At 66.0% G+C, this 55,306-nt stretch carries 61 protein-coding genes, 1 tRNA gene and 1 pseudogene (2 of these 63 cut by a window edge); 21 read left to right on the top strand and 42 right to left on the bottom strand.

All coding sequences use genetic code 11. The annotated features are described in order from the left end of the window. The 3 genes in view from THIVI_RS21630 to THIVI_RS21620 are tightly spaced (at most 43 nt apart) and all read right to left on the bottom strand, a layout consistent with a single transcriptional unit that may run on beyond the window. Positions 1-1,089, bottom strand: partial view of a sensor histidine kinase gene (locus THIVI_RS21630; RefSeq protein ID WP_014780646.1) — the 5' portion only. 309 nt of this gene lie to the left of the window's left edge; 1,089 of the gene's 1,398 nt are visible here — the first part of the coding sequence; it begins with the start codon at positions 1,087-1,089; its stop codon lies beyond the left edge, outside the window. Positions 1,090-1,132: 43 nt separating this feature from the next. Continuing rightward, positions 1,133-1,798, bottom strand: a complete 666-nt coding sequence (locus THIVI_RS21625) for a response regulator transcription factor (protein WP_014780645.1) — start codon at positions 1,796-1,798, stop codon at positions 1,133-1,135. Continuing rightward, entirely contained in the window at positions 1,798-2,145 is a 348-nt protein-coding gene (locus THIVI_RS21620) for a PepSY domain-containing protein (RefSeq protein WP_041447848.1), read from the bottom strand. The genes THIVI_RS21625 and THIVI_RS21620 overlap by 1 nt, the downstream gene beginning before the upstream one ends. A 143-nt stretch (positions 2,146-2,288) precedes the next feature. Here THIVI_RS21620 and THIVI_RS21615 point away from each other — a divergent pair, with 143 nt between their 5' ends. From THIVI_RS21615 to THIVI_RS21570, 10 genes are all read left to right on the top strand, one after another. Next, the gene (locus THIVI_RS21615; protein ID WP_014780643.1) at positions 2,289-2,909 is read left to right on the top strand and encodes a cytochrome b/b6 domain-containing protein; all 621 of its coding nucleotides are present in this window, start codon (positions 2,289-2,291) and stop codon (positions 2,907-2,909) included. Between the two features lie 6 nt (positions 2,910-2,915). After that, entirely contained in the window at positions 2,916-3,272 is a 357-nt protein-coding gene (locus tag THIVI_RS21610) for a DUF1924 domain-containing protein (protein WP_014780642.1), read from the top strand. Between the two features lie 17 nt (positions 3,273-3,289). Next, the gene (locus THIVI_RS21605; RefSeq protein WP_014780641.1) at positions 3,290-3,898 is read left to right on the top strand and encodes a diheme cytochrome c; all 609 of its coding nucleotides are present in this window, start codon (positions 3,290-3,292) and stop codon (positions 3,896-3,898) included. 68 nt (positions 3,899-3,966) lie between these two features. Further along, positions 3,967-5,265 carry a 2Fe-2S iron-sulfur cluster-binding protein gene (locus THIVI_RS21600; RefSeq protein WP_014780640.1) on the top strand — a complete coding sequence of 433 codons (1,299 nt, stop codon included), beginning with the start codon at positions 3,967-3,969 and terminating at the stop codon, positions 5,263-5,265. An 8-nt stretch (positions 5,266-5,273) separates the two neighbouring features. Beyond that, positions 5,274-5,852, top strand: coding sequence for a hypothetical protein (locus tag THIVI_RS21595; RefSeq protein WP_014780639.1), 579 nt, complete (start codon positions 5,274-5,276; stop codon positions 5,850-5,852). Beyond that, positions 5,852-6,676 (top strand): class III cytochrome C family protein, encoded by an 825-nt coding sequence (locus tag THIVI_RS21590; protein WP_014780638.1) that lies wholly within the window; start codon positions 5,852-5,854, stop codon positions 6,674-6,676. Before THIVI_RS21595 ends, THIVI_RS21590 begins: the two co-directional genes overlap by 1 nt. Positions 6,677-6,930: 254 nt before the next feature. Further along, entirely contained in the window at positions 6,931-7,593 is a 663-nt protein-coding gene (locus THIVI_RS21585) for an EF-hand domain-containing protein (RefSeq protein ID WP_245537330.1), read from the top strand. A 32-nt stretch (positions 7,594-7,625) separates the two neighbouring features. Next, a complete protein-coding gene (locus THIVI_RS21580) occupies positions 7,626-8,555 on the top strand; it encodes a cation diffusion facilitator family transporter (RefSeq protein WP_014780636.1) in 930 nt (309 codons plus the stop codon). A 25-nt stretch (positions 8,556-8,580) separates the two neighbouring features. After that, complete coding sequence (locus tag THIVI_RS21575) at positions 8,581-9,249, top strand: response regulator (RefSeq protein ID WP_014780635.1); 669 nt, start codon at positions 8,581-8,583, stop codon at positions 9,247-9,249. After that, positions 9,246-10,670: an ATP-binding protein gene (locus THIVI_RS21570; RefSeq protein WP_014780634.1), complete on the top strand. Its 1,425-nt coding sequence runs from the start codon at positions 9,246-9,248 to the stop codon at positions 10,668-10,670. The genes THIVI_RS21575 and THIVI_RS21570 overlap by 4 nt, the downstream gene beginning before the upstream one ends. A 357-nt stretch (positions 10,671-11,027) precedes the next feature. On the opposite strand, the gene THIVI_RS24990 is transcribed toward THIVI_RS21570, so the two are convergent. From THIVI_RS24990 to THIVI_RS25940, 3 genes are read right to left on the bottom strand one after another with little or no spacing between them, the layout of a single operon-like run. Further along, positions 11,028-12,392: a restriction endonuclease subunit S domain-containing protein gene (locus tag THIVI_RS24990; protein WP_014780632.1), complete on the bottom strand. Its 1,365-nt coding sequence runs from the start codon at positions 12,390-12,392 to the stop codon at positions 11,028-11,030. A 56-nt stretch (positions 12,393-12,448) separates the two neighbouring features. After that, entirely contained in the window at positions 12,449-12,874 is a 426-nt protein-coding gene (locus THIVI_RS25945) for an N-6 DNA methylase (protein ID WP_041447144.1), read from the bottom strand. Positions 12,875-12,877: 3 nt separating this feature from the next. Continuing rightward, positions 12,878-14,581 carry a type I restriction-modification system subunit M gene (locus THIVI_RS25940; protein ID WP_245537329.1) on the bottom strand — a complete coding sequence of 568 codons (1,704 nt, stop codon included), beginning with the start codon at positions 14,579-14,581 and terminating at the stop codon, positions 12,878-12,880. Between the two features lie 156 nt (positions 14,582-14,737). Here THIVI_RS25940 and THIVI_RS26385 point away from each other — a divergent pair. Then, positions 14,738-15,029: pseudogene (locus THIVI_RS26385) on the top strand (transposase); the annotation flags it as partial. A 26-nt stretch (positions 15,030-15,055) separates the two neighbouring features. Here THIVI_RS26385 and THIVI_RS21545 read toward each other — a convergent pair. Together THIVI_RS21545 and THIVI_RS21540 are read right to left on the bottom strand one after the other, a co-directional pair. After that, entirely contained in the window at positions 15,056-16,165 is a 1,110-nt protein-coding gene (locus tag THIVI_RS21545) for an IS5 family transposase (RefSeq protein ID WP_041447215.1), read from the bottom strand. 79 nt (positions 16,166-16,244) lie between these two features. Beyond that, complete coding sequence (locus tag THIVI_RS21540; protein ID WP_052315144.1) at positions 16,245-17,081, bottom strand: DUF2202 domain-containing protein; 837 nt, start codon at positions 17,079-17,081, stop codon at positions 16,245-16,247. A 242-nt stretch (positions 17,082-17,323) separates the two neighbouring features. On the opposite strand from THIVI_RS21540, the gene THIVI_RS21535 reads away from it, so the two are divergent. The 10 genes from THIVI_RS21535 to THIVI_RS21490 all read left to right on the top strand — a co-directional run bounded on the left by THIVI_RS21535 (position 17,324) and on the right by THIVI_RS21490 (position 27,750). Continuing rightward, positions 17,324-18,358: a hypothetical protein gene (locus tag THIVI_RS21535; RefSeq protein WP_014780630.1), complete on the top strand. Its 1,035-nt coding sequence runs from the start codon at positions 17,324-17,326 to the stop codon at positions 18,356-18,358. Further along, positions 18,333-18,746 (top strand): hypothetical protein, encoded by a 414-nt coding sequence (locus tag THIVI_RS21530; RefSeq protein ID WP_157174538.1) that lies wholly within the window; start codon positions 18,333-18,335, stop codon positions 18,744-18,746. Before THIVI_RS21535 ends, THIVI_RS21530 begins: the two co-directional genes overlap by 26 nt. Continuing rightward, positions 18,736-20,304 carry a sensor histidine kinase gene (locus THIVI_RS21525; protein WP_041447843.1) on the top strand — a complete coding sequence of 523 codons (1,569 nt, stop codon included), beginning with the start codon at positions 18,736-18,738 and terminating at the stop codon, positions 20,302-20,304. Before THIVI_RS21530 ends, THIVI_RS21525 begins: the two co-directional genes overlap by 11 nt. 95 nt (positions 20,305-20,399) lie before the next feature. Continuing rightward, complete coding sequence (locus THIVI_RS21520) at positions 20,400-21,734, top strand: sigma-54-dependent transcriptional regulator (RefSeq protein ID WP_014780627.1); 1,335 nt, start codon at positions 20,400-20,402, stop codon at positions 21,732-21,734. A 306-nt stretch (positions 21,735-22,040) separates the two neighbouring features. After that, positions 22,041-24,140: a TonB-dependent copper receptor gene (locus tag THIVI_RS21515; RefSeq protein ID WP_245537328.1), complete on the top strand. Its 2,100-nt coding sequence runs from the start codon at positions 22,041-22,043 to the stop codon at positions 24,138-24,140. Positions 24,141-24,209: 69 nt separating this feature from the next. After that, a complete protein-coding gene (locus THIVI_RS24980; RefSeq protein WP_041447143.1) occupies positions 24,210-25,205 on the top strand; it encodes a hypothetical protein in 996 nt (331 codons plus the stop codon). Between the two features lie 177 nt (positions 25,206-25,382). Then, positions 25,383-25,838, top strand: coding sequence for a hypothetical protein (locus THIVI_RS24975; protein WP_041447142.1), 456 nt, complete (start codon positions 25,383-25,385; stop codon positions 25,836-25,838). Between the two features lie 25 nt (positions 25,839-25,863). Continuing rightward, positions 25,864-26,649: a phosphorylase family protein gene (locus THIVI_RS21500; protein ID WP_245537327.1), complete on the top strand. Its 786-nt coding sequence runs from the start codon at positions 25,864-25,866 to the stop codon at positions 26,647-26,649. Positions 26,650-26,668: 19 nt separating this feature from the next. Beyond that, positions 26,669-27,196, top strand: coding sequence for an adenine phosphoribosyltransferase (locus THIVI_RS21495; protein WP_014780624.1), 528 nt, complete (start codon positions 26,669-26,671; stop codon positions 27,194-27,196). A 478-nt stretch (positions 27,197-27,674) separates the two neighbouring features. Further along, a tRNA-Lys gene (locus THIVI_RS21490) sits at positions 27,675-27,750 on the top strand. 24 nt (positions 27,751-27,774) lie between these two features. Here THIVI_RS21490 and THIVI_RS25175 read toward each other — a convergent pair. The 34 genes from THIVI_RS25175 to THIVI_RS21325 form a co-directional block, all read right to left on the bottom strand. Further along, a complete protein-coding gene (locus THIVI_RS25175) occupies positions 27,775-27,927 on the bottom strand; it encodes a hypothetical protein (RefSeq protein ID WP_169315587.1) in 153 nt (50 codons plus the stop codon). Between the two features lie 38 nt (positions 27,928-27,965). After that, positions 27,966-28,187 (bottom strand): hypothetical protein, encoded by a 222-nt coding sequence (locus THIVI_RS21485; protein ID WP_014777839.1) that lies wholly within the window; start codon positions 28,185-28,187, stop codon positions 27,966-27,968. A gap of 21 nt (positions 28,188-28,208) precedes the next feature. After that, entirely contained in the window at positions 28,209-28,526 is a 318-nt protein-coding gene (locus THIVI_RS21480) for a hypothetical protein (RefSeq protein WP_041446860.1), read from the bottom strand. 3 nt (positions 28,527-28,529) lie between these two features. Then, a complete protein-coding gene (locus THIVI_RS21475; RefSeq protein WP_041446859.1) occupies positions 28,530-29,045 on the bottom strand; it encodes a hypothetical protein in 516 nt (171 codons plus the stop codon). A gap of 4 nt (positions 29,046-29,049) precedes the next feature. Continuing rightward, positions 29,050-30,861 carry a hypothetical protein gene (locus tag THIVI_RS21470; RefSeq protein ID WP_014780623.1) on the bottom strand — a complete coding sequence of 604 codons (1,812 nt, stop codon included), beginning with the start codon at positions 30,859-30,861 and terminating at the stop codon, positions 29,050-29,052. Beyond that, positions 30,854-31,237, bottom strand: coding sequence for a hypothetical protein (locus tag THIVI_RS21465; protein ID WP_014780622.1), 384 nt, complete (start codon positions 31,235-31,237; stop codon positions 30,854-30,856). The genes THIVI_RS21470 and THIVI_RS21465 overlap by 8 nt, the downstream gene beginning before the upstream one ends. A gap of 10 nt (positions 31,238-31,247) precedes the next feature. Next, positions 31,248-32,195, bottom strand: coding sequence for a hypothetical protein (locus THIVI_RS21460; protein WP_014780621.1), 948 nt, complete (start codon positions 32,193-32,195; stop codon positions 31,248-31,250). Next, positions 32,195-33,196 (bottom strand): hypothetical protein, encoded by a 1,002-nt coding sequence (locus THIVI_RS21455; RefSeq protein WP_014780620.1) that lies wholly within the window; start codon positions 33,194-33,196, stop codon positions 32,195-32,197. The genes THIVI_RS21460 and THIVI_RS21455 overlap by 1 nt, the downstream gene beginning before the upstream one ends. Before the next feature lie 13 nt (positions 33,197-33,209). After that, positions 33,210-33,587, bottom strand: coding sequence for a hypothetical protein (locus THIVI_RS23130; RefSeq protein ID WP_014780619.1), 378 nt, complete (start codon positions 33,585-33,587; stop codon positions 33,210-33,212). Then, entirely contained in the window at positions 33,584-35,980 is a 2,397-nt protein-coding gene (locus THIVI_RS21445) for a hypothetical protein (protein WP_014780618.1), read from the bottom strand. Before THIVI_RS21445 ends, THIVI_RS23130 begins: the two co-directional genes overlap by 4 nt. Continuing rightward, the gene (locus tag THIVI_RS21440) at positions 35,980-39,978 is read right to left on the bottom strand and encodes a tape measure protein (RefSeq protein WP_014780617.1); all 3,999 of its coding nucleotides are present in this window, start codon (positions 39,976-39,978) and stop codon (positions 35,980-35,982) included. Before THIVI_RS21440 ends, THIVI_RS21445 begins: the two co-directional genes overlap by 1 nt. Positions 39,979-40,009: 31 nt before the next feature. Next, positions 40,010-40,405, bottom strand: coding sequence for a hypothetical protein (locus THIVI_RS23125; RefSeq protein ID WP_014780616.1), 396 nt, complete (start codon positions 40,403-40,405; stop codon positions 40,010-40,012). A gap of 139 nt (positions 40,406-40,544) precedes the next feature. Further along, positions 40,545-40,775 carry a hypothetical protein gene (locus THIVI_RS21425; protein WP_014780615.1) on the bottom strand — a complete coding sequence of 77 codons (231 nt, stop codon included), beginning with the start codon at positions 40,773-40,775 and terminating at the stop codon, positions 40,545-40,547. Further along, a complete protein-coding gene (locus tag THIVI_RS23120) occupies positions 40,775-41,422 on the bottom strand; it encodes a KilA-N domain-containing protein (RefSeq protein ID WP_169315586.1) in 648 nt (215 codons plus the stop codon). The genes THIVI_RS21425 and THIVI_RS23120 overlap by 1 nt, the downstream gene beginning before the upstream one ends. A gap of 737 nt (positions 41,423-42,159) precedes the next feature. Beyond that, positions 42,160-42,939, bottom strand: a complete 780-nt coding sequence (locus THIVI_RS21415) for a phage tail tube protein (RefSeq protein ID WP_014780613.1) — start codon at positions 42,937-42,939, stop codon at positions 42,160-42,162. Positions 42,940-42,952: 13 nt separating this feature from the next. Further along, positions 42,953-43,402, bottom strand: a complete 450-nt coding sequence (locus THIVI_RS21410) for a phage tail terminator protein (protein WP_014780612.1) — start codon at positions 43,400-43,402, stop codon at positions 42,953-42,955. Then, positions 43,399-43,890, bottom strand: coding sequence for a phage protein Gp36 family protein (locus THIVI_RS21405; RefSeq protein ID WP_014780611.1), 492 nt, complete (start codon positions 43,888-43,890; stop codon positions 43,399-43,401). Before THIVI_RS21405 ends, THIVI_RS21410 begins: the two co-directional genes overlap by 4 nt. Continuing rightward, a complete protein-coding gene (locus tag THIVI_RS21400) occupies positions 43,887-44,378 on the bottom strand; it encodes a hypothetical protein (protein ID WP_014780610.1) in 492 nt (163 codons plus the stop codon). The genes THIVI_RS21405 and THIVI_RS21400 overlap by 4 nt, the downstream gene beginning before the upstream one ends. Next, positions 44,375-44,854 (bottom strand): discoidin domain-containing protein, encoded by a 480-nt coding sequence (locus THIVI_RS24970; protein ID WP_157174536.1) that lies wholly within the window; start codon positions 44,852-44,854, stop codon positions 44,375-44,377. The genes THIVI_RS21400 and THIVI_RS24970 overlap by 4 nt, the downstream gene beginning before the upstream one ends. Further along, positions 44,851-45,405, bottom strand: coding sequence for a hypothetical protein (locus tag THIVI_RS21390; RefSeq protein ID WP_041447139.1), 555 nt, complete (start codon positions 45,403-45,405; stop codon positions 44,851-44,853). The genes THIVI_RS24970 and THIVI_RS21390 overlap by 4 nt, the downstream gene beginning before the upstream one ends. Continuing rightward, the gene (locus tag THIVI_RS21385) at positions 45,402-45,686 is read right to left on the bottom strand and encodes a hypothetical protein (RefSeq protein WP_014780608.1); all 285 of its coding nucleotides are present in this window, start codon (positions 45,684-45,686) and stop codon (positions 45,402-45,404) included. The genes THIVI_RS21390 and THIVI_RS21385 overlap by 4 nt, the downstream gene beginning before the upstream one ends. A 3-nt stretch (positions 45,687-45,689) precedes the next feature. Then, positions 45,690-46,658, bottom strand: a complete 969-nt coding sequence (locus THIVI_RS21380; protein ID WP_014780607.1) for a hypothetical protein — start codon at positions 46,656-46,658, stop codon at positions 45,690-45,692. A gap of 14 nt (positions 46,659-46,672) precedes the next feature. Continuing rightward, the gene (locus tag THIVI_RS21375) at positions 46,673-47,305 is read right to left on the bottom strand and encodes a capsid cement protein (protein WP_014780606.1); all 633 of its coding nucleotides are present in this window, start codon (positions 47,303-47,305) and stop codon (positions 46,673-46,675) included. A gap of 3 nt (positions 47,306-47,308) precedes the next feature. After that, entirely contained in the window at positions 47,309-48,301 is a 993-nt protein-coding gene (locus tag THIVI_RS21370) for a hypothetical protein (RefSeq protein ID WP_014780605.1), read from the bottom strand. Positions 48,302-48,655: 354 nt separating this feature from the next. After that, the gene (locus THIVI_RS21365) at positions 48,656-49,138 is read right to left on the bottom strand and encodes a phage virion morphogenesis protein (protein ID WP_014780604.1); all 483 of its coding nucleotides are present in this window, start codon (positions 49,136-49,138) and stop codon (positions 48,656-48,658) included. Then, complete coding sequence (locus THIVI_RS25170) at positions 49,131-49,292, bottom strand: hypothetical protein (RefSeq protein WP_014780603.1); 162 nt, start codon at positions 49,290-49,292, stop codon at positions 49,131-49,133. The genes THIVI_RS21365 and THIVI_RS25170 overlap by 8 nt, the downstream gene beginning before the upstream one ends. Before the next feature lie 107 nt (positions 49,293-49,399). Beyond that, complete coding sequence (locus THIVI_RS21360) at positions 49,400-50,752, bottom strand: phage head morphogenesis protein (RefSeq protein ID WP_014780602.1); 1,353 nt, start codon at positions 50,750-50,752, stop codon at positions 49,400-49,402. Further along, positions 50,752-51,036: a hypothetical protein gene (locus tag THIVI_RS21355; RefSeq protein ID WP_014780601.1), complete on the bottom strand. Its 285-nt coding sequence runs from the start codon at positions 51,034-51,036 to the stop codon at positions 50,752-50,754. The genes THIVI_RS21360 and THIVI_RS21355 overlap by 1 nt, the downstream gene beginning before the upstream one ends. Next, positions 51,036-51,167: an anaerobic ribonucleoside-triphosphate reductase gene (gene nrdD / locus THIVI_RS25935; protein WP_041447838.1), complete on the bottom strand. Its 132-nt coding sequence runs from the start codon at positions 51,165-51,167 to the stop codon at positions 51,036-51,038. Before nrdD ends, THIVI_RS21355 begins: the two co-directional genes overlap by 1 nt. Before the next feature lie 103 nt (positions 51,168-51,270). After that, positions 51,271-52,839 (bottom strand): DUF935 domain-containing protein, encoded by a 1,569-nt coding sequence (locus THIVI_RS21345; RefSeq protein WP_014780599.1) that lies wholly within the window; start codon positions 52,837-52,839, stop codon positions 51,271-51,273. A gap of 31 nt (positions 52,840-52,870) precedes the next feature. Then, a complete protein-coding gene (gene terL / locus THIVI_RS21340) occupies positions 52,871-54,556 on the bottom strand; it encodes a phage terminase large subunit (RefSeq protein WP_014780598.1) in 1,686 nt (561 codons plus the stop codon). Between the two features lie 27 nt (positions 54,557-54,583). Continuing rightward, complete coding sequence (locus tag THIVI_RS21335) at positions 54,584-55,087, bottom strand: DUF1804 family protein (RefSeq protein ID WP_014780597.1); 504 nt, start codon at positions 55,085-55,087, stop codon at positions 54,584-54,586. Positions 55,088-55,093: 6 nt separating this feature from the next. Then, the gene (locus tag THIVI_RS21330) at positions 55,094-55,303 is read right to left on the bottom strand and encodes a hypothetical protein (protein WP_014780596.1); all 210 of its coding nucleotides are present in this window, start codon (positions 55,301-55,303) and stop codon (positions 55,094-55,096) included. Further along, positions 55,303-55,306 carry the 3' end of a peptidoglycan recognition protein family protein gene (locus tag THIVI_RS21325; protein WP_014780595.1) on the bottom strand. The gene runs 524 nt beyond the window's last position, so 4 of the gene's 528 nt are visible here — the last part of the coding sequence; its start codon lies beyond the right edge, outside the window; it ends in the stop codon at positions 55,303-55,305. The genes THIVI_RS21330 and THIVI_RS21325 overlap by 1 nt, the downstream gene beginning before the upstream one ends.

Below are 55,306 nucleotides of genomic sequence, written 5' to 3'. Positions count from 1 at the left end.
GGCGTTCTCCAGAAGATTGCCGAGCAATTCCAGCAGGTCGTCCGACATCAGCGCCACATTGGCCGTGGTTGGCGCCTCGATCCGCCAGTCGAGCCGCGCGCCGTCGGGCGTGCGCTGCAGCGTGCGCAGCAGCCGCTGGAGCGTCTCCACCACATCGACCCGCGCCTGACGATCCGCGGCGCCGGAGCGCAAGCGGGCGCGGATCAACTCGCGGTCGACCCGTCGACGCATGGCCTGCGCCAGTTGTTCCAGGTCGTCCGCCAGGCTCGGGTTGCCGCTGTCGCGCAAGCGCTGGGCGTCGGCGGCTAGCGCGCTGAGCGGGGTCTTGAGACCGTGCGCCAGATCGGCGGTCCAGGCGCGGGCGCGCTCGACCGCCTGGGCGCGGGCGTCGAGCAGGGCATTGACCTCGCTGACGAGTGGCATGACCTCGTCGGGATAGGCGTCGGCAAGCCGCCGGTCCTGGCCCGAACGAATGGCACCGACGCCGCGCCGAACCGCCTCCAGGGGCGCCAACCCGGTCTGAATCTGGACCAGGGTCGCCAGCGCGAGAACCAGCGCGATCAGCCCCAGATAGGGTCGCATATCGGCGGCGAAGGCGGTGCGCGCGGCGGTCAGCCCGGCACGATTCTGGCCGACGGCCAGTCGCAGCATCAGCGGTTGACCGGCGGCTTGCAGTCGGATGCGGCGCTCGCGCACCAGCAGCCCTTGCCCGCCCGGACCCGGCAGCGTATGGGCATGAACCCCGCCGGGTTCCAGCGGATCGGGCGGAAGTTCGATGACATGGTCCCAGAGCGAGCGCGAGCGCAGGCGTCCGGGTTGGCCAGCGCTGTCGATCTGCCAGTAAAAGCCGCTCAGGGGTTGCGCGAACCGCGGGTCGAGCGGTTCGCGGCTCAGACCGATGGCCCCGTCGGACGCGACCGCGATGGCGGCGGCAAGCTGGTTGAGTTGGGTCGTCAGTTCGTCGCCGATCCGTCGCTCGACGTGGCGCTCGAACAGGGTCGCGAGCCCCAGGCCGGCGACCAGCAGGGCAAGCGATATCGATGCCGTCGCGCCGATCCAGAGCCGGACGCGGAGCGAGCGGCGCGTCATGCGCGCACGCGAGGAATGGCGGATGACAGGCAAGTCTGGATGCTCATGACCGGTCCGGCTCGACCAGATACCCGAACCCGCGCCGGGTCTCGATCAGCTCCGCGCCGAGCTTGCGCCGCACCCGCCCGACCAGCACCTCCACGGCATTGGAGTCGCGCTCGAAATCCTGGGCGTAGAGCTGTTCGGTCAGTTCGAGCTGGGAGACGACCCTCCCGGCGTGCTGCATCAGATAGCTAACCAGCCGGTATTCCTGGGGCGAGAGATGGATCGGGGTGCCATCCACGCTGACCGCCATGCGGCGGGTGTCGAGCGTGATTCGCCCATGGACGAGCAGGGCGCTCGCCTGACCGGCGGCACGGCGGATCAGCGCCCGCAGTCGTGCGATCAGTTCTTCCATGCGAAAGGGCTTGGGCAGATAGTCGTCGGCGCCGGCATCGATGCCCTCGACCCGCTCGCTCCAGTCGCCGCGTGCGGTCAGGATCAGCACCGGCAGACGCTGACCGGCCGCGCGCCATTTGCGCAGCACCGACAGGCCATCCAGGCCGGGCAGCCCGAGATCGAGGATCGCGGCGGCGTAGTTCTCGGTGTCGCCCCGGAACCAGGCGTCCTCGCCGTCGTTCGTTTGATCGACGACGAACCCCGCCGCATTTAGCGCGGCGTTCACGCCCTCGGCGACCCGCTCGTCGTCTTCCACCAGCAGGATGCGCATCAGTCTTCCTCGACCTCCAGAATACGGCCCGTCGCGGCGTCGACCAGCACCTCCAGCAAATGGCCATCGGCGACGATGATCTTGATCTCGTAGACCCAGCGTTTCGCCCCACGCCATTGCTCGCGCTCGAATTCGACATCGACCACTTCGCCCGGCACCTCGGTGGCGACCCGCGCCAGGATCTCGGCGAGCGGGCGCACCTCGCCGCGGATCACGGCCTGATGGGCATGCTCGTGATCATGCTGGCGGGAACCCTTGTCGGCGAAGCGATCCGCCCACGCGGGGACGCAGAGCAGGAGGCCCAGCATGACGACGGGCAGGCGGCAGTGGATGGGTTTTAGAGACATGCCGCGCATGATCGCCGATCATGGCTGACCGTTCGCTGACAGTGACGCACAGCGTTCGGTCAGCCGCGCCCCGTTAGTCTGCTCCCAAGGTCGCGACCAATCGCGACCGACTGACCAACACAGTCAATCAGGGGAGCAAACCGATGACAACGCACACCGCCATCCCGACCGGGACCGATTCGCTCGGGACCGCCACACCCGAAGCCCAGACGCCAGTCCGCGTCTGGGATCCGTTGGTACGGATCTTCCACTGGTCGCTCGCGGCCGGTTTCGCGACCGCCTTTATCGTCGAGGACGACCTGCTCGACGTCCATGTCTGGGCTGGCTATCTGGTGCTGACGCTCATCGCCGTGCGTCTGGTCTGGGGTGTCATCGGCACCCGGCATGCACGGTTTAGCGATTTCGTGCGCGGACCGGGGCAGATTCTGACCTATCTCAAGGATGCCCTGCGGTTTCGCGCACCCCGTTATCTCGGCCACAACCCAGCCGGCGGGGCGATGGTGATCGCCCTGCTGCTGTCGGTCGCGGCCACCGGAGTGACTGGCATAGCGCTCTATGGCGCGCAGGAGTTCTCGGGACCGCTGGCCGGGCTGATGAGCGAACTGCCGGCCGCCTCGGGCGAAGCGCTGGAAGAGGTCCACGAAGTCCTGGCCAACTTCACGCTCGTCCTGATCGTCCTGCATGTTGTTGGCGTGGCCTTCTCCAGCCTGTCGCATGGCGAAAACCTGATCGGCTCCATGATCAGCGGATTCAAGCGGAGATAAGACGTAATGAAATCAAGCATCGCACTGGTTCTGATCACCACAGGGGCGCTGACACTCCCAACCACCCTGCTCGCCGCCGATGCGGCGGCCGGCAAGGCGGGTTGGACCAGGGAATATCCGGCGTCGGATGGCTCGGCGGCGCGCAGTTGCGCGACCTGTCACGGACGCGATCTGACCCAGCCAGGCCGTCAGGCCAACACCGGCAAGGTCATCGAGCCGCTGGCCCCTTCGGTGAATCCGAAGCGGCTCACGGATCCCGCAAAGATCGAGAAATGGCTGCTGCGCAACTGCAAATGGACGCTCGGGCGCGAATGCACGGCGACCGAAAAGGCCGATTTCATCGCCTATATCAAAACTCAATGATCCCGGAGACCTGACCTATGAACCATCCCAAGCGAATCCTTGTGATCCTGGCCGCCGGCCTGCTCGGCCTGGGTGCCGTCGGCGTCGCTTTCAGCGATGACGACGATGACGATGATCGGCATGGCAAGCGTGGCGAACGCGGCGGTTGGGTGACATCCGGCGCCGACGTAGCCCCGGTGACCAATGCGACCTACGGCCAGGAATGCGGCGCCTGCCACCTGGCCTATCAGCCGGGCCTGCTCCCGGCGGATGCCTGGACGCGGGTGATGGATCCGGCGGCACTCGGCAACCATTACGGCGATGACGCCTCGCTGACGGACGATCTCCGCCAGGAGATCGGCGCCTATCTGATCGCCAATGCCGCGGATCAGGCCGAACAGACACGCGCTCGCGCCTTTGCCGTCGCGTCGGGCGCCAATGGCTCCCGCCAGGGCGCTGTCCTGCCGCGCATCACCGAAACCCGCTATTTCGTGCGTCAGCATGACGAAATCCCGGCGCAACTGGTCACCGGCAATCCCGAGGTCGGCAGTTTCAGCCAGTGCAACACCTGCCATCGAGGGGCGGCGGACGGCGTCTACAACGAGCATCAGGTCAGCATCCCCGGCCACGGCCGCTGGGAGGATTGATGCGACCTTGGACGACGGGCACGCCGCGCCTTGCCCATCCGACGCACTCATCGAACAGGACCGACACCATGAGCACCACGACGTTTACACTCCTGATCGGCACCTTGATTCTGGGCCAGATCGTCGGTTTCGTGGCCTGGGGGCTGTCTCGCCAACGCGCCAGATACCGCGCGCTGGAACGGCAAGGGGCCGAGTTTGGCGCATTGGATCCAATGGGCCGCACGGCCGCCGACCAGCCCCTCGACACCTCGTCCACACCGGCCTTGACCGGAGCGCCAGGGCCGGCCTGGTCGGGCGAGCGGGATTTCGTGGTCCAGCGCCGGGTGATCGAAGACGGTAATGCCAGCGTCTGTTCCTTCTATCTGGTCCCCGCCGACGGCGCGCCGCTCCCGCTCTACCGACCGGGCCAATACCTGACCTTCAAGTTGGACGTGCCGGATCCCGCGGGCCATGCGACGAAACAGGTCGTGCGTTGCTACTCGCTGTCGGATCGCCCGCGCGCCGACATGTACCGGGTATCGATCAAACGGGTTCCGGCCCCGCCCGGCAAGCCCGATGCCCCACCAGGGATCGCCTCAAACCACTTCCACGACCGCATCCAGGAAGGCTCGCGCCTCTCGGTCCGGGCACCCTCGGGGCATTTTCACCTGAACGAGGACGGGGAACTGCCGATCGTGCTGATCGCCGGCGGCATCGGCATCACGCCGCTGCTCAGTATTCTGAACACGCTGGCCCATTGGGCCGATCCGCGCGAGGTCTGGCTCTTCTATGGGGTGCGCAACCGGGGCGAGCACATCATGAAGGAACACCTGGAAAGCCTGTGCGATTCGCATCCGGAGTTTCGTCTCCAGGTCTGCTACGCGGAGCCTTCCGAGGAAGATATCCCCGGCGTCGACTACCAGCACCAGGGCTGGCTCGATATCCAGCTACTCCAGCGAACACTCCATTTCGGGCGTTATGAGTTCTACGTCTGTGGCCCCCCGCCCATGATGGAGATGTTGGTGCCCGCGCTGGAGGCATCAGGCGTCGCGCCCGAGGACATCCATTACGAATCCTTCGGTCCTGCCTCCTTGACCAAGCGTCGGGCGCCAGCGCCCACGGCGGTCAGCGCTCCGGTGGCGGTGCGTTTCAGCCAATCGGGCAAGACTGTCCAATGGGATCCCGCCGCTGAATCGCTGCTCGAACTGGCCGAAGACCAGGGCATCCGGGTCGACTCGGGTTGCCGCGCCGGCAGTTGCGGGAGTTGTCAGACCGCCATCGAATCCGGCGAAGTCAGCTATCAGCAGACACCGGACGCGGACGTGAAACCCGGCCATTGCCTGCTCTGTATCACGACACCGGCCACCGACCTGACGCTGGCTCTGTAGGAACCACCATGAAACGTTCGATCGTTCGCAAGGAAGTCATTCCCTTCCTGGCACTGTTCGGGTCGCTGCTGATCGCGACCGCCATCGCCGATGCCCTGCTGCATCTTCTGGATCTGGTCTGGGTTGGGCGCTATCTGGGCATCCCCGGCACCATCCTGATCCTGCTGTCGTTCTTCTATTCGATGCGCAAACGCAAGTTGATCCGGTTCGGCGAGCCGAAGCGGCTGTTGCGCCTGCATGAGACCCTGACCTGGCTCGGGGCGCTGATGATCCTGGTGCACTCAGGCATCCATGTCTACACCCTGCTGCCATGGCTGGCACTGATCGCGATGCTGGTCACGCTGGCGAGCGGAATGACGGGGCAGTACCTGCTGGACCGCTCGCGGCGTGACTTGAGCACGAAACGCACGGCCTATGAAGCCGATGGCGCGAGCGCTCGGACGGTCGATCAGGAGGTCTTCTGGGACGCGGTGACGGTGGATCTGATGAAGCAATGGCGGAGCGTGCATTTCCCGATCACGCTCGCCTTCGGGGTGCTCGGACTGGCGCACATCCTCGGCATCTTTCTGTTCTGGCAGTGGAAATAATGAAGACGAAACTCATCTTCCTGGTCGTCGGGGCAAATCTGGTTCTGCTGGTGCTGCTCGCCATCCTCTACCCACGCTTGATGGTCGAACCTGGCGCGCTGATCGAGGCGCACCAGGCGCTGGAGACCGATTGCTTCGCCTGTCATACCCCGTTCATCGGGAGTCGGCCGGCGAAGTGCGTACAATGTCACAAGCCCGCCGAGATCGGCCTGGTCACCACCCAGGGACTGTCAATCGCCCACGAGCGGAAACTGACGCCCTTCCATCAGGATCTGATCGAGCAGGACTGTGTCGCCTGTCATAGCGATCACAAGGGCGTGCAATCCTTCCGGCCCATCGGCCAGTTCTCGCATGAGCTGTTGCAAGTCGATCTGCGCGGCGAGTGCAACGGCTGTCACCGCAATCCTGGGGATAGCCTGCACCGGGAACTGGTCGCCAATTGCAGTGAGTGCCATTCGCCGCAGGCCTGGACGCCGGCCACCCTCGACCATGAGCAGTTTTTCCGCTTCGATGAGGATCACCGGACCGCCTGCGCCACCTGTCATGTGGAACAGGACTACAGTCGCTATACCTGCTATGGCTGTCACGAGCACTCGCGCTCGAACATCCGCGAGGAGCATGTCAAGGAGGGAATCTATGATTATGAGAACTGCGTCGAGTGCCACCGTAGCGGCGATGACGTGGAGGGCGAAGGCGACGGGCACGAGAGACGGAATGCAGACATCGGTACCTTGAGGAGCCAAACCCGCCAGGATCTATGGGAGCGCAGCCGTGGCGAACATGATCGACATGACGAACATAAAGGGCGTGAGGATGACGATTGAGCCGCGTATCAACCATGTCCGCATGACCCGAGTGGTTTTCGCGCTGGATCGGCCTTATCTGAAGCAACACGCATCGCTGTCGTCAGCGGTTTCGCTGAATTCACGATTTCTCCATGTTTCTTGACCTTTTTCGAATGACAATCAAGGTAGCGGCAGGGGGGCGTGTTAAACGCCCCCGCTAGCCAAGTTTCCGGCGCACCGAACGTGGCGCCGACCGCCTTTCAACCGATCAACGGAGAGCAACGATGAACCACATGACCCGAACTCTCGCCCTGAGCGTCGCGATTGCCGCTGCCTGCGGCGCCCTGCCCGCGCTTGCTCAACCCACGAACGCGCCCCCGCGCGGCCCCATGCCGTTTGCCGCCTTCGACCGGGATGGCAACGGGATGGTCACCGAACAGGAATTCAATACAGTCCATGCCGAGCGGATGGCGGCGCGGGCCGCCACCGGCGCGCCGATGCGCGGGGCGGCCAACGCGCCGACCTTCGCGGACTTCGATCTGAATGGCGACGGTCGGTTAGTATCCGACGAATTCGCCGCCGCGCAACAAGCGCTCATGCAAGGTCGGCCCGGCATGGGGATGGGGCCGGGCGCCGGCAGGGGGATGGGGCCGGGCGCTGGAATGGGACCCGGCATGGGGATGGGCCGTGGCATGGGAAGAAACATGCCGACCTTCGCTGAATTCGATTTGAACCAGAACGGAACCCTCACCGAGAAGGAGTTTTACGAGGCGCGGGCCAACCGGATCAAGGAGCGGTCGCAGCAGGGGTATCCGATGCGCAATCTGGCCAACGCGCCTGACTTCAAGGTCATCGATCTCAACGGCGACGGTCTGGTCGACCAACGGGAATTTGACCTGGCGCAGGCCCAGCATCGTCAACAGATGATGCAGCCGCCGCTGCCGCCGCAGCGCTGAGGGAGGGAGAATTCAGCCGTGAGATACGCGTCTTGAATTCCGAGGCAGACCCGAAGCCGGTTTCGGTCGGAACCTCCGCCGAAACCGGCAGACTCCTGCGGCTCGCCACCTATGCCTCGGTGGCCACGGCCGGTCTGCTGATCCTGGCCAAGCTCGTGGCCTGGCTGCTGACCGGCTCGGTCAGCGTCCTCGCCTCGCTGGTGGATTCGACGATGGATGCCGCCGCCTCGCTGGTGAATCTGCTGGCGGTGCATTGGTCGCTGCTGCCGCCGGATGCCGAACACCGCTTCGGTCATGGCAAGGCGCAGGCGCTCGCGGCCCTGGTTCAGGCGACCTTCATCGCCGGCTCGGCGGGGTTCCTCGCCCTGGAGGCGATCGACCGCCTGTTCCATCCGCAGCCGGTCGTCGAGATCGGGATCGGCGTGGCGGTCATCGGCTTCGCCATCCTCCTCACCCTGGCGCTGCTCGCGTTCCAGCATCATGTCATCCGACGCACCGGCTCGCCCGCCATCCGCGCGGATGCGCTGCACTATGCCACGGACCTGGCCACCAATTCGGCAACCCTGCTGGCGCTTGGTCTGGCGAGCCTCGGCTGGTCCGGCTTCGATCCGCTGTTCGGTCTCGCGATCGGTGCTTACATCCTTTACAGCGCCGCGCATATCGGTCGCGAGGCGATCCAGATGCTGATGGATCACGAACTCCCGGAAGAGCAGCGCGAGCACATCCGCACGCTGGCCTTGCGTGTGCCCATGGTGCGCGGCCTGCATGGTCTGCGTACCCGCCAATCCGGCCAGTCGCTGATCATCCAACTGCATCTCGAACTCGACGACCAGTTGCCCCTGCTGCACGCGCATCGCATTGCCGATGACGTGGAGGCCCGGATCCGCACCGTCTATCCGGATTCCGACATCATCATCCATCAGGATCCGGCGAGTCTGGGTCGTGAAGACTCGGAGCCCTGAGCATCTTCAAGATCGTCGCCCTCTCATGCGCATCCTGATCGTCGAAGACGACCGACTCCTTGGCGCGGGCTTGCAGACCGGGCTCGCTCAGGATGGCTATCTGGCGGACTGGGTGCACAGCGCCGATCCGGCCGAGCATGCGCTACGGGTCGAGCACTTCGATGTCATGGTGCTCGATCTCGGGCTGCCGGGGCGCGATGGACTCACCCTGTTGCGCGATCTGCGCCGCCAGGGGATCGATCTGCCGATTCTGATCCTCACGGCCCGCGATGCGATCGCGGATAAAGTGGCCGGACTGGACGCCGGCGCCGACGACTATCTGGTCAAACCCTTCGATCTCGATGAACTGAGCGCGCGGATCCGCGCGCTCGCGCGCCGCCGGGAGGGGCATGCGACACCGCTGTTGCAGGCCGGCGCGCTGGCGCTGGATACCAATCGGCGCACCGTGACGCTCGGCGAACAACCGCTGTCGCTCTCGCCCAAGGAGTATGCCCTGCTCGAAAAGCTGGTCGCCAACGCCGACCAGGTGGTGCCGCGCGCGCGGCTGGCGGCGGCGACCTACGGCTGGCGCGACGAGATCGAGAGCAACGCCATGGAGGTGCATATCCATAACCTACGTCAGAAGCTCGGCAAACACCGGATCCTCACGGTGCGCGGCGTCGGCTATCAATTCGTCTCGGAACCCTCGCCATGAGATCGATCCGCCGCCGCCTGCTGTTGTCGCTCAGCCTTGTCTGGACCGTCATCTGGATCGCGGTGGCCATGATCGCCTGGAACCGTTCGGGGCATGAGGTCGGTGAATTGATGGATGCGCAGTTGGCCCAGACCGCGCATTTCCTGCGCCAGATCACGCTCGCCGGCGATCTGCCCAGCATCGCCGGCGCGCCCCAAACCCTGTCGCCCATCGGCCATCCGTATGAATCCATGATCAGTTTCCAGCTCTGGCGGGAAGACGTCCTGATCGGCAGCTTCGGCGCGGCGCCGCTGGAACCCCTGGCACGGCAGTCTGGATTCTCGGATCAGACCATCGGGCCGACCCAATGGCGCGTCTTCGGGTTCCCGACGGGACGTTCCGGCGAGGTGATCTATGTGGCGCAGAATGACGGAATCCGGCGGGAACTCATCGAGTATCTGACGCTCCATGCGCTGCAACCCATCCTCTGGTCGCTGCCGCTCACCGTGTTCCTGATCTGGCTGGCGGTCACGGACGGCCTGCTTCCCCTGAGCCGGCTCGCGCGCGCCATCGGACATCGTTCGGCCGAGCAACTGGCCCCCATCGATGCGCGCCGCGTGCCGGGCGAGATCCGACCGCTGATCCATGCGCTCAACGGCCTGATGGCCCGGCTCGAACAGGCGTTGGACACGGAACGGCATTTTGCCGCCGATGCCTCGCACGAACTGCGCACCCCCTTCGCCATCATCCGCACTCACGCCCAGATCGCCCAGCGCAGCCGCGACCCCGAGGAGCGCGCGGATGCACTCGATAAGCTCATTCGCGGGGTCGATCGGGCGACCCATCTGATTACGCAGTTACTCACCCTGTCCCGCCTGCAGCACGGCGGACTCGACGCCGGGCAAGGCGCCTGTTCCTTGGTCCAGACGGCGAAACAGGTCGTGGCGGACAAACAGGGCGCGGCGCTTGCCAGGTCCATCGAACTTGGCTGCAAGACCCCGGAAGGAGAGCCCGGTCTGGTCGGCGTCTCGCCTGGGGCCTTGAGCATTCTGGTCGGCAATCTGCTGGACAACGCGATCAAGTACACCCCGGCAGGCGGGCGCGTCGCAGTGACGGTCAGCACGCGCCGGGAACAGGTTCTGCTCCGGGTGGAAGACTCTGGCCGGGGCATCCCCGCCGAAGACCGGACGCGGGTCTTCGATCGTTTCTATCGCCCGCCCGGTCAGGCCGAGCCCGGTGCCGGGCTCGGTCTGGCCATCGTGCGGCGGATCTGCGAGCTGCACGGTCTCGGGATCGAATTGCTCGACGCGGAGGATGGGCGGGGCCTGCTGGTTGAGGTCGATTTTTTTCGCAAGCCTGTCCTGAGCGGAGTCGAAGGGCCTGCCGCGGACGCTGTTACTCGTCGCGGCCGGGAGCGTTCCCGCCAGATCAACGGACGGTAAGGTGATTTCCGGGAAAGACTTTACCGATTTCCGTTCGTCCTGAGCTGGTCGAAGGACGAACGGAAATCGTGCTCCGAAGCAGACATTGCATCCGTTCATGGTTCGACCCTTCGGCTGCGCTCAGGACTCACCACGAACGGATGCAATGTCATCGCGAACGTGGGTATGAACTTTTCCGGAAATCACCTAAAACCATCGTTCCGGCGTTCCGGCGTTCCGGCGTCGCCCGTCGTCGCGCCATCCTCCCGCGCCTGTTCCAATTCGGAAACGTCTACTCGTTTGGCGAGACGGCTACTGTCGATTTCAGAGATCATGTCTGGCGCGCGCCTATGCCTATGACAAAGGCACGCCCGAGGATCATGGGCGCTCGCTGGCTTGGTTCAAATAGGCTAGAGCGGTGTCCTCGTCTGTTTCGATGGCGATCTCAACGGCGCGTTTGGCGGCTTCAAGAAGTTGGGTGGCGCGTTGCTTGGCTTGGCGAGCGGACTGGACCGCCTTTGTGATCGTTTCCTGGGTTGATGCTTGAATATTCGGGATCGGCAGAGCGAGCAAGTCTGACTCGGAAATCGCCGGGTACATGGTGGCGCTGGTATGCAAATCCATCAACTCGCATACAAGAGGCAGGCGCAGATAGGTCAACAGCACCTCGGATCTGATCAGATGAGGCCGTAAGACGACAAACCCCGATGAGCAAACGTAACCATCCTGTTCGGGGGCAATCACGGCGGAAAGCCGTCGTATGGGGCGAACTGTCGAGGTAATGACATCGTCTGAGCGGACGTGCTGCGTTGCCCGTGTGGGTGCCTCCTGCTGAAACATCGCTTCTGCTTGCGCCGTTCCATCGGTTTCAAGTCCGCCGATTTCAATGTAGTGGCAGCGGTCCGTCCCCGTTGGAGTGAAGCGTTCATGGCGCGCGGGTGCAACATCGTTCAAGGCCAGGCCATCGCGACCCAAAAGTGCAAGCAGGTTTGCGACGCGCGGTGCGAAATACTCAGCATCCATCCGCCCCGCCTCAAAGGCATCGCGACTGCTGCGAACATAGGTCAGCGCTTCGGGTGGTTTCCATGTGCTCAGGCCTAAAGCGACGAGGAGCGAAGAGTCGGCATCAGCGAGCGATTGCCGGCTGTCCTCCAGCACCATATAGGCCATATCAATCACTTGCGCTACATTTTCTCGCAATTCATTACGCAAGAGAGGTATCGGTAAATCACGAACTTTCGCGAGTGACAACCCTTGTTGAACCATGCCTGTCGAATTCCGCAAGATCCAGTCTTGGCCAAAACTCGAATTCAGGTATGCAAGCACGTACTTTGCGCAAAAACCGGCGCTCTGATTTATCGCGATTCTGGCAACATCCTGGTCTATATTTGCCGGTAGAGTACGCGCTGTAACAAATGCGCAAGCACCTACAGTTCCTCTTGTGGACAGAATTAGATCGCCGGTTTCCAAGGAAGACCGTTGATTTGATGAATGTGTATTCAGCGAAATCGTGTCGGCTTCATCGCGCGCTGCAAACCAGTTTTTCGCACATTTTGCAGTCAACATTGCAATATTTGATGCAGGGTCGACCTCATGATAGCCGTGCGGCCCATCCGTTATGAATGCCAAAGAGCCGAGAGGCGCGGATTTGAAGTGCCTACGACAGGCATCCTCAAATAGGTAGCGTTTTTGGAAATATTGGGCATCGATGCGAAGCTCATTATTCAGTTCACTTCGTTGCATCTCAGTCGCCTCCAGCCCCTCCAACAACCGCGCATACCGCGCCGGGTCAAAGGGGCTCAGCGAAAAAAACTCAAGCCCTCCTTCCTCCCGAATTCGATGAAGGCATCGGCGATCCCGTCCTCGGTCAATCCGTCATGGTTGAAGAGATCGTGCCGGACGATCAGATGCCCGTGGGCATCTAGCAGCGGGCCGCCGTCGGGCGCCTGACGATAGATCTTGTCGCCCGAATTGTCCTTGCTCGGCTCGCGCATGGTGGCGAAGAAGATTGGGTAATCGTCCGTCCTCGGGCACAGCGGCCCCGCCGCCGGGTCGTCGTTCCACCTCTGGATGAAGAGCACGCTGGTCTTGGTGCCGGTGTGGGGCTTGAAGACGTTGCCGTGCAAGCCGACCACGGCCAGGATACGGCCATGCTCGGCGAGGTACTCGCGCAGATCCTTGTCCGAGGCATTGTTGAAGCGGCCTTGCGGCAGCACCACGGCCATGCGTCAGCCCGGTTTAAGGAAGCTCAGGTTGCGCTCGATGAAGAGGATGTCGCGCCCGACCGTATTCTGATGTTTGACCTTGACCTTGCGATAGGTGCCGTCGGCGACCTTGTAGATCACCTCATGGCTGGCGTGCAGCGCCTCGGGGAAGGTTGGCGTGGCATCGACGATGTTTCGATCCTGGGGGTCGACCTTGGCGATCTTGGTCAGGCTGACCGAGCGGGCCAGGTCGTACTTGGCCAGGATGCGCGTTTCCTTGATGTCGCCCGCGAAGGGCGGATTGGCCATCAGGATGTCGAAACCGAAATCGCGGTTGCTGGTCTTGTCGAGCCGCAGCTTACGCAGACGCTTCCAGCCCTCGCCGTAGACATCCAGCCAGGTTTCGTCGCCGGTTTTTTCGTCCCAACGTTCATAGTCCAGGGTGTTGAGATGCAGGACGTTGGTCTGACCGTCGCCAGCGATCAGGTTCAAGGTGCGGCCCACGCGCACCGCCTTCTCGTCGAAGTCGATGGCGAAGACCTTGTCGCGCACATAGTCCTCGCAGCGCGCGGGCTTCTTGTCCGTCGTGAACAGGTGGCTCTTGGTCAACCCAGCCTCGCGCATGATGGCTTCCCAGACATGGAAGATGGCATGCACCGGAAAGCCGCAACTCCCCGCCGCCGTGTCGATCAGCGTTTCGTCCGCCTGCGGATTGAGCATCTTCACGCACAGGTCGATGACATAGCGCGGGGTGAAATACTGGCCCTTCTCGCCCTTGCTGGATTTGTTGATGAGGTATTCGAATGCCTCGTCGACCACTTCCAGGTTGGAGTTGAAGAGCTTGACCTTTTCCAGCGAGGCGACGCAGACCGCCAGGTGGCTCGGCGTCAGATCGAGCCGCGCGCCTTCGGAAAAAACGCCTTCCCATTTCGTTCTGGCCTTGTCGAACAAATCCTGAATCTTGGCCTTTAGCTCGGTTTCGGTATCGCCGTAGTTCTTGAAGACGAGATGGCGTTTGCGGTCGCGCCCGCCTTCCCACTCATCGTAGAGTTTGGTGAAGATGAGCTTGAACAATTCCTCGAACACGTCCACGCCGGCATTGGCCAGCACCTCATCCTCCATTTCGAGGATCAGATCCTTGAGCGACTTTCGTTCATTGACGAGCTTGTCGAGCTTGATCAAGTCGTCGATGGTCCAGCGTTCGGACAGGATATCCGACAGCTTTTCATGGACCGATGGAATCGCGGGGATATCCTCGAAGTAATTAGGATCCTTGCGGTGGTAGTAGGAAATCTGATCGCCATTGGTCCAGACGCCCATCGGCGCGCCCGTGGCGTTGCAGTAGCTCTTGAGTTGCTCCTTGCCGTCCTTGAGTTTGGGCTTCTTGAGTTCGAAAAGGATATAGGGCGTGGCGATCTTGTCCTTGTCGAAGAGACAGATGTCGGCCCGCTTTTTTTCGCGCCCGAAGGTGACTTCATACTCGACGGCCATGCGACTGATCGGGTAGCCGAGATCGTCGCGCAAGACCATCAGGTAAAGCTGCCGAACGGCTTCCTCGGGGGTGAGCTTGATCGGCTTGCCCCGCACCAGGCAGGTGACGTAGGGGGTCGGTTTATTTCCAGAATCCTTGAGGGTGATGGAGGCTTCGAGCGCGGCGATTTGCTCGGGCTTGAATTGGCTGAGCTTGTAGGCGCTGTCTTTCAATAGTTCCGTGAGGAAGGGTGTCATTCTGTGGTTTCCGCGCGTGCCTTGGTTCTAGAGCCTGCGTTTCACCGTTGTGAGGCACCATCACGGCAGCGTTCGTGCCGGTCCAGCGCCGCGCGGGCATGTGCAAACTTCGTGTGGTCAAGAAGGCACGTAGCTTCAGGGAATTGGGCGGCGTTGGCAAACCCCGGTGAGCGTGGCGATGATGCGGGCAAGAAGGTCAACGGGCGCAAGCGTCATCGTTTGGTCAATACCCTGGGTTTGCTGCGCGTCGCGCTCGTCACCGCCGCCGGCGTGCAAGATCGTGATGGCGCACGTCAGTTCCTGTGTCACCTGCCCGGCCCTTGCAAGATACTGCGCAAGATCTGAGCCGATGGCGGGTACAGCGGAACGAACCCTTGTCTGGCTCCACCTGTCACGACGCCTCGGCAAGGACTCCGCGCGCCGGATGTCGAGCAGCGAAGCTTCTTAAGGTTCCCTTAGAGGGTGTAGACAAAATCAAACCGTTGTGGTCAACCGCCGCAGCAGGATGCGCGCCTCCGCCAGCCAAACCCAGGTTTCGGAGACCGCTGGCAGACGGTCATGATGCATGATCAATCGACGGGCACGCTCATTCCACGCATGGGTGCGCTCGACAACCCAGCGCTTCGGCAGCGGAACGAAGCCGTCGGCGTTGGCGATCACCACTCGGTCAGGCGCCCCGTCCACGTGCCAGGAGCCAACGCTTTTGTTGGCTGGATGGCGCACGACTTCCACGCGGATCGCGTGGGTCTGCTCGGTGGTTTGGGCAAATTGACCGGCGTAGGCGCTATCGACAAACAGCGTGTTGATCTGGGGGTACTTGGCGGCCGCGTCAGCGACGGCGCCCGAGGCGGCATCGCGGTCCTGAAGATTGGCCGCGACCACGCTCACCGCCAACACGAACCCCAAGGTATCGACCACCAGGCTGCGCTTGCGCCCCTTGACCTGCTTGCCCGCATCAAAGCCGCTCGGTCCACCCTGCGGCGAGCCGCGGGTCGATTGCGCATCCAGCACCGCCGCCGTCGGCGCGATCTCACGCCCCTCGCGTTCGCGCCATTGCCCCCGCAGTCGATCATGCATCTGCTCAAACTTCCCAGCCGCACTCCAACGGCGAAACGTCTTGTAGACATTCTGCCAAGGCGCGAAATCGTGCGGCAGCATCCGCCACGCGCACCCCGTGCGCACCACGTAGCAACACGCCTCCAGGATGCTCCGGCGCGACACGCGGGGCGGTTGACCCCGCCCGCCCGGCATCTCAAAGAGAGCGGCGACCAAGTCCCACTCCGCATCGGTCAGACAACTTGGGTAGCTTTGGTCGGGGTCGTGGCGACGATGCGCATCCGTATACCCATACCGACGCGGCGTTGCGCGCGCTTGCGCCTCGAGACCACTCTCGCCCCGGAGGCGCGTGACGCCCGCCTCCCGCAAGGACTTGCGAATCGTGGCTTCATGAGCCTCGATTCCCGTCCGTGCCGCGAGTTCCCGGGCAATCTCTGACAGCGTGGAGGTCGGGCGATCCGTGACAATTTGACGCAATACCGCTTGCTCCGCCTCGTGAATCTTGGGGGGACGACCAGCTTTCGACATCAGCGCACACCAGCTCAGTTGTAGACTGGTATACAAATAGCAGCTCAATTATTTTTGTCTACACCCTCTTAGAGACCGATCAGGCGCGCGCGGCCTCGTCCAATGCCTTGCAGTCGCCGCTGCCGCTACCCTTGCGACTCTTGGACCCGCTACCGCTACCGCTGCCATTGCCATTGCGCGCGATAAGACGCTCCAACCCTGAGGTCAGGCCCGCCTGATCCGCGCTGTCCGCGTCCTCGGTCATCCCCACTCGCTTGGATCCAGAGCCTTTTCCACCCGCATTGCCGCCGCGCTCCATGGGCGTATCGATGATGACATCGACCGCTTCCTGTGTCAGATGCTGAGCCGAGTAGACGACGCCCTGGCGCTCGATCTCAGCGACGAAGGCGCGCAGAGGGTTGCGCGAGCCGCGCAGCAGGTTGTCATAAATGGTTTGCAGATCCGCGTTGTCGGTGCCGGCGATGGCGACTTCCAGATCCTCGATGTCGACCTCCTCGATCAGCGCGCCGACCTGGAGTGCCGCGAGGTAGGAACCTTCACCCCGGTCGATCAGGTCCGTATAGAGCTGCTGGAGTGCACCATCGGCATAGACGCCGAGCGCCTCCGGATCCGAGGGGTCCGCGAGCCCGTATTTGTCCATCGCGCCCTTGATGGCATCCATGTGCTTCTGCTCGGACGCGGCGATGTTCTCGAAGGGGAGCAACTGCCAGAGCGCATCCATGTTGAGATAGACATCCCGCGCCAGCCGCTCTTCCTCGCGCATGAAGAACAGGGTCGCGGCCTCCCCGGCATCCAGCTCACCGAGCACCGGCTGGACCGGCTGACGGCCGTTCGGCCCCGCGCCCAGGGCGGGTGCGGCGGACAGGATGGCGCTCATGGCGATGGCGACAGGGATCAGGCGGTATTGCAGGGTCATGGCGGTGTTCTCTTCAATCAGGTTCGACAGGATCGTCACGAGCCCTAATGCAGCCGTCGTGCCAACGCTTAAATCCCTGATTGACTGGCACTGATGCCATGGCGGGACGCGCATTCGGTCGACAATTCGCGTGCGGCTCGACAGAAATGTCGACCTGGGCACTGGATGTTCGGAGGCTGACCGGAAACGCCCGAGCGGTTATTCTGACCGGGCACCGCGCGTCCGCGCCCCGAGGAACATCCATGCCTGCATCTGTCGCCACCGTCGCCGAGACCGCCGCCCGAGCGATCACCGGTGCGCTGTCGCTGCTCCTGCTTGCCGACGCTCCCGCGCTCGCCGCGGAACCGCTCGCCATCCGCTCCGATGTCTCGTTCGGCTATGACACCAACCCGGCACAAAGCCGGGAAGGCCCCGAACTGGCCTTTGCCCGCTACGGCGTCGAGTCGGCGCGGGCATGGCCGCTCGCAGGCGCCGAGTTTGGGTTCATCGCGAGCGGTTGGTATCGCGACAACGAGGCGGACAACGACAGCTATCGCCTCTCGCTGACAGGCGATTGGACCCGCGCGACGAACTCGGGCGCGGGTTTGCTCAAGGTCTCGGTCGCGGGCGCCGCGTATCGCGATCGGTTGGTCCCGGCTGACGAGCGCGACGAGGCGGCCGTGGGAATCCGTTATTCGCGCGTGCTGTCTGCCCGCCATACGCTGGGGCTGAATGGCGAGTTGCGTCGACTCGCCTACCGCAACGCCTCGCTACCCTGGGCCGGGCGTCCCGGCGCGGGCGCGGATGCAGGGTCGGGACGAGGCTCGGACACGGGGCGGAATGCGTCCACCGACAACCGGCACCGGAACGACACGCTGGCCGTGCGCCGCGACGATGACCTGTTCGGAGTCGGTCTGGACTTGACGCGCCATTGGCTGCCCAGTGTTGCCAGCGTGCTGTCGGTCGCCCACGCGCGGTGCGAGTCTTCCATGACCGCCCAGACCTACGACCGCGATGACCTCGGCCTGGCGCTGCGCGTCACGCCCGCCGAACGCTGGCGCCTTGAACTCGGACTGGGCTGGTCGTTGACGCGCTATGCCGAAATCTCGCGGCAAGTCAGGCGCGAGGACGAGCAACACAGTCTGACGTTTGCCGCGCGCCGTGCCTTGCCTGGCCGCCGTCCCGGCGAAGGCGAAGCGTTCTGCGGTATCGACTGGCTCGACAGCGTTTCCACGCGCGCGGAGCGGTCATTCCAACAACAGGTAATCCAATGTGGCCTCTCCTGGTCGTTCCGTTGATCCTCTGCTCGTCGGTTTGGCGATGCTGCTGTGCCTGACCGCGTGGCCGGTCGGCGCCGGGGATCCCGTCTTGGCACGGATCCTCGCCATCGAGGCGGAGCGGGTCATCGTGAGCGTCGAGGACGGACGCGCGGGCGCGGACCCGACGCGGGTGGTCGCGGTCGAGGTGGCGAACCGGTCGCCGGGGATCGCGGTCGGCGCGCTCGTCCGGCTGTGGCCCGGCGCGTCTGGCGATCCGCTGACTGGGGGGCGTCTGGAGCCGCTCGCCGACGATCTCGGGTCGCTCGATCGCACCGGGGTACGGGCGCGCCTCATGCAGGGCGGACAACGCGGCTTTGGCGGCGGACTCGGAGGCGGTGGGCGCGGGAGTGGCACGGGTGGACGCTGACTTGGGCGCGCGCCGCCTGCCGCCGCCCTGGCTGGGCCATCTGCTGGTGTTCGGCCTGCTCTTCGCGCTGGTGCTCGGCTGGTTCTTCGTGCAGACCCGTCAGGCCGAGCGCGCCTTTCAGGACGACGCCGGCGAGCACGCTCGTCTGCTGGCGGATGCGGTGATCCTGCACGCGCGCGGAGCGCTGCTGGCGGAGGAAGCGATGGGCCACATTCTGACCCGCTTTCTCGGTCAGTCGGCGCGTTTCGTCGACTATCTGGACAGCATCGCACCCTTTCATACCGAGGAGCTGGCCGCCTTCGCCGCCGAGGCGAGCCTGTCGGTCATCCGCATCGTGCGCGCCGACGCGACGGTGCAGGGACCCGCGGACTGGGAGACCGCCGAGGCCCTGGACTGCGCGTCCCTGGAGCGTCTCATCCGTTTGCCGCGGGCGCATGCGATCCTCTTCGGCGTGGCGGCGAGCCAGGGTCGGGGGTGCGTGCTGGTCGGCATGGACAGTCGTCAAACCGAGGCCCTGGAGGCGGCCATCGGCCTGCCGCGCGCGCTGGCCGCCGTGGCCGAGTTGCCCGGCGTGATCTCGGTTCGGCTCCTGGGCGAGACCCGGAACGCGTTGGCCACCGGGCACAACGCCGGATTGCCGCAAATCACTCTGGGTCGCGCGGCGGACGGCCGTCTGGTCGCCCAGGCCAGCGCCCCGGTGGCCGGTGCCGAACTGAGACTGGAACTGGACGCGAGCCCCTTGCAGCGCATGCGCGCCCGGCTCTGGTGGGAGTTCATCGTCTTCGTGCTGGTGCTGGTGCTGACCGGCAGCGCCGGCACCTGGGTGCTCTACCGTCATCAGCGCGCCCACGAGCGCCAGCGTCTCGGTTATGAGCGCCGGCTGTCGCGCCAGCGCGAGGAAGCGGGGCTCGGACGCGCGGCGGCGGCGATCGCCCACGAAATCCGCAACCCGCTGAACGCCATGGCCATGGGGCTGCAACGCTTGCAGATGGAGGCCGAGGAGCTGACGGCCGAGCACCGCCGTCTGCTGGAGCTGGTCCGCGAGGCGGTGCAACGAACCAACGGCACGGTCACGGGACTCCTGGACTACGCCCGGCCGATCCAACCGAGACGCATCAGTCTCGCGCTGGATGCCTTGATCGTCGATCAACTGAGCCTCTACGCTCCGGCCATCACGAAGGCCAGGATCGGTCTGGAGTCGAGTCTGTCGCCCAGCTCCCAGGTCTTCGGCGATCCCGATCTGCTGCGCCAAGTCCTCGACAACCTGCTGCGCAACGCGCTTGAGGCCAGCCCCGCCGGGAGCCTGCTCCAGATCGGTCTGGCACGGCTGGACGGCGAGACCTGGCTCACCCTGGAGAACGACGGACTGGAACTGCCGGCGGGCGAGGTCGAGCGCATTCTGGAACCCTGGTTCACCACCAAGACCCTTGGCACCGGGCTGGGCCTGGCGATCTCCCAGCGGATCGTCAGCGCACACGGCGGGCGCCTGCTGCTGACGGTGCCAAGACCCGGGCGGTTGTGTGTCACCGTCGTCCTGCCCGCGCGACCCAACGATTAACCCGCGTCGACTCCGACGCCACAGATGAGGGCTAACCTGGTTGATCACTCAAAACGACGCCTACCGTCATGGACGCGGTTTCACCGGGAGTTCGGATGAATATTCTCATCGCCGATGACGACCCCATGCAGCGCGAGCTGCTGGCCGGCTTTCTGCGCAAGCAGGGCCATGAGGTGCATGCCGCCGCCGATGGGACCGAGGCATTGGAGATCTTTCGCCGCGCGCCGATCCAGCTCGCGCTGCTCGACCATCGCATGCCGGGAATGACCGGCGATCAAGTGCTGGAACGGATAAAGGCGCTGAATCCACTGGTCCGCGCCATCCTCATCACCGCCTTCGGCGCGGTGGACATGGCGGTTCGGGTGATGAAGCTCGGCGCGGACGACTTTCTGGAGAAGCCCGTGGATCTCGTCCAGTTGCTGCAAAAAATCGAGCTGTTGGAACAGCGCGTGGCGGTGACGGCGGACGTGATCGAGGTGACCGAGACGGTCGCCAACGCCACTCTGCCGATCGAGATTATCGGCACCAGCCCCGCCATGCAGGAGACCCTGTCGCTGGTACGGCGCGTGGCCGACAGCCCCTGGAGCGTGCTGATCCACGGCGAGACCGGCACCGGCAAGGAGCTGATCGCGCGCCTCATCCATCTGCTCGGCCCGACGCCGGACGCCCCCTTCGTCGAGGTCAACTGCGCGGCGATTCCGGAGAACCTCTTCGAAAGCGAGCTGTTCGGTCATGAGAAAGGCGCCTTTACCGGCGCGGAGCGCACCCATCGCGGCTGCTTCGAGCGGGCCGCCAGTGGCACCCTCTTTCTCGACGAAGTCGGCGAACTGCCGCCCGCGCTGCAATCCAAGCTGCTGCGCGCACTCCAGGAGAAGCGCATCACCCGAGTCGGTAGCGAGCGCGAGATCGCGGTGAGCACCCGCGTGCTGGCCGCCACCAACCGCGACCTGCGCGCCCTGTGCGAGACCGGCCAGTTTCGCGAGGATCTCTACTTCCGGCTGCGGGTGCTGGACGTCGCGCTCCCCCCGCTGCGCCAGCGGCGCGAGGACATCCCGTCCCTGATCGAGCACTTCATGACCCGCTATGCGCGGCGGCCGACCCGACTCGCCCCCGAGACTCTGGACCGGCTGGTCCGTTATCGCTATCCGGGGAACGTGCGCGAACTGGAGCACATCATCCAGCGCAGTCTGACCCTGGCGCGCGGCAGCGTCCTGCTCCCCGCCGACCTGCCCGAAGAGGTGCGTACCGACCTGTCCGCCGATCAGGGCCTGTTGCAGGAGCGCCTGGATGCCCTTGAGCGCGACATGCTGCTGGCGGCCCTGGAGCAGACCGACTGGATTCAAACCCACGCCGCCGAGCAACTCGGCATCAGCGAGCGGGTGCTGCGCTACAAGCTGGGCAAGTACGGCATCCGGCGGCCGGAGACCTGAGCCTTGGCAGGGTCGTCGTCCGGACTAGTCCAGGTCGCCGCCAGCCATTCTCTTTATTGACGTAGGAGCCCGCTTGCGGGCGACTTGCGGGCCTGCGGGTTTGCTTGCCAACGATGGGTTTGGCAGACCCAAAAGCGACTGGCGGGTCATGTCGCCCGCAAGCGGGCTCCTACGAGGATCGGGTATCCTTGCCGTCGAACCCTCGACGTCGTATCCAGAGAGGTATCCCGCATGTCGCCGTCCCCCTTTTCGTTTGATCGCTTCAGCATTGCCCCTTTACGCCGTCCCCATGCCAGGCTCGGCTGGATGAGCCTCCTCAGCGCCATGGCGATGACTGCGGCGTCCGGGGAATCCATTGGCCCGCCGGCCGCTCCCGTGGCCGAGACATTCCTGCCTGAAGTCCTGGTGACCGCGCCGGGCGCGGCGACCCATCCAGCCGCGACCCTCTCGACGTCCATCCAAGATGTGCGTACCGGGCTGCCGGCCGATGGCGGCGATCTGCTGCGCCGTTTGCCGGGCGTGTCCGGCGCGCGCATGGGCGGTCATGGCATCGACCCCATCGTGCGCGGCCAGAGTCAGAACCAGCTCAATGTCCTGATCGACGGCGCCTATGCCTTCGGTGGCTGCCCGAACCGCATGGACCCGCCGACCACGCTCCTCGAACTGGACGCCTTCGACCGCCTGACCCTGATCAAGAGCGCCCAGACCGTGCGCTATGGTGGGGGCGGCAGCGGCGGGACGATTTTGTTCGAGCGCGACACCCCGCGTTTCAGCGCGGGCGAGGCACCGCGCGTCCGACTGAACGGCGGCCTGACCAGCAACTCGGAGGCCCAATCCGCCGGCGCCGACATCGCGTTCGGCAATCCGCTCGGCTTCGCGCGCGTCACCGGACAGTCGCGCAGCGCTGACAATTACCGGGACGGCAACGGCGACGAGGTGCGTAGCGCCTTCAACAGCGACGCGGCCGGCATCACGCTCGGCTTGACCCCGAACGACGGCACGCGGCTCGAACTCAAGTACGACCGCACGCACAATTGGGATGTCCTCTTCGCCGGCTCGGCGATGGACTCGCCCTACAGCGACAGCGACCAATGGCGGCTGACATTCGACCAGGACGTCGTGCTGGGTCCGCTGCACGCGCTGCACGCCGCGTTCTACAGCGTCAACGTCGATCATCTGATGGACAATTATTCGCTGCGCACCCAGACCAGCCCTTTCCGGTTGCGGGTGCCGACCGAATCCGACACGACCGGCGGGCGCCTGGTCGCGGACCTGACCAGCGGCGCGACCGACTGGACCCTTGGCGTCGATTCCCTCAAGGTCGCGCGCGACGCGACTCGCTACTGGAACTACCGATCGGCATCCGTCAACGTTCCCCAATCTTACCTGTGGCCAGATGTCGAGCAGGACGCTCTGGGCCTGTTCGCCGAGGCGGAGCATCCGCTGAGCGAGGTCGCGCGGCTCACCGCCGGGCTACGCTATGACCGGGTGCGGGCCAGCCTCTCCCAGTCACGGGCGAACGCCACCCCGGTCGGACCCGCCTGGGTGTGGTCGCCCAGTCGACTCTATGCCGCCTATTATGGCCGTGCCGCCGAGGACCGCACCGAGCACAACCTGGGCGGCTTTCTGCGCTACGCCCGCGACCTGCGTCCGGGGCTCGAACTCACGGCGAGCCTGAGCCGCAGCGTTCGCACCGCCGATGCCACCGAACGGTATCTGGCCTCCAATGGCAATCCGGCGTCCGCGCGCTGGATCGGCAATCCGGGCCTCCGGCCCGAACGGCATCATCAGATCGACCTCACGCTGACCCGAACCGCCGCGAGCTGGCGCACCGGTCTGGAGGTTTTCTATGACCGGGTCAGCGACTACATCCTGCGCGACCGTGCCCACGGACAATCCGGCATCCTGCTGAGCGACAACGCCAGCATCTACCGCAATGTCGAGGCCGAGTTGGCCGGCGGCGAGTGGACCGGCGGGATCCGGTTGGGCGCCCACTGGGAAGCCGGTGCATCGCTTGCTTATGTATCCGCTCAAAACCGAACCGACGGGCGCGCGATCGCTCAGATCCCGCCCCTGAACAGATACCTGAGCCTGGAGCACCGACGGGAATCCTGGTCGGGCGGCGCGCGGATGAACTGGTCCGACACCCAGCACCGCGTCGATGACGACCCGCTGACCGGCAGCGGTCTGGATGTCGGCGAGACGCCCGGCTGGTGGGCGCTCGACCTCTATGGCGAGGCCAGACTCGGCCAGCACGGGCGTCTCAGGCTCGGGATCGACAACCTCTTCGACCGCGCCTATGCCGATCATGTGAACCGCGCCAATCTCGATCCCTTCAATCCCGGCGCGGTCCAGGTGAACGAGCCGGGCCGGGTGCTGTGGGCGCGGGCCGCGGTCGATTTTTGAAGGTTGAGGCGACTGACCAGCGCTCGGGGGCGGTGCGCCGGATGATCGAGCCGCGCGCCGGGCATCGCGATGCACCTGCCAGAGAAGCAGCGCGCAGAGTGCGTAGATCGCGGCGAATTCCGGCGCGGCATTCAGGCCAAAATAATTTTGCACACCGCTCTCGGTCAGTCGGTAGGCGTGGATGACGCCAAAGTAGGAGAGGATCGAGGCGGCAAGACACCAACCGGCCGCCTGGCCGAAACGGCGGTCGATCATGAAGGCGAGCATGGCGGCCAGAATGGTCGAGGTGAAGATGAATCCCTGATTGAGCGCGATGACACCGTGGATATAGAGGTCGGTGCCGAACTTGTCCGCCACCGCGAACAGCGAGGAGCCGCTGACCCGCAGCGTGGTTTCGATCAACAGCAAGGCCCAGGCCGCCAGCGCCGGGATCATGCCGAGACTCACCGCCAGCGCATGTCGGCGCGGCGTCTCCTGAAACGCCTGAGCCGTGATGCTCAGGCCGATCCAGAGCAGGATGCCGAGGGTCGCCTCCAGCGGTACCCAAGCCATGACGACGGCGTAGGTTCCGGTCAAACAGAGCAGACTCATCGCGATGGCATTGAGCACCGAATAGCCCGTTCCCGCCCCCATGGATTTCCAGGCCGGATGGCCGATATAGATGGTCGTCGGAAACGGACTGCCGAAGCCGGCGGCCAGGAGCGTGCCGGCGCCGTTCGCCAGCAGCGACGGGCGCGTCTCGTAGCGGTCGCCCGCCGCCTCGGCGCTTTCCAGGTTCTGCAGCGCGCCGACGATGTTGAACAGCCCCATCGGCAGGATGACGGCGAAGTACTGCCAGCCCAGGGGCGAGAACATCAGGGCCAGCATCGAGTCGGGCACAGGTTGCGGCAGGTGGAGCCCAAGATCCGCCGCGACCGCAGGCGTCGCGGTGTCCAGCCAGCCGAGCGCGTGCAACACCGCCGCGATCGCCACGCCGACACAGACCGCGACAAACCCGCCGGGCAACCCCCAGGGCAGACGCAGCTTGGCCGCATAGACGCCGAGCAGGATCATCATCGGCAGTAGCGCCAGCGCCGGGGCCGCGAAGACCTGGAAGACGAACCCCATGGCAATGAAGGTCACGGCGATGCCGGCGAGCGCCGAGAGCAGCGCGGCGCGGGGCGTGTTGCGGCGCAGCCAGTCGGCCCCGTAGGCCCCGACGATCTCCATCGCCCCGTTCAGGAAACAGGCGAACAACCCCACTTGCCAGGCCAGTTCCGGGTTGCCCGTGTCGCGGTAGACCGGGCCGATGACCAGGAACATGAAGGCCATGAGACTGACGGTATTGATGCCATAGGGCAATGCCGTCACGTCGGTGCGGCCGGTGCGCCGCGCGAGCCGGCGCGCCTGCCAGGCATAGAAGAGATTCCCGAAGACCACCGACAGGGCGACCGCGGGCAGGATCTGTTCGGCGATCTGCGTCGAGGTGAAACCGCAGATGACCGGCCCGAGCAGGACGATCAGCATGATCTGCAGGAGGTTGTCGACGAAGAGACCGAAGAAGCCGTCCAGGTCGCCGCGGCTGAAGAATGGTGGGGAAATCATGAGAGGCTGGCCTATGCTGCACATCGAAAGCGGTCGTTGGAAAAACCCACGAGCCTCGCACCGCCGAACGAACCGAGTCGATGGGTGGGCGATTCCCGCCTCGCGCGACAGTAAACCGGGCGGCGCCATCCTCAAAGGCATGCCTTCCCGCTGGATTGATGCAGATCAAACGAACGTCCCGCGGAAGTTTGGCCCCGCCGTTCATTGCCATGGCCGCGGACACAAGATTCCCCCGTCCGAGATCAACTACCGCGCCAACATCGACGTGCTCAAGCGCGCGGGGGTCACAGAGGTGATCTCGGTCAGCGCCGTAGGCTCGCTGCGCGAGCATCTGCGCCCAGGCATGTTCGTGATCGTCGACCAGTTCATCGACCGCACCTTCGACCGCGTCAAGAGCTTTTTCGGCACCGGTCTGGTCGCGCATGTCTCGATGGCGCATCCGGTGTGCAACCGGCTTGGCGATCACATCGAGGCGGCGGCGCGCGAGGCCGGCATCGAGGTGGCGCGCGGCGGCACCTATCTGGTCATGGAAGGGCCGCAGTTCTCCAGTCTGGCCGAGTCCGAGCTATATCGCAGTTGGAACTGCGATGTCATCGGCATGACCAACATGCCCGAGGCCAAACTCGCGCGCGAGGCCGAACTCTGCTACGCCACGGTGGCCATGGTCACCGATTTCGATTGCTGGCATCCCAACCACGACGATGTCACCGTCGACGCCATCGTCAAGGTGCTGCTGGCCAATGCCGACAACGCCCGCGGCCTGGTGAAGACGCTCGCGCCGCGTCTGCACGCCGATACCGACGCCGCCGCCTGCGGTTGCCGCTCGACGCTGGAGCACGCCCTGATCACGCCGCCCGAGGCACGCGATCCCGAGCTGGTCGGGCGATTGGACGCGGTCGCCGGCCGCCTGCTCAACCCCCGCTAACTCTTTCCGGAAGCAAGCCATGCCCATCAAGTCGCTTATTCGCACCGTTCCCCATTATCCCAAGCAGGGCGTCATGTTTCGCGACATCACGACCCTCCTCAAGGATCCTGTCGGATTGCGTGTCACCGTCAATGAACTGGTCCATCGCTACACCCCCGTGAAGATCGATCGGGTGGCCGGAATCGAGGCGCGCGGCTTCATCATCGGCGCGGCGCTGGCCTATCAGCTGGGCGTCGGCTTCGTGCCGATTCGCAAGCAAGGCAAGCTGCCGGCGGAAACCGTCGGCCACGACTACGATCTCGAATACGGCACCGACCGCATCGAGATGCATGTCGATTCGGTCGCCGCGGGCGAGCAGGTACTGCTGGTCGATGACCTGATCGCGACCGGCGGCACGGCGGAGGCGGCCTGCAACTTAATCGAGAGCATGGGCGGCGGGATCGTCGAGTGCTGTTTCGTCATCGACCTGCCCGATCTCGGCGGGCGCCGGCGACTCGAAAACCGTGGACAAAAGGTCTTTGCGCTGTGCGAATTTGAAGGCGATTAAGCCTCTTCCGACAGCCGCGAGCCTCCCGGCCGACCCGGAGCCGGATGCGGTTCCCAAAGCGGCGGGTGAAACACTTGGTTCCAGTGGCGGATAATCCGACCTCAGAGCTTGGGCGATTTCCAGAAAAGCGCGTGCCGTTATCTTCGCCTGAAGCCTTTCGTGGTGAGGTACTCGAACCACGAAAGGCTTCACGCTCCGAGTCCGAGGATTGCCCGTTCACCCCATCCGACAAGCCTGCCATGGCTTCGGCTCCCTTCGACTTCGCTCAGGACTCGGGACGAACCGAAATTCGGTCGAGTTTTTTCCAGAAATCGCCTTTCTCGCGACCGGCGAGGACCGTCCGCTCGGCGTGCCAATCGCATCCCTGACACCCGGCCCGCAGACGGATCCCTGCGATCCCAGCGCAAGACATGTCGAATTTCCCGTTCAGCAATCCTTGCTTGAAAAAAGAGCGTTTTCAATTATAATGACTCTCCCCGCGCCCTTAGCTCAGTTGGTAGAGCATCTGACTTTTAATTAGGTGGTCGCGCGTTCGAGTCGCGCAGGGCGCACCATAAAATCAACGGCTTAGGTGATTTTCACCTAAGCCGTTTTTCTTTAAGCAACCAATGCGCAACCATCAGAGACAAAATCCGGCGGTTGCTCATGCCGGCCTGTAGCGGCGCGCGCCATTTGGCACCATTTCGCAAATGTTTTGGCACTTGGCGGATTTGTGATTTTTTGCGCTTCATTTGGCATCACTGACAAATGAAGCGCAAATTAACGGAGACTAAACCGCATACGCCTGGGTCGGGTTAGCCGCCGGAAAGGCGGCTCCGTCGCGCACGTTCACCGACTGCCCGACACTCAGCGCCCCAGACGCCTGCGCACGGACGAGCCCGCTCGCGGTGGCGACCTGCACCGCCGTCGCCGAGCAACGCACGACCACGCCGCGGCGCGCGGATGAGGTGCGCAGCAACGCTCTTAGCGTGTGCAATGGATAGCTAGACATCCGCGTCGACTCCGCTTGACATCATGGCATCAAACTCCGCTCGACGGTGAGGACGCTCGGCGCCTCGCCGGGCGCCAGCGTGTGGCGGATGCCGACAATCTTGCCGCGCCACTCTTCCCCTTGTGCCGGGTCGCTCACGGCAATCAGATCGCCCAGGCGCAGATCCAGGCGCGGGGCGACCAGCTCCAACGTGGTGGCGACGCGGGCATGGGCGCTGGCGTCCAGTTCCCCGCGCCCACGAGCAAGCGCGGCCTCCAGGCTATCGCCCAGCAGATCCTCGCGGATTTCGTCGCCCGGACGGTCGCCCCCATCCCGGTAGACTTCGATCGCCAGTGACATCGCTTAGCCCTCGCCGGCTAGGTGGCCGAGGATAAAGACCAGGATCGAGAAGTCGGTCAGGCCGGCGAGCGTGGCCGGACTGGTCAGGCGGTAGGCGTCGGCGCGGCAGGCGTACTTGACGCGCGCAACCGCCACGCCCTTGGCGCCCGCTTTGACCGTCGTCTGGTCTTGCAGGGACAGGCTGCCCAGACTGCGCCCCAGCCAGGTGACCGAGACGATTCCGGTGGCAGGCGTCGAGAGCGAGGCGGTATCGCTGTCGGCAAACGACAGATCGTCTTCTTTTTCGACCGTGAGGCCAGAGCCCACGCCCGCGACGGAGCCAGCGCTGGCGACTGGGGCGTCATAGGTGACGTTGCTCGATTTGTAGACCAGAAAGGCCGCGCTATCGCCAGGGGCAAAGCTGGTGACGCCGTTGTTGAGCCCATCGGGACGGCTGTCGATTTCGGCGGACAGGTGGCCAGAGGCGCTGCTGGCACTTTGATCGCCGAACGAGACGGTGATATTGGCGGTGACGGCCATCGGGTTACTCCACGGCAAGAAATTGGATGGTTTCGGTCCGAGCGTTGGTGGCGCGCCACTGCCAGGCGCGCGCCCGATACTGGAGCGACAACAGGCTGTAGTCCGCCTGGGCCGTCGTCAGGTCGCGCCCCACGACGCTGACGCGGCCCAGATCCGCGTAGCGGTAGGACTGCGCCCGGATGTCGGCCAGCGGATAGGCGAGCGTGGCGGCGCCGGACTGGATGACCACGAGTTCATCCTGTTCGGTCAGCACCTCGGTGCGCGGGCCGATCTGGGTGGCGGCGTCGCCGGTGTGCACGAGATCGACCGGGCGCCAGGGATGGGGGTAAGCGCGAATGGTGTAGGCATGCGGATCCTCGGGATCTTGCACGCTGTCGATCTGGATCTGATCGGCGGTCGCGGACGGGTCGCCGCTGGCGATGACGAAGCGGTTTTCGCGGCTCGCGGCCTCGGCTTGGTCGCGATGGGCAAGGAGGTCGCGGTCGGTGAGGGTGGCGACGGGCGTGGCGCTCGAATACGCGGGTGGCGAGACCGGATAGCGCGGGCGGGCCACCAGACTCCCGTCAGGGAGCGAGTCCAGTTCGCCCGCGACGGCGCCGACGATCTGGCGGGCCAACTCCAGCGGGGTGCCCTGGAGCGCGCCCGCGCTGTCGGGGAGGCGCCAGTTGGGCAGCTGCCAGGCGACGGGCTGTCCGAGCAGGCGTTCGACGACCGTTTGCGCCAGCTCGACGGCGCCCAGCGCGACCGGCACGGCCCAGGGCGTGCCCAGTAAGGCACCGGGACTGATGGCACTGAGGACGACACTTGGCGCGGCGTCGGCGCGGCTGAAGCGGCGCCCGTCGCAGATCAGGGCGATGGGTTGGCCCCAGAACAGCAGGGTCAGCGGATCGCCGAGGGCGACGCGGGCATAGTCGGCTTCGTGCAACAGATCGAGCGTCGCGATCCAGACCGGCGAGCCCTCGTCGGCGCTCAGTTCGGTACCCTCGCCGAGCGGGACGACGCGCCCCTGGTGCAGGAGATGATTGGGGCCGGCCAGGATCTGGACACTCGCATCGGGGCAGGAGGACGCGGCGCGATGGCGGGCGGCGACCGGGTTGGCGGTCAGCAGGCGCGATGAGGCCAGATGGCGCGCGCGAACGGCGGCGAGGATGGCGGCTGGCGAGACGTTCCGGACGCGGGTCGGGACGGTCGGGCCGAAGGGCGAGACATGCCGGGCACGGGACGGGACGGTCGGACCGAAGAGCGCGACGTGGCGGGCGCTGGCCGGGACGGTCGGACCGAAAAGCGAGACGTGGCGGGCACGGGCCGCGACCAGATCGCCCGCCAGGGCGTGATGACGCGCGGCGAGTAACGACGCTTGTAGTCTGGCGCTGGCGTGATGGCGGGCGCCGGTCGCGAGCCGCACGGCGGCCATAGCTTGGTGGCGCGCGGCGACCGGCCAGCCGAGCAGTCGCGCTTGAGCGGCGTGGCTTGTCGCAACCCTGGGTGGATCGCCGGAGGTGGCGAGATGATGGGCCGCGACTGCGGATCGTAATGCCGCCAGAGATTGATGCCGCTGGGCGAGAGGGGCGCGCTGGAGCGCTGCGGGGACCTGGTGGCGGGCGGCGACAGAGGTGCGCAAGGCGGACGTGACGCCGTGACGCGCGCTCGCGGCCGCGCGCAACGCCGCCGTGGTCTGATGGCGCTGGCGCACGCGCGACACAATGCCGGCACCGCCAAAGGCGATGTCGATCGTGAGTCCGTCGGGCAGGCTGCACGCGCCGCCAGAGAAGGCGACGTCGATGGCCAGGCCGTCTGGCAGGTTACATTCAGCCATCGACGGGGGTTCGCTGGGGCAGATAGAGATCGCAGCCGTCGCCAGAGTCGGCCAGGATGTGCAGATCGACGCGGGCGAACGGCGGGACCAGAATGACAAATCCCCCGCTACCGCTGGCGCTGCGGGTCGCGCTGATGACGGTCCCGGTCGCGCGGTGGAGGGCGCGGATGTCGCGTGCCAGGCCCGCGCCGCCAGCGGCGGTCAGCGTCCCGCAGAGGCGCTGAGCGTCCCCAGGAAATGACGCCGTGAACGCCTGATCGCTGGCGAGGATGCCGCGCACCGGGTTGGCCGCGCGGTCGAGCGAGCGGGCGTTGCGCGGGAGCGTCCATCTGACCGTGCTATCGGACAACTCGCCAATGGCGCCAAGATCGGGCATGTCGAACTCCTTAAGCGGGCGCGAGCCAGTCGGCGGTTTCGTTGAGCGAGACGGCAAAGCGCCCCACGGCGGTACCGCCCTTGTAAAGCAGCAGCAGGTCGGTCCCGGACAGCGCGCCGCGCCCGCTCAGGGTATCGAGATGTTGGCCCGGCTGGTTGTGCTGCGGATTGAACAGCCCTGGCAGATGGCCGCGCAGGAGCTTGGACGCCACGCCCCCTTCGCACACCCGCACCCGCTCCAGCAGCAATCCCCCCGTGACGGGGTCGGGGTAGGCCGCGCCCGCGCTGCCGATGCTGGCGGATGCCGCCGGCAGCGCTTGCAGTGTGCCGCAGGGAGAACTCCCGCCATCCTGCAGGTAGCCGCGCGCCAGGTAGTGCCCATTGCAGTCCGCGCCGGCCGCGCTGAGATTGTTGCCCAGGACGGTATTGTTGGCGGTGATATCGTTGGCGATCTTGCCGATCAGCAGCGTGCCGTATTGATCGCCCGGCAGATAGCTGACGATGTCGCCGAAAAAAATCATATCGGTCGTGGTCGCGGGGGCGCCGATGTCGGTCGCCACAAAGGAGATCCACAGATAGAACGCCCGCGTCCCGGCGATCAGCATCCAGGGGTGGGCCACGGTGCCGGTCGTGGAGCTTTTGACCGGACGGATACCGCCCGCGAGCTGCGCGGTGGTCGGGAAAGGGCCGGTGCCGGTGTCGATCCCGGTCAGGGTTTCGTAGCCGCGCAGGATGGGGTATTGCACGATCGAATCGTCGACGCGCAAATACATCCGGTTGCCGGACGGCGCGCGGTAGGCGGCCAGATTGGTGCCGCTAAAGGCTTTTCCCCAACCGGCGGCGGGTTGGCTGCCGTAGCCATTCACCAGACAGGCATCGAGCAGATCGATCAGTTTACCGACTTCACCCGTCAACACCGGCGCGCTGGCGTCATCGGAGCGATAGACCGTGATCGTCATCAGGCGCTCTCCCCTTCCACGCACACGCTAACCGGATCGCTACTGATCGCCGCCGCCCCGGCGGGCACGATGCGCCGATACCACAGCGGGCAGACGGCGGGGGAGGTGGTGAAGACCAGGGTATCGCCGGTGGCCGGCGTGCCGCCCCAGCCGTCGGCGTCGAGGGTGAAATAGGTGCCGCCGTTGGGGTTTGATGGGGACAGGTTGACGCCGGTCGAACCGGTACCGACCGCCCCGATCAGATCCCCGGAGACGCTGAGCGCGCCGGTGGCGTGGTCGGTGACGGTGACGGTCCAGGTCTGGTAGATGCCGCCGATCTGAGGCACGGCGATGGGATAAGCCGTGTCGTCATAGGTGACGCCGCCGGTCATGCTCTTGCCGCTCACGGCGGTCGCCAGATCGCCCGGCTCGATGACGCTCGCGATCTTTGCCCCGGCGCTGTAGGCGTTGGTCAGCCCGGCGGTCAGGCCGAGGGTCAGGGCGGTGCCGGTGTAGGCGACGCTGTCGATCTCGGCATATTCGGACAGCCCGCTGTCGAGCACGGTCGTGCGCGCGTCGATCCGGACCAGATCGCCGACCTGGAAGGGCTTCGTGGTCATGACCGAAAAATCGGCCTCGGTGGTGACGCTGATCTCGGTGTCAGCGGCATCGGCGGCGCTGGCCAGCGTGCCGTAGCCGTAGGGGCGCGCGGTCACCTGATCCAGGGTGTCGGTGAGGGTGCCGGGATAGAGCAGCACATGACTGTCGCCGGGGGTGCCGATCTCGATGGAAAACCGAGGATCGACCAGGGGCAGGTTGTCGGCATTTTTGACCGCGACGAAGACCTTGCGCCAATGTTCGACCCCCGCCGCGCGCTGGGCGGCGCTGACATCGGGGAAAAGGTTGTTCTTGACGCCCGAGACGATGGGCGTCTGGGTGCAGCGCCCGCCGTTTTGGGCGGGGACGGTATCGGACTGCAGCGCGGGGCGCAGCCAGAGGAGTTCGGACGCGAGGATGGACATGGGATCTCCGGGGTTAGACGGTGAAGAGTTTGACGGTGCCAACGACGAAATCGCTGTCGATGGGATCGGCGTAATCGACCAGCGGGGTCAGGTCGAGCGCGGGCGGGTCGTGGTGGCGGAACATGACTTGAAAGGACTCATCGCGCAGGGTCAGGGCATAACTGGCGCCGACGACGGCGGCCAGCGCCTCCAGCGCGGCGGCCTGGGCGCGGGTGAGCGGCTGATCGTTGGGCGCGACCAGGGTGATCGAACGGCCCGCGGCGAGCGCGCGCGGGTAGACGACCAGGCCGCCGTCCAGACGCCGGCGCACGCTTTGGCCGATGGCGCTGGTGTCGAATTCGTCAGGCCAATCCAGGCCGTCGGGGAGCGTGAGAGTGTCGAGTTGGATCATGTGATGGGTTTAACGCTGGCTGGGTCGGGGGCAAGGAGGCAGGCGTGGGGGGTGACTGGCGCAATATTTGACAGGAAGCGAGGCGCATCGTATTCGATGCCGTTAAAATGCGTGATCGGCGTTCCCGTGATGTCGACCCATTGCGTGAGGCAGTCGCCGTCAGGGAACGCACTAGCGCGCGGGTTGCTCGTTGGCGCAATGCGTAGATGGATATTCAAGATCTTGACCACGGCTTGCAGCAGTGACGCGACGGCTTGAGTGTCGTCGCTTGCGTAAAAAGAGACAGCGACTTGCTCGTTACCCAGGGCAGTAGCGACGTCAAACGGCGCATGCGTTTCGGTCAGCACGCGCCGATTTCCACCGCCCCCGTCAATGGTCGCGAGCGTCAAGCCGTCTTCGGAGGTCGGCTCAACGGACGCTAATCCGGATCTGACGACGCCGTGGTCAATGCAAAATGGACCGTCGAGCGATAACGCGTCGGATCCCGCATTTGCAACCAAAAAGCGTCTTTTTAACATCTTTTCAAGCGATACAGTGTCTAAGATTCCGACGTTACCAACGGCTTGTTTTTGAAGAACGTAACTTGACGTTTGAACGGGCAATGACCCGATCGACACCTCCAGCGTCTGTTCGTCGATTTCGGTGCGTTGATAGTTGGCGTAGACGGTTTTGCAATAATCTGTATTTGAAGCATGAAAATCGTAATCCCGAGCTGCGGTCAGCGAGACAGGGATGACGACCGGGACCAGCTCGTTTTGGCTCCAATAGAAGGAAAGCAGAACGTCCCATGCAAAGTCATACCGAATAACCGATGTCATCGACTGGTTGAACCAGTCGGCGACGTTGCCGAACTGACCGCATTCTGGAGGTCCGGCCTCATACGCGCTGGTCGCCGCCGCCGTGGCCGTCCAGGTGGGTGGAAGGTGCGGCGGAGCGATGACCGTCATCCACGCCCCGAACTGGGCGCTGACGTCCGCGCGAAACAAGCGCCCATTGCGGAGCATGTCGACAGATGTCGTAACGGCGGGGGCGTAACGCGGCAGCAGGCACGCCAGCGACAGTCCGTCTGACGAAAAGCTGTACCACGGCGCGGAGGGGTTGCCGTCTACAAAGGGGCGCGACCGCGAACCGACAGACACTGAGCCGAATCCCTGGACAAGGCTCCGGCGCCATAGAGTCAACGTATCGGTTCCGGTGACGTAGACGAGGGACGGAACGCCGTTGAACGACTGGATTGCAGCGCCCAAAACGGTGCCGGAGGCAGTCTGTAGCAAGCGACCAGCCGCATAGATGGAAGGCCCACCAAAAGAGAGCGCGATCGGCTGGTTATTTAGCAGGCCATACCAACAACCGGCGGTCGCCGTCAGCACGCTGGTCGGTATCCGCGACTCAATCCCTGATTGAAAAGCGCCCAGATTCGTTTTCCCGCTGCCGGTGAGCACATTAAATGACAGCGGCCCCGGCTCCACCCGCACCCGCGCCACCATCAAATCGGTGGTGTCGAATAACCCGAAGCCGCCGCCAATGCCGGCGTTACGCCGATCGCGCACAGTCTCCGAAAGGGTCGCGGTCTGGGATTCGTCGTCATCCGGCGTTTCGGGATCGTCTGGCGTGGCGCAGGTCGCGGTGTAGAGCATGTCGCCCGAGCCGTGATAGATGCGCCACCAGATCTCGTAATCGCCGGTCACGTCGTTGACCGCGTCGGCGATCTTGCGCCCGGTGAGCGCGAACAGGCCCTCCCCGTCCGGGTCCGGGTCGGCGTCGGATTTTTTGACGGTGATGTTGGTGCCGGAGCCGGTGAAGTGCGGCGCCTGCTCGTAGTTCAGGGTCGCCAGTTCGGTCTCGCCCGTCACCCCCGGCTCGATCAGGATCAGACGCATCGACAGGCGCACGCCGGTCTCGGTCGAGCCGTCGAGCCCGACGAAGCCGTCCAGGGCGAGCGTGATGGTCGGGGCGGTCTCGTCGTCTGCCAGCGGGGGATCGTAGGCGACGACGGCGGATGGCCAGTGAAAGCAGCCGTAGAGATTTTCGCAGGGGGTGTCGATGACCAGGGTTTCGCCGTCGTCGGTGGCGTCAGAATAGACCCAAAACACATCCGTCGCGGGGTCGCCGTAACCGCAAGTGGAGCCCCAATAGCCCGCCTTGGTCAGCACGAGCGGGGCATGTCCGGCGGGGCTGACGCCGAGCAGATGGGCGCGCTCGCAGAGGGCGATGACGGTGTCGGCAAACTGGATGGTCAGTTCGACGGCCAGCGGGTTGCCGGTGGTCTGGGTGGTGCGCAACAGGCCGTTGAGGGCGGTGGTGAGGATGACCGTCAGGCGTTCCTCGGGATCGGGATCGGCGGCCGCGTGCGGGCCGGGGCTGAAGCGGATCAGGCTGGAGGCGCTCGGCATCACAGGCCCCGCTGGAGTTCTTTAAGCGCGCTGGCGAGCGCCTGGGCTTGGTCGCGCGCGCCCTGGACGCGCACGGCTTGGCGGCCGATCTGGAGGTTGATGTCGACGCTGTCGCGCGCGGCGGCGGAGGCGGTGGCGACGGGACCGACCGCCCCGCCGGCGGCGAAGCGCGCGACCGGAGCGGTGAGGTTGGCCAGGTGCGCGGTCAGGGCCTCGCGCGGCAGTCGCATCTGATTGAGGGCGTCGAAGAAGCCTGCGCCAAGACGGTTGACGGTGCCGGGGTTAAACAGCCGCTCGCCGGGCATCAAGAGCGAGGCGACGCGCCCACCCCCGGCAAACCGCTGGATGAGGTCGAGCAGGCTGGAGCCGTAATAGCGGCTCGCCGCCTTGCGCAGCACAAAAGAACCGGCGGCGAGCGAGGCCGGGACGCTGTCGGTGTTGCCGGAGCCGGGCACGGTGGACCAGCGCGGGACGGGGAAGCCGGGCACGGCGCCGCCGTTGGCAAACCCTTCGACTCCGCTCAGGGCGAACGGATGAATCAACCCGCCGAGGGCGTTGCGCTTGACCTCGCGCACATAGACGGTGTGGGTGCTGGAGGTGTCGCGCTCCAGTTCGGCGATACCGCGCAGCACCTCGTCCACGTTATCCATGACGCGGTGCGTGCTGTCGGTCGTGAGTCCCGCCAGATCGGCCAGCGACTGCTTGACCTCGCCGGCGTTGCTCTGGACGACGTGCGCGCTCTCGGTGGTCAGGCCGTCGAGTTCGCTCAGCGATTGCTGGACCGCGCCGATGGCGGTCTCGGCCTTGTCGGTGGTCACCGTCAGGTCGGCGGCCAGCGGGTGGTCCTTGGCGTAGGCGGCGAGGCGGGCGAGTTCGTCTTGCGCGCCGTCCAGGGCGACTTGCAGGCGGAGCGGGTTGTCGCGCGCGAGCGCCCCGGCGTTGTCGAGACTGGTCTTGAGGCTGTCCAGGTCAAGCTTGGTCTGAAGCAGGTATTCCTTGTCCTGAATCAGCGGCGCCAGGGCGTCGATCTCGGCTTGGACAGCCTGGCTGTCGACCACCAGCTTGAGGTTGAGTTCTTTGTCGAGCTTGGTGGAGAGTTCGTCGATCCTGGCCGTGACGCCCGTGAGCGCAGTTTCCTGGGCGGTGGCGGCGGCCTGGGCTTCCTTGGCGACATCCCGATGCGACTGCTCCTCCTGTTCGAGCGCCTCCACCAGGTGCTGCGAGCCGGTCAGAAACGTTTTACTGGCGTTGTCGGCGGCCCGCTGCTTGGAGACATAGACCGTTTCGCCGTCCTTAACCTCGCGCGCGAGCTGCGACGCCAGCTCCATCTCTTTTTGGGCCAGTTCCTTCGCCAGGGTGAAATTGCCCTCAACCAGCGCCCGCTTGGCTTGCGCGCTGGTCTCCTCGACCTGGCGTTGCCGGTCGGCATAGGCGGCCTGATCGGTCATCGCGCCGCGCTGAATCTCGCGGATGCGGTCCTCGGTGCTCATCTTGAGCGCGCGGATCTGGTCCTCGATGCGGGTCACTTCGCTCAGGTGGCGCTGCGCGTCGGCGTTGAGCTGGTCGATATGGGCCTTGTAGGCGCTCGCGATCTCTTGCAGCGTGGCACGCTTGGCCGTGAGCATCTCGACGTTCAGCGCGCGCTCGTCGGCCCCGGCGGCGCGCGCGGCGTCTTGGCGACTGGCGTATTCCTGCTCGACCAGAAAGACGGCTTCGTTCTCGTAGGTCTTGAGCGCGGCGAGGCGCTCCTGGGCATCGAGCCGATAGATCGCGGCGCGCTGGGCGGCGGCGGTGCGCTCGTTGCCGGTTTGCTGGTTGACGGCGGCCAGTTGCGCCTGGGTGAGGGCGTCGATGTCGGCGAGCCGGCCCTGATAGGCGGACTTGGCCTCCTCGCCCAGCGTCCGCCAGCCTTGGCCTTCGGCCTTGAGGGCGGTGTCGAGGGTCTGGCGATGCTGCTCGATCTCGCCGTCGAGGCGTTCGATTTCGGTGCTGACGGCCTGGATCGCCTGGCCGACCGACTGTGCGGCCGCGAGACCGGCGGCGCCGATGGCCTGTTGGGTCGCGGTCAACTGGCCCTGGGCGGCCAACGCGGCCTCGGCGAGCCGGTCGATCTGGCCGACGACGCGCGCGATCTCGGCGTCGGTGCGACCCAGGGCGCGCAGTTGTTCGGCGGCCTGCCCGGAGTCGATCCCTGCCTCATACAGCCCGAGCGCGAGCGCGCGGACCTTGGCCTCGCTGGCGTTGGCGGCGTTGGCGAGATCGGTCTGCTTGCGATTGAGGCGGTCGATCCCGCCGGTCGATTGCTCGACCGCGAGATTGAACGACTGCCAGCCGTTGCGGTTCTCCACCCCGATGCCGTAGTTCTCGCGCAAGGATTGCGTGTTGGTGTCTAGCGCCTGGCGGTTGGTGTCGAGTTCGTTGGAGGCCAGCACCAACTGCTGCAGCAGGTTGTCGGCGCTGGCCTGCTTCTGCGCGGCGATGTAGGCGTCGAGCGCGCGCGCGTTATCTTCGTAGCCCTGGCCGATCTTGGCGACAACCAGCCCCTGCTCGTTGAGCGACAGGGTCAGGCCGGGGACGAGCGTGGCCAACTGCCGCTCGGCGTCGGTATAGGCGGCGGTGCCGGGGGTCGCGGTGGCGAGCGTGCGGCGCAACGCTTCCAGTTCCGTGGTTTGCTTGGTCAGTTCGTCGTGCGCGGCGGCGAGGCTGGCCGCGGACTCTTTCGACGCGGCGTTAAAGGCCAGGAAGCCCGCCGCGACGATGCCCAGCACGGCGGCCAGGGCGGTCAGCGGATTGGCGAGCATCAGCACCCAGAGCGCGCGCAGGGCGGTGCCGGCGGCGGCGACCTGGGCGCTGAACGCCGCCCAGCCCGCCAGGGCGACCGAGGCAAGCCCGAGCGCCAGGGTCGCGAGCGCGCCGGTGACCGCCGCGAAATTGACCGAGAGCAACGCCAGCGCCACGCCGGTCGCGGTCATCGCGGCCACGGCGGCATAGATGGGCGCGGGGATGGCCGCAAAGGCGCTCGCGATGGCGATCAGGAAGCCGCCCAGCGCCTCGATCCCGCTGGCCAGCGCCCCGATCACCCCGGCCAGCAGGTTGGTGCCGGTGGCGAAGAGTTCGGCGCCGTGCAGCGCATCGTTGAGCCCGCCGACCACGCCGGTCAGGCTGTTTTTCAGGCGCGTGGTGGCGCGCTCAAACGTGTCGGGGAGCGAAGCGGCCTCGGCGGCGATGGCGTCGGCCTGACCGGAGAGCGCGCCGATCACGGCCTCGGCGGTTAATTCGCCATCCTCGGCCATCTGGCGCAAGGCGCCGGTGGTGACGCCGAGTTCGTCGGCCAGCGCCTGCGCAAGCCGGGGGGCCTGCTCCATGACGCTGTTGAATTCGTCCCCGCGCAACTGCCCGGAGGCCAGCGCCTGCGCCAACTGGGTAATGGTGCCGGCGCTCTCGGCGGCGCTCGCCCCGGAAATCGCGAACGCCTGGGTGATAGTGCGCGTCAAACCGGCAACGCTGGTGGTCTCGTCGCCGAGACTGTTGAGCGCGCGACTCAGGGTGGCGTAGAGATCGGCGGTCGCCCCGATGTCGCTGGAGGTGCTTTGCGCGATGCCCTGCACGTCGGCCAGCGCCTGCGCGGCGGCCGCGCCGCTGTCGGTCGCCAGTTCGAGCTTGGCCTGAAGGTTGGCCCAGGCGTCGGCCAGTTCCATCAGATCGCCGGCCTGCTCCATCAACCAGCCGAAGCCGCGCGCGAGCACGTCGAGCGAGAGCAGCGACCCGACGAAACCGCCGATTTTCGTCCCGGCGTCCTCGGAGGCCGCGGCGGTCTCGTTCAGGCCCGCGCCGAGGTCGTCGAGTTGCGCCCCGGCGTCCCCGGCGGCGGCGTCGGTCGCCGCGCGCACGCCGTCCATGCCGCCCTCGAAGGCGCCCTGGGCCTCGGCGACCGCGCGCGCGAAGTCTTCTGCGGAGAGGGTCAGCAGGACGCTGACGGTGAGGGCGTTCTCGCTCATGTTGCGCGCTCGCGGGTCAGCTCAAGCAGGGTCAGCCAGAGACCCCAGCCGTAGTCGTAGATGGCGCCATGGCCGCGTTCGACGAGGAGGAGACAGGCGCGGTCGAGGTCGCGGGTGGCGTGCCGTGCGCCCGCGCGAGCGCGAGCAGCGGGGCGAAAAAACGCTGGTGCAGCTCCCACCAGGCGCGCCCGAGGGTTTCGCACTCCGAGAGGCTGAGATCGTCCAGCACCTCGCCGTCGGGCAAGGTCAGGCTATCGCCCAAGAGCGCCAACAGATCCGGCAGGTGCTCGCGGATCAGTTCGGGCAGCGGGCGCTTGGCCTGCTCGGGGGTGAGGGCGGCGAGGATCTGACGCACGTCGCGCACGCGCAGTTCGCGCACGGTGACGGCGCGGCCAGGGTCGAGGTCGAGGGTTTTGTGGGTGCGCATGGGCGGCTGTGGGCAGTGGGGAATGCCGACAGCATCGACGAAAAACCCCCGCGCCGGGAGGCTGCGAGGGTTCAGCGGGAAGGTTCTGGGAGCGGTAGGCGCTGTCGAGACAGGGCATGCCCTGTCTCGACGGGGATCGTCAGGCTACCGCATGCAGACGCGACGATGCAAGACGCGCGTCGAGGAGATGGTCGAGGGCCGCGCGCTGAAGCAGGGTGAGGGTGGCGATCAGGACCGCGAGACGCTCGCGCTCGGGGTCTTGGAGGTGGCAGCCCTGGAGCAGGTCGTCGAGGGCCGAGAAGCAGTCGGAGACGCGCTCCAGATCGTCCAGCGGGTTGTCGCTGCCGCCGAGGTCGATTGTGAGGTTCATTAGATGGCCTCCGCGAAGAGGTCGAGTTGGCTGCTGGGCGTCGCGCACACCTCCGGCAGCAGCCCGAGACGGCGCAAGCGGGCTTTGAGACGCTCGATGCGGCGCTGACTGGTGCCGACGGCGCGCGCGGTCTGGGCGTTGGTCAGGCCCGCGTTGGCGCAGCGAAAGACCATCTCCAGTTGCGGGGCGATCTCCAGCAGGGCCTCGCGGGTGAGCCGGAGCAACCGGGCGCAGTCGGCGTCGGCCTGGGGCGCGGTGTCGCCGCGCAGGGCGGCGTCGAGGAAGCGGATGGCGCGCAGGTGGAACGCGGGGCTGATCCACATGGCATAGGCGTAGACCAGTTCGCGGATGACGTAGGTGCCTTGGGCGGCGGGGTCGCCGCCCTGGATCACTCTAACCGGTTGATCGTATTCCGTTCCGGGTTTTCCGTCCGAGCCGCCAGCGACAGTTTTGGCGCATTCGTCGATCAGCGCCTTGGTCTGCTCCAAACACAGCCAGTTAGATGGCTGATCGCGTTTCTTGCCGCCGGCGGCGCGGTGCAGATCGTTGATACAGAACAGGCCGCGGTCGACTTGACGGATGGCGATGCCATCCAAATAGAGGGTTGCGGAAAGCGGGTGCTGCATGGCGTACATAATGACTTCCACAGATTACTCTGACAAACCAGAAAGGCTCTGGCGGCCGGGAGGGTCAGAACGGCTCTGTGAGACCGTGCGCATGTTTCCCCTTGCGGGTGTTGTATCCGATGCGCACTCCCGGCCATAAAATCGGCTGGGCATAAAAAAACCGCAGGGCTTTCGGGTGCGGGTCCGCACAGAGCTTTCGAGGTTCTGACACCTCTTGGCGCCAAGCAAACCACGAAACCCGCGCGGTTGTCAATCTTGCGGTTGATTTGGCACTGGCCGCCGGCGGATCGAAGGGGGTAGCGTTCCGTGACCCCCTTATTGTGGCTGACGCGGACTTGGCGATGGGTGTTCCAATTCGATACCCATCCCCGACGCCCTTGTTTTCTGGAGTCCGCCGGCGGTTTGAAGGGGGCGGTATTTTGCCGCCCCCTTGCAATACTGGTTGATCGCATCGTTTCGGCCTCGGCGCGTGAAGCCGTTCATGGTTCGACCAGCTCACCACGAACGGCCTCAGGATGCTTTCTTCCTTGCCCCCCTTCGACTCCGCTTCCTTCGACCCGGCTCAGGACAGGCTTGCTCCTTGCCCCCCTTCGGCTCCGCTCAGGGCAGGCTTGCCCCGGCTTACGCGGCGACGATATCGACGGTATCGGGCGAGGACGGTTCATCCCCGCGAGCGCGGGGAACGTGTCGCGGTTACCTGCCCGTAGGTGTCGCGCCCCGGTCCATCCCCGCTGACGCGGGGAACGGCGATCAGCCTATCACCCGCCCGTCAACAGATCCAGGATGTAGGGCGAGGTCTTGTCGCTGAGCGTGACCAGCTCGCCCTCCAGCTCGACCGAGAGAAAATCGTCGCCCATGAAGTCCACGGGCGAGGTCGGGGTCAGCGTGGCCTCGTCGATCACCAGGAACGCCGATTCGCCATCGACGATGTTCTTCATGTCCATCATGATGCCGACCTTAATGGTCGGCTTGACGCCGCCTGCGACGCGCGTCCCGGACTCCCCGGCATGCTTGTACGTCAGGGTGCAGGCGGTGGCCTCGGTGAGCGTGGCGCCGATGTAGCGGATCAGGCCAGCGCGGTGGTTGATCTCCACATCGGCGAGCGGAATCTCGACCGGCGTGGTCTCGTCGGTTTCGATGACGATAGGACTGGTCACATCAACATGCGGGGTGATGTGGCGATGCGGCAGTTGCACGAACCGCCCCGGAATCAGGGTGACCTCGGTCGGCGCGCCGCTGGCGACCGTGCCCGCCGCCACGCTACGGGCATCGGCGGTGCCCAGCAGCGCCAGTGCCAGAATCTCGGCGCTGACTTCGTTCAAGGTCACCTTGATCTTCGAGGGCTGCTTGAGCGAGACCGTGCGGCGTACCTGTCCGTAGGTGTCGCGCTTTTTGCTCTTGATGGTTTTGAGTTCGGTGGTCTCCTCGATGGCGATTTGCCCGGCCTCGATCGGGGGCAAATAGCCGGTGGAGGCGCCGGCGTCGGTTTTGCGATCAAGGTAGAGATCGCCGGAGAACAGGAAGTCGCTGGAAGCCATGTTGATTTTCTCGTTAGGCGCCGCAGTGGCGTGCGGTTTCGTGGGTGAAGGCCAGCGGCAGCAGTTGCAGCCCGGCGGAATAGACGGGTTGAAGCAGGGCGGCAAATTGCACCGGGCTGGTGCGTTCGGCCGGTTGCCAGCCGTGCAGGGCGTCGAGCACGGCATCGGCCAGCGGGCCGGCCCCGGCGCGCGCGGGGGCGCCGGAGACGATCCCGGCGCGGTCGCGGTAGGCGACGATCACGGCCCAGCGTTCGAGCAGGCGTAGCCCGGCGCGGGGCGCGGGTTTGTCGCCGAGCGGCTGGGCGCCGAGGTACATGACATAGACGGCGGACAGCGACAGCGGGCGCTCCTGGAGGTCCAGCAGTTCGTCGAGTGCGGGCGAGCTGTCGACCACGGTGCCGGCGGGCAGACGCGCGCTCAGGCGCGCCAGGAGCTGGGGTTCGAGGGCGAGGATCTGGCTCATCGGTAAGCGGCGAGGGTGTCGGCGTCGAATTGGCGCACGGGGGCGCTGGCCTGGGCCAGGCCCGCGGTGCCGGCGGTCGCCTGGCCGAGCGGCTCGCGCCCGTCGGCGACGCGCTCCAGAAAGCGCACGGCCTCGCGATAGCGCAGCAGCACCGGGTGCAGTTCGGGCAACTGGCCGTCGTCATAGAGTCGCCAGCGGGCGATGTCCAGGGCATAGGTGTGCAGCATGCCCTGCTCGTCGGCGCTGAGCACGCGCCCGAGCGCGACCCGGTTGATGCGGGCATTGGCGGTGTCGACGGCCGCTTGAAGGGTCGCGAGCGCCAGATGCGCCTGGGCGATGTCCTCGGCGTCCCACTCGCCATCGACCTCCTCCCCGCGCACCACGGCGGCGAGCAGGTCGGGGTCGAGCGTCGGCACGCCCTCGGGGGTGGCAAGCTGGGCTAGTTCGCGCGCGCCGTGCGGGGTGAGGAGGTCGGCGGGGGCGATCACAGCGTCACCGCTAGCTCAAAAAACGCATCGGCCTCGGCGTCCGTCTTGCGGAGCGCGGTCATCGCGGCCACGAAGGTCGGGTCAAGTCGGCGCCAGGTTTGCGCGTCTTCCAGAAACGCCAGCGTCACGAAGTCCGTCACCGGATCGAGCGCGGCCTTCCACGCCATGAAGTCGGCGACCAGCCCCAGGGCCGCGATGGCGAGCTTGGCTTGCAGCTTCGAGCAGGTCATTTCTTCAAGCCGCTGCTGTTCGGCCACGGCGAGATCACCTGGCAAGGACGCGATGACGAACTCTGACCCGATCAATTCGATGGGCGCATAGCCCAACGCGCCGGGTTCTAATGGTTCGTACCGCACGGGATACCAGCCGAGTTCGGCCAGGCGCTCGTCGGACATCGCGTCCAGGCCCATCGTGAGTCCGCCCGCGTGCTGGAATTCGTGCGGGAGTTTCTGCGGGATGGGGTTATCAATATGGGCGTATTGGGTCATAACGTCAGCTCCCATGTATACCCGTTTCCGCTCGTCATGCCGGCGTTCGCGACATCCGCGATCAGGCCCCAACTCGCCCCGTCTTGAGACGACTCGATTTGAAACGCCTTTGGCACTCTTAGCGCGTTAACGCTGGTATTGCCGATTAAAACAATTCTTTCGATACTAAAAGAGCCCGCAAGGTCTATCGTAGCCGTAACCGGAAGGTTGGTGACGGGCACCATCCAGCGACTCGCTGAGCTATTAAAATAAGTTTCTCCATCGACGATATTATTAGGTGTTAATGCTGCATAGCTTGGTTTGTTTGCAGTTATCGATTTACTCTGAGAGACAACAACGCCGCTAGAATACAATTGCCATTCCGAAACGGATACATAGTCGGTCGCACCTGCCGTTTTCGTAATTATTAGCCTCCAATAGCGTGCCCCTGTCGGCATAGCGGAAACACGCGGCCTCATCATCTGCGGAAAGATCATGTTTCCGCTCCCGCACCGTTGCGGTAATACGTCGTCCCGCCGTCCGGCGTCCAGAGAACGAATGCGGAATGTTTAGTTGCGGCGGTATTGAGCGCCTGCGTATCCATTGGCTTCGGGCTGTTCGTGTAGGTCACGTCATAGCCGCCTGCTCCGTTCTGAATCAGCACAATCAGCGCAAACGAATAGGCCGATCCGGTTGGCGTGATCGTGATCGCGCACGGCTCAGTCAGCGTGAGCACATGTACCCGACCGTCGAGCAGAATCGTCTGCGCGTCTCCGGCGTCGGCGATGATGTTTGAGCCGCCCGCGAGTCCGGCTGCGAAGGTCTGGATGGCGCTGAATGACTGAACAGTGCCGGGCTGGATCGCGGTCGCCGCCAACGCTAACTCGGCATGTGCATGCGCCAGCGCCGCATAGCGCGCGTCGCCGCGGGCGTTGGTGTGATAGTGCGCGTGGTCGTCGTCGGCCAGACCCGCGAGCGCGCCGTGATCGGTGACGCCCGCGCCGCTGCCGGCGCTCGCGCCATAAAACCCCTGAATCACGATGCTCATCCGCTGATCAACTCCACGGTCGTGCCCGCTCCGGCCGCGCTGACGCGCAAGGCCGTGACCGGACCAGGGAAGACGATCAGCGTCTCCGCGGTCAACGGCTCGCCGAGCGGGTGCCAGGCGGCGCCAGCGCCGTCGGCGCCGACCGCGCTGGCGGGCGTCGCCGTGACCGCGAGGGTCACGGTCGCGCCCGCTTCCGGGAGCACCGACAGCGACCAGGGCGCGCCGCCGGGGGCGAGGATCAGGCTGGCGCCGGCGGCCACGGCATGGGATTGCTGGCGCATGGGTTAGGCCGTCAGATCCATCACGTTGGTGAACAGGAAGCCCGCGTCCATGCCGGTCAGCACATGCTGATACTCGTCGATCACGTCATAGACCCAGGTCTTGGTGTCGGCGTCCCAGCGGCCCGGCTCGACCAGCGGGTGGCCGTCGAGGTAGTACTCGTAGCCGTAGCTGGGCACCTCGATGTCGCCGTCGCCGGTGACGCTGGGCACATAGGCGAGGATGGCGACGTTGCCCCAGATGTCGGCGAAGTCGCCGCCGTCTTCGGTCTTGCCGTCGACCACGGTGTCGGTGCCCTCGACGACGCGGGTCACGCCGAAGAATTCGGCGATCTGGGCATCGCTCACGCGGTCCGGGCGCTCGTTGCCGGTGTAGTAGTTGGCGATGATCGCCGGGGCGCGGCGCAGGCGACGGGCCACCTGGGGGCCGACCGCGAGCACGTTGGCGCGCCGCCCGGTCTTGGCGCGGATGACGTCCTGGGCCGCGTCGACGTCGGCGCCGATCGCCGCCGATCCGCCGTTCCAGCGGCTCACGCCATCCAATTTGGTGCGGTGGGTGCTGGCATAGCTGGCGGTCGCGCTGGCGATGGCGGCGGCCTTGAGCTCCTTCTCGCGCTCGATGATCTCGGCGGGGAGGTTCATCGCGCGCAGTTGCAGGTTGACCGAGGGCACCCCTTCGGTCTCGCGCAGCAACTCGCGCGGGACTTCGCCGGCCAGGGCGTGCTGATAGAGATTGACGCTGTCGGACGTGTAGCCGACCCGCACGCGGCGGATGCGGTCGCCAGGCGCGCGCTCGGTGGGATGACGGCGGAAGGACTCTTTGCCGAATTTCACGATCTTGGCGCCGCGCTTGGCGATGGGTGCGCGCGGGAAGAGCACCGCGCCGATGCGCAGCACGTCGGGGTTTTTGTAGCCGCGCACATGATTGGTGAGGACCGGATCGACGATGCGGGCGTTTTGGGTGTTCAGTGGCATGGGTCAGGCTCCGGTTAAACCGTGGTCAGGGCGACGCTGCCCGTGTTTTTGAGGACGTCCCAGGTGGCGTCGTCCTGATAGGCCAGGATGAGTTCCTCGCCGATGGCGTCGAAGGTCGCGGTGTTGTGGGTGCCGCCGAGCGTGATGCCGGCCGCGGCGGTGAGCACCACGGAGCCGCTGGTCAGGGTGTTGACGCGGATCGTGACCTGTTCGTCGGGCAACGGGGCGCGCAGGGTCAGGCCCGCTAACCCGGTGCCGCCGGTGACCAACACCACGCCGGTGGGGTTGATGGCCCCATTGGCGCTGACGTAGACCGGGCGCGGGCTGCCGGGCTGCAACAGCATGACGGTGATCAGATCGCCGGCGGCGGTGGCGTCGTCCATGGCGATGGCATAGCCGGTCGCGGCGCGAATGCCCTTGCCGTCGGCATTGGGGGCGAGCAGTTCGCCGGCGCTAAAGGCTTCGCCGGCTTCCAGGATCTCGTCGCCGAGCAGGGTCGCGGCGTAGCGTTCCTGGATGTCGGGCGGGCTGATGCCGAGCGGGATGTCATTGGCCCCGGCCTGGGCGCCGTCGGCACGCACGAAGCGGTGCGGGTTGACGGTGCCGAGCGGGGTCAGGGTGCGGGTGAAGATCGGAAAGCGTTGCATGGGTTAGCGCTCCTGGCTGACAGTCAGCACGGCATCGGTGTAGGTCGCGCCCGGATGGGCTTCCTGGAAGGCGAGCGCGCGGGCGTGGAGCTGGAGCCGCGCGGGGTCGACCTGGACGCCCTCGGGGGCGCTGAAGCGGGGCGGCGCGAGGGACGCTTCGCCGGCAGTGCGTTCGCTGAAATCGACCTGGACCGGGAGGCTCGCCAGGAAGGTTTTGAGCCAGGCGGCGCTGGCGCCTTGAAAGGCGTCCTGGCCCTCGCCGAAGGCCAGGGCGGCCTCGGCGGGCACGGTCGCCAGGAAGGCGACGAGGCCGGCGCGGTCTTTCGGCAGCAGGCGGCCCTGGGCGATCAGGCCCTCGGCAAAGTCGGTATCGGCCTTGACGCGCGCGGCGGTTTCCTGCGCGGCGAGCGCGGCCTCGCGGGCGTCGAGATCGGTTTGACGGGCGGCGAGCGCCGCTTCGCGGGCGGCGATCTCGGGATCGGGGACGGTCGGATCGGGCATGGGGGACTCCAGGGGGTCAGGAACGGTCGGGGGCTCGGCGATGTCTTCGCCGAATTCCAGGGTGAGGATGCCGGTCTCGCCCTCGCCAAAGCGGGCATCGCGCAAGCCCTTGACGGCGGGCGGCTGGGCGCCAAGGAACCCCACATGACGCAGGTAATAGACGCCCGGCGCGGGATTGGCGGGGCTGTCGGGCGCATAGAAGGAGGCGCTGATCTTTTTGAAGCGCCCGGCGTTGACCAGCTCGGCGAACGCCGGATCGATCTGTTCGGGGTGCGCTTGCAGCACGTCGCCCGCGCGGGTCAGGGCGCGAACCCATCCATACGCCGGGGCATCCGCTGCGGGATGTCCGACGACAATGGGGGCCGCATGCCGGGCGAGACCATAGGCGTTCGCCGTGGCGTCCAGGTCCGCTTCGGAAAACGTCAGCGTCACGCCGTTCATCGCGGTGTGGGTGCCGGCGCGGAAGATTTCGATTGGGTTGGTCGTGTCGCTCATGCCGCCATGATCGACGGCGGGCGATGTGCACAATAGGTTGCGGGGGCGCAGGGGGAAGACCGTCCGTGGCCGAGCATGATTTCCTTGGCTGCCTATCCGGCAGTGAACGAGAGCATCAGACAAGGCGGCGCCCTGTCTCTACTGTCGCGCAATCGGGCGACGGTCGCAAGCCTGCCCTGAGCGAAGCCGAAGGGGGCGGCGAGAGCAGGCCCCGGAAATCGAATCTAACGCGGGTCTAACGCGGGTAGACGCGCGCGGGGCGGTTTGGGCGGTAGGACGGTGGCGGGTCTGGTGGCGGACGGCTCACAGGGGCGGTTTTCGCGGGGGCGTTGTCGAGACAAGGCGACCTTGTCTCTACGCCTCGCGCAGATAGTCGCTGAGGATCGCCAGTAGCTCCTCGCGCACGGGCGCGGGCAGGGTGCCGGCGGCGTCGACGGGGAGGAAGGGCCGCGCGGGGGTCGCGCCGCGACCGAATTGGTGGGTGGCGGCATACTCCTTCGCCATGCCGACCTTGCCGGCGCCAACTAACGCCCAGTCGGGACCGGCGGCGCTGGACAGGCTGACGGCAAGCTGGCCGGAGACCTGAAGAATGGGATGCGCGCCGCGGCGGGTGGGGGTGCCCTGCCGGTCGACCTTGGCCGCCTGGGTCGCGGGCTGGAGATCGGCCCAGCGGGGACCGAAGGGCGAGCGCTCGTTCTGAAAGGCATCCTCGGCATGGTTGCGCAGCGCCCGCGCAATATCCTCCATCGCGGGCGAGGCATTGCGCACCCGGTCGAGCAGTCGCTCCAGGGTCGCGCGCAGGGCGCGGTCGTCGATCCGGACGCTGAACTCAGTCATGGCGTCCTCGCCGAACCGCCGGGGCGGGCGCGACGCGACGCGCCGGACGCACGCAGCCGACCTGTCCGTAGTGGGCGTTGCGCGCGCACCAGGGCGCGAGCGGCGGGCGGGTGACCAGATGGGGGCAGGCGTGGCAGGGGTCGCGGTCGGTCATGTGCTATGCTCCAAGCGAGGCGCGACAGCGGGAAATTTTCGGAGTGCCCGCGGCGGGGGCGCCATTGGCGCCGGCCCGGTATGAGGGGACGTCCGGCCCTCCGCGCCTCACTTCAGCGCCCCGCGAACAACGTCATACATCCGTCCGTCAATCCCCGCCTGGAGCGCGCCGCGCGTGACCTTGAAGGCCGTGCGCACCGATTCGTGCGCGGGCTTTTTCTTCTCGATCCGGCTCGCCTCGACCACGATCTTGGCCGCGCGCCCGTCCGGGCTCGGCAGGACATACAGCAGCGTGCCGTTCTCTTTGTCGTAGAGCACGGCCTCTGGCTCGGCCAACTGGCGCGGCACCTGCTTCCACTCGTCGGGCGTCAGCGCGTCACCGGAACGCTCATGCCGCTTGGCCTTGGGGCCGACAAGCCGCCCATCGTCCAGCACGACCGCGCCATTGGCGATCTGGACGCCTTTGCCGGCGAGATAATCGACATCCGCCTGGGCCAGATAGCCGATGACCCACTCCAGCCCGCGCGCGCCATCCTGCCGGAAGACGGCCTCGACCCAGTCGTCGAAGGCGGCCAAGCGCGACGGATGCAAGGCGTGCTCGCGCAAGGCTTGCGCGGCAAGCTCCGTCGGCAGAGTCGCGCGCACGCGACTCCAGAGATCGATGTCGCCCCATGGCGCAGAGCGTCCAGGGTTGTAATCCCACCCCATGTCCGCCCACAGGTATTTCCGGTCGCCGGGACTGAGCGGGTCGGGGATGGAGACGCCACGCTGGCGCCAGTCGGCGGGGGTTTCGCCCGTGCGCGGGTCGACCGGAGGGCGCCCGGGCGGGGTGCGTTCTTCGACGCGGGCGTCGGTCTCGACCTTGAGCCCGCGCGCGTCGAGTTCGCGCTGGCTGAGGTTGCGGGCACGACAGCGACAGTTGAAGCCGTTGGGCGGGCTGATCGTGTCCCACGCCGGATCGTCCAGCCGAAACACGCGCCCATGCAGCGCGGCATGGGCGGGACGGGTGCGGCTGTCCATCACGGCGAGATATTGGACGAAGGGCGCGCGGGCTTTCTCGGCGTCGAACTGCTTCTGGCGTCCCGCCATATAGGCCGTCTGCAAATTGGTGCGGTAGATGGTCTGGAGTCGGCGCCGGCTGCCGGCCTGGTAGAGCTGGGCCTCGCCGGTCACGGGGTCGACATCGACCTGTTTGCCCCACCAGCCTTTTTTGCGCAGGGTGTCTTCCAACTCCTTCCGGAACCAGCGCTCGGTTTTGCCCTCTTTCAGGGCCGTCTCGACGGCGCCGCGGATGTCTTGCAGGATATCCAGCTTGGCCAGCTTGGCGACGGTGAAGGCGCGGGCGTGCTGCTCGCGCTGCATTTCCCACCAGTTCCAGGTGAGCGAATAGCCCTTGGCCTCCAGGTAGCGGATGGCCTGCTCTGGGGGAAGCTGGAAGAGCGTGCGAAGGGATGCGTCCATTATGTCCTGTCGGGCTCGATCCGGTGCGAATACCGCTCGCCGTCATCGCAATAGCGCCGCTCGAATTGTCGCGCGGCGATCGGTCTATCGCACCAGCGGCAGCACCTGGCGCGCATTGGCAAATCACGCAGCCAGACCTCCAGCGCCGGGAGCGAACCGAAGTCGGGGCTGACCAACAGCGACCGATTGTCTCCCTCGCGCGCCGCCTGACATGATCGATGTCGCTGACAGCGCGCGACCGCGAAGTAAACGCGCCCCAGCGCGGGAACGGCGGCGGCATCCATTAATGCGGCTCCAAAAACAGCCGGCGCTCGTCGTACTCGGCGCGCTTGCCGCGATTGAAGGCCGACACTGGGCGGTGATAGCCCATGACACGGGTCCACACCTCGCAGGGCTGGCGCTCGCTGTCCGGCAGATAGGCGGGACAGCCGCGACCGCAGCCATCGAGCGTCGGGTTGCGTCCGACCAGACACAGGGCATGACCGTCGGCGTTGACGAAGTGGGCACAGGGTTGCGGGTCAGTCATCGCGGGCCTCCAGGCGTCCGATGGTGTCGGCGGCGGCCAGTGCCTGGGTCAGCAGGGCCGTGAGCTGGTCATCGTTCATCGCCGGATACCATTCATCCATTTTCCCGAGGATCTCCTCGGGCGTTAAGCCGTCGGCCAGGGCGTCAAACAGGGGCTTGAGTAACGCGGTCATGGCCGCGTCCCAGCCGGGGTCGCGGTCGCCCTCGGTGTCGATCAGATCCTGGGCGTCGGCGCGGCCGGGCTCGGCGAAATCGGTCGGCGTCGCTTCGTCGGGCGCGTCGGGGGTCTCGGTGGCTTCGGGGACGGCGCCCGACGTGGCGGACGTGGCGGACGTGGCGGCAATGGACTGCAACACCGGCTCGTCGCCCGCCGGCGCTGGGATCTTGGTGACCCGGTAGATATGCGACGCGGGGATCGGCATGAGGGCGGCGAGCCGGTCGATCCCCATGGCAAAGGCGTTCAGCGCCTCGGGCGGGATGTTGTCGGCGTCGTCCACCTGACGCCAGACCTTGGGATAGGCCGCGCCGGGATGGTTCCAATCGACCAGCCAGCGCACGACGCTCCGGTTGAACGAGTCGCAGATCAGATCGGCATCGGCCTTGACCAGGTCGTCCTTGACCTGGTCCTGGACCTCCGCTTTGTACTGCCCGCCGACCGCCTCGCTGGTCATCACCTGCCCCAGCACCAGCTTGGCGATGGCGGCGTCCATGTAGGCGCACAGCGCCGGATAGTCGGTGCCGCCGGCGCGCTTGGCCTCCAGCAGCTCGATGGTCATGCCCTCGGGGAGAATCACCCCGGCGTCGGTCTGGATGGCGCGCAGGGTGGCCAGCAACTGCTGGCGCTCCTGGGCGGTGGCGTTGGGCGGGAAGACGCCCATGGCGGTGGGGCTGCCGAATTTCTCGGCGGCGATCAACCAGAATTTGATGTTGGCGCGCTTGAACAGCACCGGCCAGTAGAGCCAGTGGGCCAGCCCCAGACCGTAGGGTTCGTCGTCGTGATCGGCGCCGGTGCGGAAGTTCCAGAATTTGCGCTCGGGCAACAGTTCGCCGTTGGACTGGCTGGCGGTGCGCAGGCGCAAGCGCTGGGCACCGTCGAAGCCGAAGCGGGCGCGGTCGCGCACGCGCACGGCGTCGAGCACGATGCGACTGCCCTCGCGCGCCCACAGACATTCGGCCACCGCGTGGCCGTAAAAGACGCCGTAGTGCATGCCCGCGCAGACGGCATCCCAGCGGATGCGCTCCAGGGTCTCCTCGATCAGGGCGGCGGCCTGGCGGTCGACGCGCGTCTCGCCGCCGGGGATGACCTGCCACTCGGTGCGCAGCAGGGCGAGGCGGCGTTGTTGCAGGGTCGCGCCGACCTGGGCGTCGCTGAGGATCTGGCGGTAGAAGCCGGGGGCATTGGCGCCGCGCTCGACCAGGATGTCGTCCTGGGGCAGCAGCAGCATCAGGGGGTCGACGTAGCCGCGGGTGATGTCGCGCCCGTCGAGGGTGGAGGCGATCTCGCGCGCCTCGGGGCGCTTGGGCTCGGCGAAGCCGATCAGGCGTTTCAGGTGGGTCAGCATAAGGGCGGCGTCGGGTGTCAGGTGTCAGGTGTCATCGGCGATCGAGCAGATCGCCGAACCAACCGGCGACGGTGCCCCAGCCGGTCTGGGTGAGCGGCTGGTCGCGCGCGTCGCGTTCGGCGGACACCCCGAAACGGCGCTGTCCGGTCGCTTGCGCGGCGATGCCCGCCCCGGAGGACAGGGCCAGCGTCCAGAGCATGTGCAGCGCGTCGGGGCCGTCGTCGTGATCGGCGGCGGGGAAATGGCGCAACTGCTCCAGGAGCGTGGTCTGGCTGGGATGGAAGCGGATCAGGCCGTTGACGACATGCGGTTGCAGACTTTCGATCCGCAGCAATTTGTCGGCATGCGGCAGGATGGCGCGCGCGGGGACCGGACAGCCGGCTTGGGCGCTGCGCTTGATCAGCTCGGTGCGCAGGAACTCCTGGAACTGCACCGACTCGATGCCCCACACCAGACAGCGATACTCGCGGTGCAGGGCGATGATGTCTTCGATGATGCGGTCCGGCAGGCGCTTGCGGATGCTGGCCTCGACCACGTCGAGGATGCCGGTCGCGCGACAGTACCCGCCGATGAGGATGGCGCTGGGGTCGCGCGAGGCGCCGGTCTTGCCGAGCGAGGGGTCGCAGGCGCCATAGAACAGCCAGTCGTCGCGGCGGTCGACCCAAAAGGTGACGGTGCCAAATAACGCGCTCTCGGCGTTAATCGGATCGTTCTGTAACTCGCTGTCGAAACTGGCGTGGCCGTCGCGCGCGCGCAGGATCATCAGGTCATACAGCGGACGCCCGGCCGGCCAGCTCACCTCGGCGCCGGTCTGCATGGCGGTCGCGTTCTGGTCATAAAACCGCTGGGCGGCCGCGTCTCCCTCCTGACGGTAGACGATCTCCCAGCGGTCCCACAGATCCATGCGGTCGGGCCAGCGCAGCAGCGCCTTGAAGCGCCGCCCGCGCCACAGCGGGTTTTCCAGCAGGCGCGCGAGCACCGAGTCGTAGTGCAGGATGGTGCCGACGATGAGCACGTCCAGCTTGACCCCGGCGCCGCCGAGCTTCATGACCGATTTGGTCAGCCACGACTGGAGCTTGTCGCGCTGCTCGGGGCTGCGCACGTTCTCGTCGTTTTCCAGATCGTCGCCGATCACCAGATCCGGGCGGTGGGGGCCATGGCGACGCCCGCGAATGCGCTTGCCGGAGCCGAAGACCTCGATCTTGCAGCCGCGCGGGGTGACGATGACGCCGTTCTGCCACACCCGCCCGCGCCCCACGCCGGCGGGGAAATCGGCGGACAGGCGCGGGTTATATTCGTATTCCGCTTTGACGGATTCGAGCTGCACGGCGGCCTGCTCGAAGGCGTCCATCACCAGCACGATGTAGTGCTTGCGCGCGGTCAGGTCGCACCAGAGCACGAACAGCAGGCTAACCAGGGTCGATTTGGCCTCGCCGCGCGGGGCGGCGATGGCGTCGGTCTGGGAGCGCGGATCGTTGACCAGCGCCGGCAGCCGGGCGAACAGATATTGGTGCAGGCTGGACGGGGCGTGCTTGAGATAGTGCGGGAAGTAGGTCGCGCAGAAAAACCCGAAGTCCGCGTGCGCGCGCGCGCGGCGCGCGACGCTGGCGGCGGGGTCGAGGACGAAGCCGTCGCACTCGGCTTCGATCTTGCGGCGCAGCTCGGCGGCGAAGTCGCCGAGGTCGCGTTGAAACTGGCGGGCGCTGAGCTTGGTCATCGACGCGCGGGCGGGGGCGGTGCGTGGCTATCCATAGGCGTCTCCCAAGGTTTCGCCGAAGGGCTCCAGGATGTCGAGAAAGGCGTTGGTGTGCTGGGGATAGCGCGCGCGCACGAAGTTGGCCATGCGCTGCATCACCTCCATGGCGATCGCCAGGCGCGAGAGTTCGGGGCTGAGCTTGGCGTGAGCGGCCATCGCCTTATGGAAGGAGTCGGTGAGCCGGCTCAACACCTCGGCACGCTGCAAGGGGCCGATCTCGGTGGCGGGATCGCGCAGCGCGGCCAGCGTCGCCTGATGTTGCAACAGGTAGTCCTCCAGCACCGCCATGGCGACCGCTTGCAGGCCGTCGCCGCTGAGCGAGGCGGCGGCGCGCGCCTTGTCCCAATCCTTGCTGGTGCCGCTGTCGGCTTTCTTCCAGCGGTTGGCGGTGCCGAGGCTGATCCCGGCCGCCTGGGCGGCGCCCAGGAGGGTCTGGCGCTCATGCACATAGGCGTCGCGCGCCCGCTTGCGGGCCTCGGGGGCGCATTTCATCGCTCGCTAGGCTCCGGTGAGCGCGCTCTTGATCAAGGCGATGCCGACGGCCATGACGCCGCCGGTGACCGCGCCGTTGATCGCCGAGCGCGTCTCGACCGTGCGCAGACGCCCGTCGATGGCGTCGATCTTGCGAATCAGGACGACTTGATCGTTCTGGATGTGGTCCAGGCGGCCCTTGATCTCGCCGAGCAGGAGCAGGTGGTCGTTGGTCATCAG

The organism is Thiocystis violascens DSM 198 (genome assembly GCF_000227745.2).
GTDB lineage: Bacteria > Pseudomonadota > Gammaproteobacteria > Chromatiales > Chromatiaceae > Chromatium > Chromatium violascens.
Note: the sequence above shows the minus strand (reverse complement) of the source record. Positions and strands in the feature narration are given on the sequence as shown.

Coding starts and splice junctions, on each gene's coding strand:
- THIVI_RS21370 (WP_014780605.1), bottom strand. CDS start 48,301: ATGAGCGACACGACCAACCCAATCGAAATCTTCCGCGCCGGCACCCAC.
- THIVI_RS21440 (WP_014780617.1), bottom strand. CDS start 39,978: ATGAGCGAGAACGCCCTCACCGTCAGCGTCCTGCTGACCCTCTCCGCA.
- THIVI_RS21355 (WP_014780601.1), bottom strand. CDS start 51,036: ATGGATGCCGCCGCCGTTCCCGCGCTGGGGCGCGTTTACTTCGCGGTC.
- THIVI_RS21615 (WP_014780643.1), top strand. CDS start 2,289: ATGACAACGCACACCGCCATCCCGACCGGGACCGATTCGCTCGGGACC.
- THIVI_RS21330 (WP_014780596.1), bottom strand. CDS start 55,303: ATGACCAACGACCACCTGCTCCTGCTCGGCGAGATCAAGGGCCGCCTG.
- THIVI_RS21470 (WP_014780623.1), bottom strand. CDS start 30,861: ATGGCTGAATGTAACCTGCCAGACGGCCTGGCCATCGACGTCGCCTTC.
- THIVI_RS21520 (WP_014780627.1), top strand. CDS start 20,400: ATGAATATTCTCATCGCCGATGACGACCCCATGCAGCGCGAGCTGCTG.
- THIVI_RS24980 (WP_041447143.1), top strand. CDS start 24,210: ATGCACCTGCCAGAGAAGCAGCGCGCAGAGTGCGTAGATCGCGGCGAA.
- THIVI_RS21335 (WP_014780597.1), bottom strand. CDS start 55,087: ATGAAATGCGCCCCCGAGGCCCGCAAGCGGGCGCGCGACGCCTATGTG.
- THIVI_RS21400 (WP_014780610.1), bottom strand. CDS start 44,378: ATGACCCAATACGCCCATATTGATAACCCCATCCCGCAGAAACTCCCG.
- THIVI_RS21570 (WP_014780634.1), top strand. CDS start 9,246: ATGAGATCGATCCGCCGCCGCCTGCTGTTGTCGCTCAGCCTTGTCTGG.
- THIVI_RS21485 (WP_014777839.1), bottom strand. CDS start 28,187: ATGTCTAGCTATCCATTGCACACGCTAAGAGCGTTGCTGCGCACCTCA.
- THIVI_RS21380 (WP_014780607.1), bottom strand. CDS start 46,658: ATGCCACTGAACACCCAAAACGCCCGCATCGTCGATCCGGTCCTCACC.
- THIVI_RS23125 (WP_014780616.1), bottom strand. CDS start 40,405: ATGCGCACCCACAAAACCCTCGACCTCGACCCTGGCCGCGCCGTCACC.
- THIVI_RS21415 (WP_014780613.1), bottom strand. CDS start 42,939: ATGGCTTCCAGCGACTTCCTGTTCTCCGGCGATCTCTACCTTGATCGC.
- THIVI_RS21575 (WP_014780635.1), top strand. CDS start 8,581: ATGCGCATCCTGATCGTCGAAGACGACCGACTCCTTGGCGCGGGCTTG.
- THIVI_RS21610 (WP_014780642.1), top strand. CDS start 2,916: ATGAAATCAAGCATCGCACTGGTTCTGATCACCACAGGGGCGCTGACA.
- THIVI_RS21390 (WP_041447139.1), bottom strand. CDS start 45,405: ATGAGCATCGTGATTCAGGGGTTTTATGGCGCGAGCGCCGGCAGCGGC.
- THIVI_RS21600 (WP_014780640.1), top strand. CDS start 3,967: ATGAGCACCACGACGTTTACACTCCTGATCGGCACCTTGATTCTGGGC.
- THIVI_RS21625 (WP_014780645.1), bottom strand. CDS start 1,798: ATGCGCATCCTGCTGGTGGAAGACGACGAGCGGGTCGCCGAGGGCGTG.
- THIVI_RS21595 (WP_014780639.1), top strand. CDS start 5,274: ATGAAACGTTCGATCGTTCGCAAGGAAGTCATTCCCTTCCTGGCACTG.
- THIVI_RS21375 (WP_014780606.1), bottom strand. CDS start 47,305: ATGCAACGCTTTCCGATCTTCACCCGCACCCTGACCCCGCTCGGCACC.
- THIVI_RS21620 (WP_041447848.1), bottom strand. CDS start 2,145: ATGTCTCTAAAACCCATCCACTGCCGCCTGCCCGTCGTCATGCTGGGC.
- THIVI_RS25175 (WP_169315587.1), bottom strand. CDS start 27,927: ATGAAGCGCAAAAAATCACAAATCCGCCAAGTGCCAAAACATTTGCGA.
- THIVI_RS24990 (WP_014780632.1), bottom strand. CDS start 12,392: ATGCAACGAAGTGAACTGAATAATGAGCTTCGCATCGATGCCCAATAT.
- THIVI_RS21425 (WP_014780615.1), bottom strand. CDS start 40,775: ATGAACCTCACAATCGACCTCGGCGGCAGCGACAACCCGCTGGACGAT.
- THIVI_RS21545 (WP_041447215.1), bottom strand. CDS start 16,165: ATGTCGAAAGCTGGTCGTCCCCCCAAGATTCACGAGGCGGAGCAAGCG.
- THIVI_RS21345 (WP_014780599.1), bottom strand. CDS start 52,839: ATGCTGACCCACCTGAAACGCCTGATCGGCTTCGCCGAGCCCAAGCGC.
- terL (WP_014780598.1), bottom strand. CDS start 54,556: ATGACCAAGCTCAGCGCCCGCCAGTTTCAACGCGACCTCGGCGACTTC.
- THIVI_RS21445 (WP_014780618.1), bottom strand. CDS start 35,980: ATGCCGAGCGCCTCCAGCCTGATCCGCTTCAGCCCCGGCCCGCACGCG.
- THIVI_RS25940 (WP_245537329.1), bottom strand. CDS start 14,581: ATGACACCCTTCCTCACGGAACTATTGAAAGACAGCGCCTACAAGCTC.
- THIVI_RS21475 (WP_041446859.1), bottom strand. CDS start 29,045: ATGGCCGTCACCGCCAATATCACCGTCTCGTTCGGCGATCAAAGTGCC.
- THIVI_RS21515 (WP_245537328.1), top strand. CDS start 22,041: ATGAGCCTCCTCAGCGCCATGGCGATGACTGCGGCGTCCGGGGAATCC.
- THIVI_RS21455 (WP_014780620.1), bottom strand. CDS start 33,196: ATGTCCATCCTCGCGTCCGAACTCCTCTGGCTGCGCCCCGCGCTGCAG.
- THIVI_RS21495 (WP_014780624.1), top strand. CDS start 26,669: ATGCCCATCAAGTCGCTTATTCGCACCGTTCCCCATTATCCCAAGCAG.
- THIVI_RS21585 (WP_245537330.1), top strand. CDS start 6,931: ATGACCCGAACTCTCGCCCTGAGCGTCGCGATTGCCGCTGCCTGCGGC.
- THIVI_RS21540 (WP_052315144.1), bottom strand. CDS start 17,081: ATGACCCTGCAATACCGCCTGATCCCTGTCGCCATCGCCATGAGCGCC.
- THIVI_RS25945 (WP_041447144.1), bottom strand. CDS start 12,874: ATGGCCGTGGTGCTGCCGCAAGGCCGCTTCAACAATGCCTCGGACAAG.
- THIVI_RS21365 (WP_014780604.1), bottom strand. CDS start 49,138: ATGACTGAGTTCAGCGTCCGGATCGACGACCGCGCCCTGCGCGCGACC.
- THIVI_RS21385 (WP_014780608.1), bottom strand. CDS start 45,686: ATGCGCCAGCAATCCCATGCCGTGGCCGCCGGCGCCAGCCTGATCCTC.
- THIVI_RS25170 (WP_014780603.1), bottom strand. CDS start 49,292: ATGACCGACCGCGACCCCTGCCACGCCTGCCCCCATCTGGTCACCCGC.
- THIVI_RS21500 (WP_245537327.1), top strand. CDS start 25,864: ATGCCTTCCCGCTGGATTGATGCAGATCAAACGAACGTCCCGCGGAAG.
- THIVI_RS21460 (WP_014780621.1), bottom strand. CDS start 32,195: ATGACGATCACGGTCTATCGCTCCGATGACGCCAGCGCGCCGGTGTTG.
- THIVI_RS23130 (WP_014780619.1), bottom strand. CDS start 33,587: ATGATCCAACTCGACACTCTCACGCTCCCCGACGGCCTGGATTGGCCT.
- THIVI_RS21605 (WP_014780641.1), top strand. CDS start 3,290: ATGAACCATCCCAAGCGAATCCTTGTGATCCTGGCCGCCGGCCTGCTC.
- THIVI_RS21410 (WP_014780612.1), bottom strand. CDS start 43,402: ATGAGCCAGATCCTCGCCCTCGAACCCCAGCTCCTGGCGCGCCTGAGC.
- THIVI_RS24970 (WP_157174536.1), bottom strand. CDS start 44,854: ATGATCTTTCCGCAGATGATGAGGCCGCGTGTTTCCGCTATGCCGACA.
- THIVI_RS21465 (WP_014780622.1), bottom strand. CDS start 31,237: ATGCCCGATCTTGGCGCCATTGGCGAGTTGTCCGATAGCACGGTCAGA.
- THIVI_RS21360 (WP_014780602.1), bottom strand. CDS start 50,752: ATGGACGCATCCCTTCGCACGCTCTTCCAGCTTCCCCCAGAGCAGGCC.
- THIVI_RS21480 (WP_041446860.1), bottom strand. CDS start 28,526: ATGTCACTGGCGATCGAAGTCTACCGGGATGGGGGCGACCGTCCGGGC.
- THIVI_RS21590 (WP_014780638.1), top strand. CDS start 5,852: ATGAAGACGAAACTCATCTTCCTGGTCGTCGGGGCAAATCTGGTTCTG.
- THIVI_RS21535 (WP_014780630.1), top strand. CDS start 17,324: ATGCCTGCATCTGTCGCCACCGTCGCCGAGACCGCCGCCCGAGCGATC.